The 56,440-nt window shown below is 60.0% G+C and carries 50 protein-coding genes (1 of these 50 cut by a window edge); 34 read left to right on the top strand and 16 right to left on the bottom strand.

The annotated features are described in order from the left end of the window. Both ftsY and ACLD9W_RS03375 read right to left on the bottom strand, forming a co-directional pair. Positions 1–796, bottom strand: the 5' portion of a protein-coding gene (gene ftsY, locus ACLD9W_RS03380) for a signal recognition particle-docking protein FtsY (protein ID WP_410840695.1). Its footprint begins 512 nt before the window's first position; the window shows 796 of its 1,308 coding nt (coding positions 1–796); its start codon is at positions 794–796; the stop codon falls past the left edge of the window. A gap of 26 nt (positions 797–822) precedes the next feature. Beyond that, positions 823–1,029 (bottom strand): phosphoglucosamine mutase, encoded by a 207-nt coding sequence (locus ACLD9W_RS03375; protein ID WP_410840694.1) that lies wholly within the window; start codon positions 1,027–1,029, stop codon positions 823–825. 153 nt (positions 1,030–1,182) lie between these two features. On the opposite strand from ACLD9W_RS03375, the gene ACLD9W_RS03370 reads away from it, so the two are divergent. Continuing rightward, positions 1,183–2,568, top strand: coding sequence for a M16 family metallopeptidase (locus tag ACLD9W_RS03370; RefSeq protein WP_410840693.1), 1,386 nt, complete (start codon positions 1,183–1,185; stop codon positions 2,566–2,568). After that, the gene (locus ACLD9W_RS03365) at positions 2,565–3,863 is read left to right on the top strand and encodes a M16 family metallopeptidase (RefSeq protein WP_410840692.1); all 1,299 of its coding nucleotides are present in this window, start codon (positions 2,565–2,567) and stop codon (positions 3,861–3,863) included. Before ACLD9W_RS03370 ends, ACLD9W_RS03365 begins: the two co-directional genes overlap by 4 nt. Before the next feature lie 365 nt (positions 3,864–4,228). On the opposite strand, the gene aceK is transcribed toward ACLD9W_RS03365, so the two are convergent. Beyond that, the gene (gene aceK, locus ACLD9W_RS03360; RefSeq protein WP_410840691.1) at positions 4,229–5,995 is read right to left on the bottom strand and encodes a bifunctional isocitrate dehydrogenase kinase/phosphatase; all 1,767 of its coding nucleotides are present in this window, start codon (positions 5,993–5,995) and stop codon (positions 4,229–4,231) included. A gap of 154 nt (positions 5,996–6,149) precedes the next feature. On the opposite strand from aceK, the gene grpE reads away from it, so the two are divergent. Next, the gene (gene grpE, locus ACLD9W_RS03355) at positions 6,150–6,686 is read left to right on the top strand and encodes a nucleotide exchange factor GrpE (RefSeq protein ID WP_410840690.1); all 537 of its coding nucleotides are present in this window, start codon (positions 6,150–6,152) and stop codon (positions 6,684–6,686) included. Positions 6,687–6,926: 240 nt separating this feature from the next. Next, positions 6,927–8,858 (top strand): molecular chaperone DnaK, encoded by a 1,932-nt coding sequence (gene dnaK / locus ACLD9W_RS03350; RefSeq protein ID WP_410840689.1) that lies wholly within the window; start codon positions 6,927–6,929, stop codon positions 8,856–8,858. Between the two features lie 226 nt (positions 8,859–9,084). Here dnaK and ACLD9W_RS03345 read toward each other — a convergent pair whose 3' ends face one another. Continuing rightward, positions 9,085–10,155 (bottom strand): MBL fold metallo-hydrolase, encoded by a 1,071-nt coding sequence (locus ACLD9W_RS03345; RefSeq protein ID WP_410840688.1) that lies wholly within the window; start codon positions 10,153–10,155, stop codon positions 9,085–9,087. Positions 10,156–10,301: 146 nt separating this feature from the next. On the opposite strand from ACLD9W_RS03345, the gene brnQ reads away from it, so the two are divergent. After that, positions 10,302–11,687, top strand: a complete 1,386-nt coding sequence (gene brnQ, locus ACLD9W_RS03340) for a branched-chain amino acid transport system II carrier protein (RefSeq protein ID WP_410840687.1) — start codon at positions 10,302–10,304, stop codon at positions 11,685–11,687. 86 nt (positions 11,688–11,773) lie between these two features. On the opposite strand, the gene ACLD9W_RS03335 is transcribed toward brnQ, so the two are convergent. Further along, the gene (locus ACLD9W_RS03335) at positions 11,774–12,373 is read right to left on the bottom strand and encodes a 5-formyltetrahydrofolate cyclo-ligase (RefSeq protein WP_410840686.1); all 600 of its coding nucleotides are present in this window, start codon (positions 12,371–12,373) and stop codon (positions 11,774–11,776) included. Between the two features lie 83 nt (positions 12,374–12,456). After that, positions 12,457–12,987: an inorganic diphosphatase gene (locus tag ACLD9W_RS03330; protein ID WP_009425509.1), complete on the bottom strand. Its 531-nt coding sequence runs from the start codon at positions 12,985–12,987 to the stop codon at positions 12,457–12,459. 98 nt (positions 12,988–13,085) lie between these two features. Here ACLD9W_RS03330 and ACLD9W_RS03325 point away from each other — a divergent pair, with 98 nt between their 5' ends. The 17 genes from ACLD9W_RS03325 to ACLD9W_RS03245 all read left to right on the top strand — a co-directional run bounded on the left by ACLD9W_RS03325 (position 13,086) and on the right by ACLD9W_RS03245 (position 30,472). Continuing rightward, positions 13,086–13,286 carry a hypothetical protein gene (locus ACLD9W_RS03325; protein WP_094031011.1) on the top strand — a complete coding sequence of 67 codons (201 nt, stop codon included), beginning with the start codon at positions 13,086–13,088 and terminating at the stop codon, positions 13,284–13,286. Positions 13,287–13,438: 152 nt separating this feature from the next. Beyond that, positions 13,439–14,167, top strand: coding sequence for a 30S ribosomal protein S2 (gene rpsB / locus ACLD9W_RS03320; protein WP_410840685.1), 729 nt, complete (start codon positions 13,439–13,441; stop codon positions 14,165–14,167). Between the two features lie 89 nt (positions 14,168–14,256). Then, on the top strand, positions 14,257–15,111 hold the full coding sequence (gene tsf, locus ACLD9W_RS03315) for a translation elongation factor Ts (RefSeq protein ID WP_009425512.1): 855 nt from the start codon (positions 14,257–14,259) through the stop codon (positions 15,109–15,111). 266 nt (positions 15,112–15,377) lie between these two features. Next, a complete protein-coding gene (gene rsgA / locus ACLD9W_RS03310) occupies positions 15,378–16,253 on the top strand; it encodes a ribosome small subunit-dependent GTPase A (protein WP_410840684.1) in 876 nt (291 codons plus the stop codon). A gap of 219 nt (positions 16,254–16,472) precedes the next feature. Continuing rightward, entirely contained in the window at positions 16,473–18,290 is a 1,818-nt protein-coding gene (gene rmuC / locus ACLD9W_RS03305; RefSeq protein ID WP_410840683.1) for a DNA recombination protein RmuC, read from the top strand. A 72-nt stretch (positions 18,291–18,362) separates the two neighbouring features. Beyond that, positions 18,363–18,773, top strand: coding sequence for a hypothetical protein (locus tag ACLD9W_RS03300; RefSeq protein WP_410840682.1), 411 nt, complete (start codon positions 18,363–18,365; stop codon positions 18,771–18,773). Between the two features lie 386 nt (positions 18,774–19,159). Next, positions 19,160–21,214 carry a M3 family metallopeptidase gene (locus tag ACLD9W_RS03295; RefSeq protein ID WP_410840681.1) on the top strand — a complete coding sequence of 685 codons (2,055 nt, stop codon included), beginning with the start codon at positions 19,160–19,162 and terminating at the stop codon, positions 21,212–21,214. A gap of 233 nt (positions 21,215–21,447) precedes the next feature. Further along, positions 21,448–22,197: a Nif3-like dinuclear metal center hexameric protein gene (locus ACLD9W_RS03290; RefSeq protein ID WP_410840680.1), complete on the top strand. Its 750-nt coding sequence runs from the start codon at positions 21,448–21,450 to the stop codon at positions 22,195–22,197. 123 nt (positions 22,198–22,320) lie between these two features. Further along, complete coding sequence (gene petA / locus ACLD9W_RS03285) at positions 22,321–22,905, top strand: ubiquinol-cytochrome c reductase iron-sulfur subunit (RefSeq protein WP_410840679.1); 585 nt, start codon at positions 22,321–22,323, stop codon at positions 22,903–22,905. 15 nt (positions 22,906–22,920) lie between these two features. Beyond that, positions 22,921–24,270: a cytochrome b gene (locus ACLD9W_RS03280; protein ID WP_009425521.1), complete on the top strand. Its 1,350-nt coding sequence runs from the start codon at positions 22,921–22,923 to the stop codon at positions 24,268–24,270. A 13-nt stretch (positions 24,271–24,283) separates the two neighbouring features. Then, entirely contained in the window at positions 24,284–25,066 is a 783-nt protein-coding gene (locus ACLD9W_RS03275) for a cytochrome c1 (protein WP_410840678.1), read from the top strand. 176 nt (positions 25,067–25,242) lie between these two features. Continuing rightward, a complete protein-coding gene (locus ACLD9W_RS03270; RefSeq protein WP_009425523.1) occupies positions 25,243–25,848 on the top strand; it encodes a glutathione S-transferase N-terminal domain-containing protein in 606 nt (201 codons plus the stop codon). A gap of 10 nt (positions 25,849–25,858) precedes the next feature. Next, positions 25,859–26,311: a ClpXP protease specificity-enhancing factor gene (locus ACLD9W_RS03265; RefSeq protein WP_410840677.1), complete on the top strand. Its 453-nt coding sequence runs from the start codon at positions 25,859–25,861 to the stop codon at positions 26,309–26,311. 72 nt (positions 26,312–26,383) lie between these two features. Then, positions 26,384–27,355 carry a TerC family protein gene (locus tag ACLD9W_RS03260; RefSeq protein ID WP_410840676.1) on the top strand — a complete coding sequence of 324 codons (972 nt, stop codon included), beginning with the start codon at positions 26,384–26,386 and terminating at the stop codon, positions 27,353–27,355. Between the two features lie 451 nt (positions 27,356–27,806). Further along, a complete protein-coding gene (locus ACLD9W_RS03255) occupies positions 27,807–29,066 on the top strand; it encodes an NRAMP family divalent metal transporter (protein ID WP_410840675.1) in 1,260 nt (419 codons plus the stop codon). A gap of 153 nt (positions 29,067–29,219) precedes the next feature. Further along, the gene (locus tag ACLD9W_RS03250) at positions 29,220–30,104 is read left to right on the top strand and encodes a lysophospholipid acyltransferase family protein (RefSeq protein ID WP_410840711.1); all 885 of its coding nucleotides are present in this window, start codon (positions 29,220–29,222) and stop codon (positions 30,102–30,104) included. A 101-nt stretch (positions 30,105–30,205) separates the two neighbouring features. Beyond that, positions 30,206–30,472 (top strand): hypothetical protein, encoded by a 267-nt coding sequence (locus tag ACLD9W_RS03245; RefSeq protein ID WP_009427016.1) that lies wholly within the window; start codon positions 30,206–30,208, stop codon positions 30,470–30,472. A 74-nt stretch (positions 30,473–30,546) separates the two neighbouring features. Here ACLD9W_RS03245 and amgK read toward each other — a convergent pair whose 3' ends face one another. Next, positions 30,547–31,551 (bottom strand): N-acetylmuramate/N-acetylglucosamine kinase AmgK, encoded by a 1,005-nt coding sequence (gene amgK, locus ACLD9W_RS03240; RefSeq protein ID WP_410840674.1) that lies wholly within the window; start codon positions 31,549–31,551, stop codon positions 30,547–30,549. A gap of 69 nt (positions 31,552–31,620) precedes the next feature. On the opposite strand from amgK, the gene ACLD9W_RS03235 reads away from it, so the two are divergent. From ACLD9W_RS03235 to glnE, 3 genes are all read left to right on the top strand, one after another. Then, positions 31,621–33,957: an LPS-assembly protein LptD gene (locus ACLD9W_RS03235; protein WP_410840673.1), complete on the top strand. Its 2,337-nt coding sequence runs from the start codon at positions 31,621–31,623 to the stop codon at positions 33,955–33,957. Beyond that, positions 33,954–34,925, top strand: coding sequence for a peptidylprolyl isomerase (locus ACLD9W_RS03230; protein ID WP_410840672.1), 972 nt, complete (start codon positions 33,954–33,956; stop codon positions 34,923–34,925). Before ACLD9W_RS03235 ends, ACLD9W_RS03230 begins: the two co-directional genes overlap by 4 nt. 103 nt (positions 34,926–35,028) lie before the next feature. Continuing rightward, positions 35,029–37,719 carry a bifunctional [glutamate--ammonia ligase]-adenylyl-L-tyrosine phosphorylase/[glutamate--ammonia-ligase] adenylyltransferase gene (gene glnE / locus ACLD9W_RS03225; protein WP_410840671.1) on the top strand — a complete coding sequence of 897 codons (2,691 nt, stop codon included), beginning with the start codon at positions 35,029–35,031 and terminating at the stop codon, positions 37,717–37,719. A gap of 179 nt (positions 37,720–37,898) precedes the next feature. Here the strand turns inward: glnE and purH are convergent, their stop codons facing one another. Further along, positions 37,899–39,482: a bifunctional phosphoribosylaminoimidazolecarboxamide formyltransferase/IMP cyclohydrolase gene (gene purH / locus ACLD9W_RS03220; protein ID WP_410840670.1), complete on the bottom strand. Its 1,584-nt coding sequence runs from the start codon at positions 39,480–39,482 to the stop codon at positions 37,899–37,901. Between the two features lie 125 nt (positions 39,483–39,607). Between purH and ACLD9W_RS03215 the strand changes: the two genes are divergently transcribed. After that, on the top strand, positions 39,608–39,931 hold the full coding sequence (locus ACLD9W_RS03215) for a hypothetical protein (RefSeq protein ID WP_410840669.1): 324 nt from the start codon (positions 39,608–39,610) through the stop codon (positions 39,929–39,931). Between the two features lie 66 nt (positions 39,932–39,997). Here ACLD9W_RS03215 and ACLD9W_RS03210 read toward each other — a convergent pair whose 3' ends face one another. From ACLD9W_RS03210 to ACLD9W_RS03180, 7 genes are all read right to left on the bottom strand, one after another. Continuing rightward, positions 39,998–41,443, bottom strand: coding sequence for a surface lipoprotein assembly modifier (locus ACLD9W_RS03210; RefSeq protein ID WP_410840668.1), 1,446 nt, complete (start codon positions 41,441–41,443; stop codon positions 39,998–40,000). A 174-nt stretch (positions 41,444–41,617) separates the two neighbouring features. After that, on the bottom strand, positions 41,618–43,348 hold the full coding sequence (locus ACLD9W_RS03205; RefSeq protein ID WP_410840667.1) for a sigma-54-dependent transcriptional regulator: 1,731 nt from the start codon (positions 43,346–43,348) through the stop codon (positions 41,618–41,620). Then, the gene (locus ACLD9W_RS03200) at positions 43,335–44,933 is read right to left on the bottom strand and encodes a two-component system sensor histidine kinase NtrB (protein WP_410840666.1); all 1,599 of its coding nucleotides are present in this window, start codon (positions 44,931–44,933) and stop codon (positions 43,335–43,337) included. Before ACLD9W_RS03200 ends, ACLD9W_RS03205 begins: the two co-directional genes overlap by 14 nt. A gap of 130 nt (positions 44,934–45,063) precedes the next feature. Next, positions 45,064–47,367 (bottom strand): DNA topoisomerase IV subunit A, encoded by a 2,304-nt coding sequence (gene parC, locus ACLD9W_RS03195; protein ID WP_410840710.1) that lies wholly within the window; start codon positions 47,365–47,367, stop codon positions 45,064–45,066. 118 nt (positions 47,368–47,485) lie between these two features. Continuing rightward, complete coding sequence (locus ACLD9W_RS03190; RefSeq protein ID WP_410840709.1) at positions 47,486–48,181, bottom strand: LrgB family protein; 696 nt, start codon at positions 48,179–48,181, stop codon at positions 47,486–47,488. Next, the gene (locus tag ACLD9W_RS03185) at positions 48,178–48,519 is read right to left on the bottom strand and encodes a CidA/LrgA family protein (RefSeq protein WP_009425558.1); all 342 of its coding nucleotides are present in this window, start codon (positions 48,517–48,519) and stop codon (positions 48,178–48,180) included. The genes ACLD9W_RS03190 and ACLD9W_RS03185 overlap by 4 nt, the downstream gene beginning before the upstream one ends. Before the next feature lie 222 nt (positions 48,520–48,741). Next, positions 48,742–49,029, bottom strand: a complete 288-nt coding sequence (locus ACLD9W_RS03180; RefSeq protein ID WP_410840665.1) for a hypothetical protein — start codon at positions 49,027–49,029, stop codon at positions 48,742–48,744. Positions 49,030–49,146: 117 nt separating this feature from the next. Between ACLD9W_RS03180 and ACLD9W_RS03175 the strand changes: the two genes are divergently transcribed. The 5 genes from ACLD9W_RS03175 (at position 49,147) to ACLD9W_RS03155 (ending at position 51,376) form a co-directional block, all read left to right on the top strand. Then, positions 49,147–49,566, top strand: coding sequence for a CopD family protein (locus ACLD9W_RS03175; protein WP_410840664.1), 420 nt, complete (start codon positions 49,147–49,149; stop codon positions 49,564–49,566). 19 nt (positions 49,567–49,585) lie between these two features. Continuing rightward, positions 49,586–50,071, top strand: coding sequence for a CYTH domain-containing protein (locus ACLD9W_RS03170; protein ID WP_410840663.1), 486 nt, complete (start codon positions 49,586–49,588; stop codon positions 50,069–50,071). Between the two features lie 69 nt (positions 50,072–50,140). Next, positions 50,141–50,494 carry a VacJ gene (locus tag ACLD9W_RS03165; protein WP_410840662.1) on the top strand — a complete coding sequence of 118 codons (354 nt, stop codon included), beginning with the start codon at positions 50,141–50,143 and terminating at the stop codon, positions 50,492–50,494. 1 nt (position 50,495) lies between these two features. Beyond that, positions 50,496–50,888: an acyl-CoA thioesterase gene (locus ACLD9W_RS03160; protein ID WP_410840661.1), complete on the top strand. Its 393-nt coding sequence runs from the start codon at positions 50,496–50,498 to the stop codon at positions 50,886–50,888. After that, complete coding sequence (locus tag ACLD9W_RS03155) at positions 50,885–51,376, top strand: TlpA family protein disulfide reductase (protein WP_410840660.1); 492 nt, start codon at positions 50,885–50,887, stop codon at positions 51,374–51,376. The genes ACLD9W_RS03160 and ACLD9W_RS03155 overlap by 4 nt, the downstream gene beginning before the upstream one ends. Before the next feature lie 93 nt (positions 51,377–51,469). On the opposite strand, the gene yihA is transcribed toward ACLD9W_RS03155, so the two are convergent. Beyond that, a complete protein-coding gene (yihA, locus tag ACLD9W_RS03150) occupies positions 51,470–52,114 on the bottom strand; it encodes a ribosome biogenesis GTP-binding protein YihA/YsxC (RefSeq protein ID WP_410840659.1) in 645 nt (214 codons plus the stop codon). Positions 52,115–52,265: 151 nt separating this feature from the next. Here yihA and ACLD9W_RS03145 point away from each other — a divergent pair, with 151 nt between their 5' ends. From ACLD9W_RS03145 to ccsB, 3 genes are all read left to right on the top strand, one after another. Beyond that, on the top strand, positions 52,266–52,895 hold the full coding sequence (locus ACLD9W_RS03145) for a c-type cytochrome (RefSeq protein ID WP_410840658.1): 630 nt from the start codon (positions 52,266–52,268) through the stop codon (positions 52,893–52,895). Between the two features lie 196 nt (positions 52,896–53,091). Continuing rightward, entirely contained in the window at positions 53,092–55,113 is a 2,022-nt protein-coding gene (locus ACLD9W_RS03140; protein ID WP_410840657.1) for a cytochrome c biogenesis protein ResB, read from the top strand. Further along, the gene (gene ccsB, locus ACLD9W_RS03135; RefSeq protein WP_410840656.1) at positions 55,097–56,287 is read left to right on the top strand and encodes a c-type cytochrome biogenesis protein CcsB; all 1,191 of its coding nucleotides are present in this window, start codon (positions 55,097–55,099) and stop codon (positions 56,285–56,287) included. The genes ACLD9W_RS03140 and ccsB overlap by 17 nt, the downstream gene beginning before the upstream one ends. Positions 56,288–56,440 lie beyond the last annotated feature (153 nt).

The raw sequence follows: 56,440 nt of genomic DNA, 5'->3' as shown, positions 1-56,440 counted from the left end.
TGACGGATTTGCCCTGTTGCTGGAAGTATTTGGCGAGTTTGCCGATGGAGGTGGTTTTGCCCGCGCCGTTGATGCCGGCCATCATGATGACGAAGGGTTGGCCGTTGTCGGGAATTTCGAGTGGTTTTTCCAGCGGGGCGAGGAGGTCGTAGAGGGCTTCTTTGAGCGCCTGACGCAGCTCGCGGCCGTCTGAAAGGCCTTTGAGGGAGACGCGGCGGCGCACTTCGTCCATCAGCTGCTCGGTGGCTTCGATGCCCATGTCGCTGGTGAGGAGGACGGTTTCGAGTTCTTCGTAGAGGTCTTCGTCGATTTTGCCGCCACCGAACACGCCCGCGAGGGATTTGGCCATTTTGTCGCGCGATTTGCCGAGGCCTTTTTTCAGACGCGCCGCCCAGCCGCCGTTGTCGGTTTGCTCGGTGTCGGTTTGTTCCGTATCGGTTGCGGACGGGGGTTCGGCGGTGTCTGCCGCTGCGGCTTCGGGCGGCGGGTTGTCGTTTTCAGACGGCCTCCCGTCTGCCGCTGCCTCTGGCGCGGTTTCGCTCGGATTGAGGCCGTCTGAAACGGTGTTGTCGGACGGGGTTTCGTCTGCGGGTGCGGGTGTCGGCTCCTGCGTTTCGGCGGGACGGTTGAGCAGGCCGCTGCGGTCGGCGTTGCGGATGTCGTCGAGGTATTTCTGACGCGCGGCGGCGGCTTCGTCGGCCGCGCTTTCGGCTGCGTCCGGCACGGTGTCGGTTTGCTCCGCTTCTTTTTCGGCGGGTTCGTTTTTGCGTTTAAATAGGAAGTCGAATAGTGCCATGTGTGTTCCTGACGGCGGGTAGTGGGTTAGCGTTTGTCGGCCTGGCGGGAAACGGCGTTGAGCTGCTCGGCGGTCAGCGGGCTGTCGTCTTCGAAGCTGACGTTGTCGCCGAGATCGGCGTCGTCCATTTGCAGGCCGTCGTCTTCGGGGAGGGCGGACGGTGCGGGTTCGGCAGGCTGTGCGGGCGCGGGCGGCGGGGTGCGCCGAAAGAGCTTGGCAAGAAATCCGAACATGATTTATTCCTTTTATTAGGTTATTTGGCGTTTGGCGGCGGATTGTAACGCAAGCGGCGCGGATTGGGGCGCGGCGGCGGCGCTTTTTTGCTTTTCAGACGGCCTTTGCCCCTTTAATATGCGCGGTTCGTTTATTTGTTGACAGGAATTCGGATGATGTTGCGTTATTCTGCGGTGCTGCTTTTGGCGCTTGCGCCGTTTTCGCAGGCGGAGACGGTGCTCTTGACGCTGCACAACGGCATGAAGGTGTTGGTGAAGGAAGACAGGCGCGCGCCGGTGGCGGCGGTGCGGCTGTGGTACAAGGTGGGCAGCGTGGACGAGCACGCGGGTAAAACGGGTTTGAGCCACGCGCTGGAACATATGATGTTCAAGGGCACGAAGGCCGTGCCTGCGGGCGAGTTCAGCCGCCGCGTCGCCGCGTTGGGCGGCAACGACAATGCCTACACCAACCGCACGGAAACGGTGTACACCACCAATATCGCGGTGAAAAACCTGAACGAGGTGCTGAAAATGGAGGCCGACCGCATGACCGGCCTCAATTTCAGCGACAAGGCTTTTGCCAACGAGATGGACGTGATCCGCGAAGAGCGCCGCATGCGCACCGACGACAGCCCCGACGGCAAGTTGTGGGAAACGCTGCACATCAAAATGTGGCGCAAACCCTTCAACAAAGCGCCCGTTATCGGCTACATGTCCGACCTGCACAAACTCAAAGCCGCCGATCTGCGCGCGTGGTACAAACAATGGTATGCGCCGAACAATGCCATGCTGGTTGTCGTCGGCGACGTGGACGCGCGGCAGACCGTGAAAGAAGTGGAAAAACTGTTCGGCAGCATCCCCAAGCGCAAACTGCCCGCGCGCAACGGCGAATTTGAGAGGCCGTCTGAAGCGCGCGCCGTGCAGGCCGAAGTGTACGCCGTTACCGCCCAGCCCATCGTCAGCCTCAACTGGCGCGTGCCCGCTGCCGAAAAAATCAGCGACGAAATGCCCTATGCCCTCGAAATGCTCGGCCTCGTCCTCGCGGGCACGGATTCGGCACGCTACAACAAAAAACTCCAACGCGGCGACGCCGTGGCATTGGCCGTGTCGGCCGAATACAGCGACTTCGGCCGCAAAAACGCCATCTTCTCCGCCGGCGGCCTGCCCAACGGCCAAACCACGCCCGAAGAGCTGAAAAAGCGCTTACTTGCCGAAATCCGCGACATCGCTGACAAGGGCGTCACGCAGGAAGAACTCGAACTCATCCGCCGCCCCGTCGAAACCTCGCGCATCTTCGCCAAAGACTCCGTACGCAGCCAGGCCGATACCCTAGGCGAACTCGAACACAACGGCTTCGGCTGGCAGACCGAAGACGAAGCCGTCCGCCGCCTGCTTTCGGTCACACCCGCGCAGGTGCAGGCCGCTGCCCGCCTGATTGCCGCCTCGCCGCTGACGCAGATTACCGTTCTGCCCAAAGCGCGGCAGGCCAAGGCGGCAGAAGGCCGTCTGAAAACACCCGAAACACCTGCCGCCGCGCAAGAAAACGAGGCACAGCCATGAACAAAATCCTCATCCTCCCCCTCGCGGCCGCCCTGGCCGCCCCCGCATACGCGGTTACCTTCCAACGCTGGCAAACCGCCGACGGTGCCACCGTCACCTACGCCGAGCGGCGCGAACTGCCCATCGTCCATATGGAAATCGTCTTCAAAGGCGCGGGACAAACCGGCGAAAGCGTCAAGGGCGCCGCCGCCATGACCGCCGACATGCTCACCTCCGGCAGCGAGCAATACAGCGAAGAAGAACTCTACGACCGCAGCAACCGCCTCGGCATCACCATAGGCAGCAGCGCGGGCACGGAAAACGCCTCCGTCTCCTTCGCCTCCCTCAGCCGCCGCGACACCCTTTCAGACGGCCTCAAACTCGCCAACCAAATCATCGCCCATCCCAAATTCGACGAAAAAATCCTCGAACGTGAAAAAACACAGGCCGTCACCGCCCTACGCCAAAGCCTGAGCAACCCCTCCTTCCTCGCCTCGCGCGCGCTCACCATCCTCAACTACGGCAACCACGCCTACGCCGACACCGCGCGCCTGAACGAAGCCGACATCGCCGCCGTCACCTCCGACGCCTTGAAAGCGCACCACCGCAGTACCTACGCCAAAAACAACGCCTACGTCGCCATCGTCGGCGACGTCAGCCGCAAAGAAGCCGACGAAATGGCCGCCGCCGTCCTCGACGGCCTGCCCGCCCAGGCGGATATCCACCCCATCGCCGACATCCCCCAAACCGACGGGCGGCAGCAGGACATTCCTTTCGCCGACAAAGAACAGGCCGTCGTCGTCATGGGGCTGCCCCTGCTCGTGCACAAAGATCCCGACCGCTACGCCCTCACCGTCGGCAACTACATCCTCGGCGGCGGCGGTTTCGACAGCCGCCTGATGAAAACCCTGCGCGACGAAAAAGGGCTGGTCTACGGCGTTTCCTCCTCGCTCAGCCCCTTGGAGAAAAAAGGGCCGTTTGCCGTTTCCTTCTCCACCAAAAAAGGCAGCGCCGCCGAAGCGCTGGCCGCCGCCCGCAGTGTTTTGGAAAACTTCATCGCCCAAGGGCCGACCGAAGCCGAACTGAAACAGGCCAAAGACAACATCGTCGGCAGCTTCCCGATGAGTTTCGACACCAACGCCAAAACCGTCGGCCTCGCCGCCGCCGTCGGCGTGCGCGGCCTGCCGCTCGACTACTACGACAACTACACGCGCAACATCGAAGCCGTTACCGCCGAACAGATTAAAGAAGTCTGGCAGCGCCGCCTCGATCCCAAGAAAATGAACGTCGTCACCGTCGGCAAAGAAACGCGCTGAGGCCGTTTTGCAAACAGCACAAAGGCCGTCTGAAAGGGTTTCAGACGGCCTTTTCGTGTCTGCACGGTTTGTTTTTGTATCGGGTTGGCATGGGCTTTGAGGCCGTCTGAAAAGGGATTTTGAGGCCGTCTGAAAGCGGAGTTACAACTACCGCCGTATTTTCAGACGGCCTTATGTTTCCCCTGTCAGGCAAACGCGGGACAATGCAAAAAGGCCGTCTGAACGCTTTTCAGACGGCCTTTCCATGTCCGCACGGTCTGTTTCCGTATCGGGTCGGCAGGCATTTTGAGGCCGTCTGAAAACATGGCGGCGGCAGGCTTTTAACTTCGGTGAAACTCTGCTTTCAGACGGCCTCCTGCACCGTTTCACACGTCGGTATCGTCCACCAGCCCTTCCGCCGTCTGCTCGGGGCGGAAGCGGACGGATTGGGGATAGGGGTAGAAATCGTCAAACAGCCCCTGCTCCAACCGCTCTTTTTTGCCCTGCCAAAATTCGGGGGTCAGGAGGTCGCGGTGGTGTTTGAGGAAGACCTGCCGCACGTCGGGTTCGCCCAAGAGGAAGGGGGCGAATTCTTCGGGGAACACGTCGCCTTTGTGTATGGGATACCAGGGTTCGGCGGCCATTTCGGCTTCGGGGGTCGGCGCGGGCGGGATTTTGCGGAAGTTGCAGTCGGTCATGTATTCGATTTCGTCGTAGTCGTAGAAAATCACGCGGCCGAAGCGGGTCATACCGAAGTTTTTGTAGAGCATGTCGCCGGGGAAGATGTTGGCCGAAGCCAGCTCTTTCAGGGCGAAACCGTAGTCGATGACCGCCGCCGCCTTTTCCTCAGGATTGGCCTGCTGCATAAAGAGGTTGAGCGGTTGCAGGCGGTATTCGATGTAGGCGTGTTTGATGACAACCATGTCTTCGGTTTCTTCAATCTGGCTGGGGGCGAGGCTGCGCATTTCGGCGAGAAAGGCTTCGTCGCAGCGCGATTTGGGCAGCGGGATGTCGGAAAACTCCATGGTGTCGGCCATGCGTCCGACGCGGTCGTGTTTTTTCACCAGCAGGTATTTCTGCCGCACGTATTCGCGGTCGAAGTCTTTGTTGGCGCCGAAGGTGTCTTTGATGACTTTGAACACATAGGGGAAGGAGGGCAGGGTGAACACGCTCATCACCAGCCCTTTCACGCCGGGCGCGAGGATGAATTTGTCGTCGGAATAGCGCAGGTGCTGGGCAAACTCGCGCCAGAAGATGTTTTTGCCCTGCTTGTGCAGGCCGAGCAGGGTGTAGAAATCGCCGTCGGAGCGCATCGGCAGCATTTCGCGCAGAAAACGCACATAGCCGCTGGGCACGGGCATGTCGACGAGAAAATAGGCGCGGGCGAAGGAGAAAAGCACGGAAATCTGTTTCGGGTCGAACAGCGCGGCGTCGATTTTCAGACGGCCTCTTCCGTCGTGCACCACCGCCAGCGCGAAGGGATGGCTGCTGCTGCCGTTGATGATGCGGCCGAAGATATAGGCCGATTTGTTGCGGTAAAACGCCGAATCGAGCACTTGGACGTGCAGGTTCAATTCCTGCGGCGGCCATTCCGCGCCGAAGTGCCGCCGCGCCGCGCGCATGATGTCGGCCACGTCGGCCGCCGCGTGGGCAAAGGGAATCTGCCAGTCGAAATGGCCGAGTATGCGGCGCAGGCAGCCGCGCAGGCCGGTTTCGGCGGGGTAGTAGGGGAAGAAAACGGGCGGGTCGGAGTCGATGAATTCGGTGCTGATGGCCGGTTTGACGAAGATAAAGCGGTTGTTGAAATACTTTTTGTCCAGCACTTTGGTGGATACGGAATTGAAAAAGGTTTCGGCCAGCTCGGGCTGCTTGTGGTCGACCAGCAGCGCGATGTATTCCTTTTTCACCTCCGCCCACAAATCCTCCGACGTCCCCTGCGGCAGGCTTTGGCGCAGAATGTCCGCCGCCTCGCGCACGCGGCTGTCGTACATCTGGATGCGCTGCGCCGACAAATCCTGTATCCCCTTCCAGTCGCCGCGCTCGAACAGCGCTTTGGCCTGCGAGGATTTTTCGCGGAACAGGCGGTAGTGTTTGTCGAAACCGGCCAGCATGGTTTCGGCGGTGCGGCGGGCGCAGCTTTGTTGAGCCGTCATCTCGTTCTCCTTTGTGTATAAATTATCGGGCAGGCCGACATTATGCCGCGCGGCGCGAAAAAGCAAGCCACCCGCCGCGCTTGAAACCCTTTCAGACGGCCTTATATAGCCGCGCATGAAAAATCCCTTCCGTTACTTCCAAAAAGGCAAAAACATGAACGAACAAAACCCCGCACCCGAAGAAGAACTGAATACCGCCGATCAGGCCGAAGCCGCGCCGCCGAGCTATGAAGACTTGCAGGCGCAGGTGGCCGAACTGGAGGGCCGTCTGAAAGACGAAGAGCTGCGCGGCCTGGCCAACGAACAAAACTTGCGCCGCCGCCACCAGCAGGAAATCGCCGACGCCTACAAATTCGCCGGACAGAAATTCGCCGCCGAAATGCTGCCGGTGAAAGACTATCTGGAAATGGCGTTGCTCGACCAAAGCGGCAATTTCGACGCGCTGAAGATGGGCGTGCAGATGACGCTGAACGAACTGCAAAAAGCGTTCGATGCCACGCATATCAAAGAAATCAACCCGCAGCCGGGCGACAAACTCGACCCGCACCAACATCAGGCAATGCAGGCGGAGGAGAGCGGGCAAGAAGCCAATTCCATCATCCGCGTCTTGAAAAAAGGCTATCTGTTGAACGACCGCATCTTGCGTCCGGCCATGGTGGTTGTAGCCAAAAGTGCGGAAAACGCCGAATAGGCACAGTTCCCGAACCATCCCGCATTTTGTTTTCGGACGGCCTCAGAGGCCGTCTGAAACATAAGGGGAAACGGAAAAATTAAATTAACATTTTGATTTTAAATTTCAAAAAGTTGTCATTTTTTTACAACACAGCACTTGAAAACCGCCGTCTGTCCCCTATTTTGCATGCCAAGCAACAGTGGCCGGAAACAAAACAGGCCGTCTGAAAATTCTATTATTTGAAGGAGTATTAACACTATGGCAAAAGTAATCGGTATCGACTTAGGTACAACCAACTCTTGTGTATCCATCTCTGAAAACGGTCAAACCAAAGTTATTGAAAACGCAGAAGGCGCACGCACTACGCCGTCTGTCGTCGCTTATCTGGACGGCGGCGAAGTCCTCGTCGGCGCACCTGCCAAACGCCAAGCCGTAACCAACGCTAAAAACACCATCTACGCTGTAAAACGTTTGATCGGTCATAAATTTGAAGACAAAGAAGTCCAACGCGACATCGAATCCATGCCTTTCGAAATCATCAAAGCCAACAACGGCGACGCATGGGTGAAAGCGCAAGGCAAAGAGCTGTCTCCGCCGCAAGTTTCCGCAGAAGTCCTGCGTAAAATGAAAGAAGCCGCCGAATCTTACTTGGGCGAAAAAGTAACCGAAGCCGTGATTACCGTTCCGGCCTACTTCAACGACAGCCAACGTCAAGCTACCAAAGACGCAGGTCGCATCGCCGGCTTGGACGTAAAACGCATCATCAACGAGCCGACCGCAGCCGCTTTGGCATTCGGTATGGACAAAGGCGACAACAAAGACCGCAAAGTAGCCGTATATGACTTGGGCGGTGGTACCTTCGATATTTCCATCATCGAAATCGCCAACCTCGACGGCGACAAACAATTCGAAGTATTGGCAACCAACGGCGACACCTTCTTGGGCGGTGAAGACTTCGACCAACGCCTCATCGACCACATCATCGCCGAGTTCAAAAAAGAACAAGGCATTGATTTGAAACAAGACGTGATGGCATTGCAACGTCTGAAAGAAGCTGCCGAAAAAGCCAAAATCGAATTGTCCAGCGGTCAGCAAACCGAAATCAACCTGCCGTACATCACCATGGACGCAACCGGTCCGAAACACTTGGCAATGAAAATTACCCGCGCCAAATTCGAAAGTCTGGTTGAAGACCTGATTGCCCGCTCTATCGAGCCTTGCCGCACCGCATTGAAAGATGCCGGTTTGAGCACCAGCGACATCGACGACGTGATCTTGGTCGGCGGTCAGTCCCGTATGCCGAAAGTACAAGAAGCCGTTAAAGACTTCTTCGGCAAAGAGCCGCGCAAAGACGTAAACCCTGACGAAGCCGTTGCCGTAGGCGCAGCGATTCAAGGCGAAGTATTGAGCGGCGGCCGCAGCGACGTATTGCTGCTGGACGTAACCCCTCTGTCTTTGGGTATCGAAACTATGGGCGGCGTGATGACCAAGCTGATTCAGAAGAACACCACCATTCCGACCAAAGCGTCGCAAGTGTTCTCAACTGCCGAAGACAACCAAAGCGCAGTAACCATCCATGTACTGCAAGGCGAACGTGAACGCGCCTCCGCTAACAAATCTTTGGGTCAGTTCAACTTGACCGACATCGCACCTGCACCACGCGGTATGCCGCAAATCGAAGTAACCTTCGACATTGACGCCAACGGTATCCTGCACGTTTCCGCCAAAGACAAAGGCACAGGCAAAGCCGCCAACATCACCATCCAAGGTTCTTCAGGCTTGAGCGAAGAAGAAATCGAACGCATGGTGAAAGATGCCGAAGCCAATGCTGAGGAAGATAAAAAACTGACTGAATTGGTCGCTTCCCGCAACCAAGCCGAAGCCCTGATTCACTCTGTGAAAAAATCTTTGGCCGACTACGGCGACAAACTCGACGCAGCCGAGAAAGAAAAAATCGAAGCCGCGTTGAAAGAAGCCGAAGAAGCCGTGAAGGGCGACGACAAAGCCGCCATCGATGCCAAAGCCGAAGCACTCGGCGCCGCCAGCCAGAAACTCGGCGAAATGGTGTACGCCCAGGCACAGGCCGAAGCCCAAGCCGGCGAAGGCGCGGCGCAGTCTGACGCTTCCGCCAAGAAAGACGACGACGTAGTTGATGCCGATTTTGAAGAAGTGAAAGACGACAAGAAGTAATTGAGGCCGTCTGAAAAAAGCGCGAACCGCAAAGGTTCGCGTTTTTTTGTGTGCGGGAGCGTAATGGCGAAAGGCCGTCTGAAAGTGTTTCAGACGGCCTTTTTGTATCCGCCATTGCGGTTCAGGGCAAAGGTTCGTGTCGGCGTATCGGCATTGAAGCCGCCCCTGTCAAGAAAGAAGGCCGTCTGAACGCTTTTCAGACGGCCTCTTGTGTCCGCCATTGCGGTTAGGGCAAGGGTTCGGCAAACCAGTCGCGCGTTGCCGTATCGGCATCGAACACCTGTCCCATCAGCGGCGTGAGCGTGTTGACGCCGAGTTGGCGGGCGGCAGGGATGCTTTGCAACACGGGTTCGTTCCAGGTGTGCAAAGCCATGGCGTATGCGCCCCAGTGGATGGGCATGAAGCGCTTGGGCGCGAGTTGGGCGGCGAGGGCGGCGGTTTGCTCGGGGAAAAGGTGGTTGTTCGGCCAGCGTTCGTTGTATTGGCCGTTTTCGATAAAGGCGATGTCAAAGCCCTTGAAGCGTTTGGCGATTTCGTCAAAATGCCTGCCCTGTGCGGAATCGCCGTGGTAGTAGAATTTTTCGCTGCCATGTTCGATGGCAAAGCCTACCCAAAGGGATTTGTTGCGGTCGGTGAGGGTGCGCGAGGAGTCGTGGCGGGCGGGCAGCGCGGTGTAGCGGATGCCGTTGATTTCGGCACTCTGCCACCAGTCCAACTCGGTGATGCGCTCGGGCGGCACGCCCCATTTGCGCAGCAAAACGCCCAAGCCGAGTGAAACGACAAAGCGGCTGCCGCGCGCGGACAATGCTTTGACGCTGTCTTTTTCGAGATGGTCGTAATGGCTGTGCGAAATCAAAACCACGTCGGGCGTCGGCACTTCGGACAAGGGCGCGGGTGGCGGCTGGAAGCGGTGCATCATCACGGGCACGGGCGAAACGCTGTTGCCGAACACGGGGTCGGTAATCACGGTTTGGCCGCCGATACGCATTAGAATGGTTGAGTGGCCGAACCAGACAAAGCGGCTTTTGTCGGCGGGCGCGGCGAGAAAGGCGTTCCAGTCGGGTTTGACGACGGGCAGCGGCTTGGGCGGGCGCGCGGATTTTTGGTCGACCAGCATTTTCCACATGGCGCGGACAAGGTCGGTGGGCGCGGCCTGCGGCTCGGGGTTGAAGAAGGTGCGGCTTTCGGGGTCGTAGTGGTCGCTCTTGGGGTAAACGGGATAGGCGTCAGGATAGAGCCAGATGGCGAGCGCGGCGGCTGAGGCGGCGAGGGCGAAGAGTTTTTTCTTGTGTTTCATCGCTGTGTTTTATCGTGAGGCCGTCTGAAAAACGAAACGGGGTTTCAGACGGCCTGTTGTCTGCGGGCGGGCATTATAGCGGCAGCCGACGCGCGCCCGCATAAATTGATAGAATGCGCGGCTTTGTTTTCCACGCAGGTATTTCCATGACGCAGACCAGTAAAAAATCGGCCTTTATTGCCACCGGCCTGATGCTGTTCGCCCTGTTTTTCGGTGCGGGCAATCTGATTTATCCGCCCGTGCTGGGGCAGCAGGCGGGGCAGGCGGTGGGTGCCGCGCTGGCCGGTTTCCTGCTCACGGGCGTCGGCCTGCCGCTGGCGGGGGTGCTGGCGGTGGCCTATACGGGTTTGCGCGATTTGCAGGAGCTGGCCGGACGGGTGGGCAGGGTTTACGGCGTGTTGTTCGCCGTCGCCCTTTATCTGGCCATCGGCCCTCTGTTTGCCGCACCGCTCACGGCGACGGTGTCGTTCGACATCGGCATCAGGCCGTTTTTGGGCGGGGGAGAACACAAAGGGCTGCTGGCTGCGTTTGCCGCCGCCTTTTTCGCGCTGACCTACTGGCTGGCGATTTCGCCCGGCAAACTGGTCGACCGCGTCGGCAAGGTGCTGACGCCTGCGCTGCTGGTGTCGATTGCCGTGCTAGTGGGCTATGCGGCGGCCAAACCGATGGCCGCCTTGCAGGTGCCGAGCGCGGATTATGCGGCCAACCCCGTTATCAAGGGTTTGATTGAGGGCTACGGTACGATGGACGCGCTGGCCTCGCTGGTGTTCGCCATTATTGTGATTGACGCGGTGCGCGGCATGGGTTTTGCCAAGAAGGAGGAGGTGCTGTATCTGACGTCGCGCGCGGGCTTTGTCGCCGTGGCCTTTCTTGCGCTGGTCTACGCTTTTGTCGCCTATATGGGCGCGGCCAGCGTCGGCGAAATCGGTATGCAGGAAAACGGCGCGGCGGTTTTGGCGAAAAGCGCGCAGTATTATTTCGGCACGGCGGGCAACGTGCTGCTGGCCGTGATTGTGATACTGGCCTGCCTGTCGACTTCGGTCGGCCTGATTACCGCCTGCGGCGAATATTTCCACCGCCTCGCCCCGCGCGTCAGCTATCGCGCCTGGGTCACCGTGTTCACGCTGGTGTCGCTGGCGCTGGCCAATGTCGGCCTGTCGGGCATTATCAAACTTTCCGTGCCCGCGCTGATGCTGCTCTACCCGCTCACCGTGGTGCTGATCGCGCTGGCCTTTCTCGACAGGTTTTTCGGCGGCCGCCGCGCCGTGTACGCCTGCACGGTGGCCGCCACGCTGCCCGTCGCCCTTATCGACGGCTGGCGCACGGCGCACGGTATGTTCGGTGGTGCTTCAGACGGCCTGATTATGCGGATCGACGCGGCGCTGAAAAACATTCTGCCGCTCTACGCCGACGGCTTGGGCTGGGTCACGCCTGCGGCTGTAGGATTGGCTGTCGGGCTGGCGGTTACGGCGGCGCAGGGTAGGGCAGAGCGCCCTAGTCTGCCGTTTGCCCGAAACGGAAAGGCCGTCTGAAAACCTTGCGGGGTTTCAGACGGCCTGATGTTTTGCCAAGCTACCGTTTGACGGGATGAGGCCGTCTGAAAGTCGTGCGTTGCGTGTCAGCGGCGGGAAAAGCGCAGCTTGTGGCGCTCCGATACGAAGCCGTCGAGCAGGATGTCGTGGGCTTCGCGCGGCAGGCGCTCGGCAAGCTGGCAGGCGAAACCGGCGGCAACGGCAAGAGGCCGTCTGAAACGGCATTCGGCCAGCGTGGCGTCGTAGTAGCCGCCCGCCTGGCCGAGGCGGCAGCCCGTGCGGTCGGCGGCAACAACGGGGATAACCATGACATCGAGGCGGTCGGCGCGGATTCGGTGTCCGGCAAACTGGGGCACGTTCAGCTTGGCGCGGCCGCGTTTGCGTTCGGCCGCCGCACCTTCGCGGTAGGGCGTGAACCACATGCGTTTTTTACGCGGCTCGATGTAGGGCAGATAGACGGCCGCACCACGTTGTGCGGCGGTGTGCAGCAGGGGGCGCAGGTTCAGTTCGCTGCCCATCGCCCAATAAAGGGCGGTTTTTTTGCCGCGCCGTATCAGGGGTTTGAGGCGGCGGACGATTTCCCGTTCGGCGCGCAGGCGCTCGGCGCGGGGCAGGGCGCTGCGTGCGGCGCGGTATTGGCGGCGCAGGGCGCGTTTTTGCTGCTTGGCGGTGTCGGTGGCGGACATGGTTTCAGACGGCCTTTCTGTAACAGGTTGCCCAAACGGAAAAAGGCCGTCTGAAAAGGGTGTTCAGACGGCCTGCCGGTGCGTTAACGCTTGTTCCAGCGCTCCTGCGATTCGCGGATGACGGCTTTGGCTTCGTCGATGCCGCCCCAGTGTTCCACTTTGGTGGTGCCCGGTTTTTTCAGGTCTTTGTAGTGGTTGAAGTGGAACTCGATTTGTTTGATGAGCTGCTTGGGCAAGTCTTCCAAAGTGTTGTAGGCGTTGCCGTTGTGGCGGTCGTCGGCAGGCACGACGACGATTTTGTCGTCCACTTCGCCGTCGTCGACGAATTTCATCACACCGATGACTTTGGCTTCGAGGAAGATGCCGGTGGGCAGCGGCGTGTCGGTGATGATCAGCGCGTCGAGTTCGTCACCATCCTCATCCAGCGTCTGCGGGATGAAGCCGTAGTTGGTCGGTTTGGCGAAGGCCAGCGGCTCGACGCGGTCGAGCTGCATCACCGCCAGCTTGCGGTTCCATTCGATTTTGTGGTTCGAACCTGCGGGAATTTCGACGACGACATTGATAATGCCGCCGTCCACGTCGCCCGCGTCGAGGATTTGGTTGAAATCTGCCATTGGGTGCGTCCTTTCGCTGTGCAAAATGGGAAAGGGCGCGATTATAGCAGCATCAAGCCCTATAATAGAGGCCGTCTGAACCCCCGAAACGGCAAACCATGTGGCACATCGTCTTTATCGGCTACGTTTTCACCACGCTGATGTTTTCCGTCGCCCAGCCCGGCCTGGCGCGCAAACTGATTTACTTCGTTTTCCTCACCGCCCTGCCCGCCGCCTTTATGCTCTGGTCGGCCTATATCCGCCTGCGCAACAGGCGCATGAAGCGCGAAGAGGAAAACGGCGGCGGCAACTTGCCCTGAAAAGCCGCAGCCCGTATAATGCCGCCGCTTTTTCCCGTAAAAAGCGCTTTTTTATTGTCATTGAAACGCTCGCACTCCGCGTCCGAAGGGTGTTTCCGCCGGTCGGAAATTCTGTGCGCGGGTGTCTGCACTAACCCTTTTGAAGGAAATCTATGTCCCAAATCACCATGCGCCAAATGCTCGAAGCAGGCGTACACTTCGGCCACCAAACCCGTTTCTGGAACCCGAAAATGGAGCAGTATATTTTCGGTTCGCGCAACAAAATCCACATCGTCAATCTGGAAAAAACCCTGCCGCTCTTCCTTGAAGCGCAGGAAGCCGTGCGCCGCCTCGTCGCCAACAAAGGCACCGTGCTGTTTGTCGGCACCAAACGCCAGGCGCGCGAAATCATCCGCGAAGAAGCCACCCGCGCCGGCATGCCCTATGTCGACCACCGCTGGCTCGGCGGCATGCTGACCAACTACAAAACCGTCAAGCAGTCGATCAAACGCCTGGAAGAAAAATCCGCCGTTCTGGCCGACGCCGACAACAGCGGCTACAGCAAAAAAGAGCTGCTGGACATGACCCGCGAAGTGGAAAAACTCGAACGCTCGCTGGGCGGCATCAAAAACATGAAAGGCCTGCCCGACGCCATCTTCGTTATCGACACCGGCTACCAGCACGGCACTTTGGTCGAAGCCGCCAAACTGGGCATCCCCGTTATCGGCGTGGTGGACACCAACAACAGCCCCGACGGCGTGAAACACGTTATCCCCGGCAACGACGACTCCGCCAAAGCCATCCGCCTCTACTGCCGCGGCATCGCCGATGCGGTATTGGAAGGCAAAAACCAGGCCGTAGCCGAAACCGTAGCCGCCGCACAGGCCGCCGCTGCCGAATAACACCGATGCAAAAGGCCGTCTGAAAAGTTTCCCGCCCTGCGGAAAACGGTTTCAGACGGCCTGTAACCTTAATACCCTTGGAGACAAAAATGGCTGAAATTACAGCAAAAATGGTTGCCGACCTGCGCGCCGCCACCGGCCTTGGCATGATGGAATGCAAAAAAGCCCTGGTTGAAGCAGACGGCAACATGGAAAAAGCAGAAGAAATCCTGCGCATCAAATCCGGCGCCAAAGCCGGCAAACTGGCAGGCCGCACCGCCGCCGAAGGCGTATTGGCCTATGCCATCGAAGGCAACACCGGCGCACTGGTGGAAGTGAACTGCGAAACCGACTTCGTCGCCAAAGACGCCGGCTTCGTCGAGTTCGCCAACTCGGTTGCCAAAACCGCCGTTGCCAAGAAACCCGCCGACATCGAAGCGCTGGCCGCTTTGGTGGAAGACGAGCGCAAAGCCGTTATCGCCAAACTGGGCGAAAACATGTCCGTGCGCCGCTTCAAAGTGATCGAAACCGCCAACAGCCTCACCGCCTACATCCACGGCGCGCTGGCTACCGAAGGCGTTTTGGTGGAATACAAAGGCAGCGAAGACGTTGCCCGCAAAGTCGGCATGCACATCGTTGCCGCCAAACCGCAATGCGTTTCCGAAGCCGAAGTGGACGCCGAAACCGTTGAAAAAGAGCGCCACATCTACACCCAGCAGGCTGTCGAGTCCGGCAAACCCGCCGACATCGCCGCCAAAATGGTCGAAGGCCGCATCAAAAAATTCTTGGCCGAAATCACCCTCAACGGCCAGGCTTTCGTGATGAACCCCGACCAAACCGTTGCCCAATACCTGAAAGAAAACAATACCGAAGTGATCAGCTTCGTGCGTTACAAAGTGGGCGACGGCATTGAAAAAGCCGTAGTCGACTACGCCGCCGAAGTGGCCGCAGCCGCCAAAGTGTAAGCTTTGCCATCCGATAAAAAACCCGCCGCAAACGGCGGGTTTTTTCGTTTTCAGACGGCCTTCGTGCCCGATTTTTATCTGTTTCAGACGGCCTGAACCGTGCAAAACGGCAAATTCCTGCGCGGAAACGGCTGTGCGTGTTTTCAGACGGCCTTTCAGGCCGTCTGAAAAAAGGCGGCATGATAGACGAAGGGCGCGGATACCCGTGCGGCGGCACGGCGCGGCCGCCTCTGTTAAAATCCGTTTCTTTTTGGTTACCGAACACCATGTCCGACACCGCCCGCATCATTGCCAGCTACGGCCGCCGCTACACCGTTCGCGCCGACTCCGGCCGCGTTTACGACGCCACCACGCGCAAAAAGCGGGTGGACTACGCCTGCGGCGACTTCGTGCACATCGAAGTGCAGAATGAAGAGCAGGCCGTGATTAGTGATTTCCTGCCGCGCCGCAGCCTGCTCTACCGCCAAGACGCCTGGCGCACCAAGCTTATCGCTGCCAATGTCGACAGAATGTTTGTCGTCACCGCCGCCGTGCCCACGCCGAACGAAACCCTGCTGCAACGCGCCCTGCTGGCGGCGGAGGCGGGTGGCATCGAAGCCCTGGTCGTCCTCAACAAAAGCGACTTGCCCGAAAGCGCGGCGTGGCGGGACAAACTTGCTTTTTACGCCGCCCTCGGCTACCCCGTCATCGAAGTCAGCGCGCTGGAAAACGCCGCCGCCCTGCCGCCCTTGATGGCGGGGCGCACCAACATCTTCCTCGGCCAGTCGGGCATGGGCAAATCCACCCTCACCAACGCCCTGCTGGGCAGCGACGCCGCCCGCACCGGCGACATCTCCGCCGCCCTCGACTCCGGCCGCCACACCACCACCCACGCGCAAATGTACGATCTCGGCGGCGACACTTTCCTGATCGACTCGCCCGGCTTGCAGGAATTCGGCCTGCACCACCTCGCCGCCGCCGACCTGCTGCGCTATTTTCCCGACCTGCGCCACCTCGTCGGGCAATGCCGCTTCCACAACTGCACCCACCGCCAAGAACCCGGCTGCGCCGTCAAACAGGCGGCCGACAGCGGCGCGGTTTCGCCCGATCGCGTCGCCTTTTTGCAGCGCGTTACCGACGAGCTGAGCGTGCCGCGCCGATAAACCGTCGAGGCCGTCTGAAAGCGAAACTTCAACGAAGTTATAGTGAGCCAACACAAAAAGATACAAGGCAGCACAAGTAGTACGGGGCAGGTTTTCTTGGCATTTCCCATGCCGCAGAAAACCGCCCTCTTCGAGCTAAGGCGCAGCAACGCCGCAGATTTTTGTGTTGGCTCACTATAAAACAGGTTTCAGCCGGCCTCACCCGCCTCATTCAACACTATGACCGCAAACCTTTACTACCTCATCCTCGCCGCCGCCGTCTTCACCGCTGCCGCCCTCGCCGCCCTGATTACCCGCCTCGTCTGCCAAAACCGCCATCAGGCCGACACGGCCGAGCGCGAGCGGCAGCACCGGGCCGCGCAGGCCGAAAGCGAAAGCCGCTGCGCCGCCCTCGAAGAAAACCGCGCCCACCTTGAAGAACTGTGCGACCGTCTCACCGCCGAGCAACGCCGCAGCGAAGAAGAGCTGGCCGAGCAAACCCGCTTTTCAGACGGCCTCAGAGGCCGTCTGAACGCCGCCGAAAACGAGCTGGCCGCCGCCAACGTCCACGCCCGCCGCCTGCCCGAGCTGCAAAGCGAACTGGCCGCCGCCCGCAGCGCCGCCGACGGACTGCACAGCCAAATCCGCGAACTCGACAGCCGCCGCGCCGCCCTCGAAGCGCAGGTGCGCCACCTCGCCGCCCAAGTCGAAGAAGCAGGCCATCTGAAAACCGACCATGCCGCCCTGCAGCAGGAATTGTCCGACAGCCGCGCCGCCAACGGACGCCTGTCGGCGCAACTCGAAGAAGCCGCCGCGCAAAACCGCCGCCAAACCGACGAATTAGGCCGTCTGAAAACCGACTACGCCGACTTGCAGCAAGAGCTGTCCGACAGCCGCGTGCAAAACGAACGCCTCACCACCCAAATCGAAAAAGAGCGACAGGCGCAGGAAGAAAAACTCGCCCTGCTCGACGAAGCCCGTGACGCCCTCGGCAGCCGTTTCCAGCACCTCGCCAACCAAATCCTCGAAGAAAAAAGCCGCCGTTTCAGCGAACAAAACCGCGAACAGCTCGGCCTGCTGCTCAACCCGCTCAACGAAAAACTCGGCGGCTTCTCCCAGCTCGTGCAAAACACCTACGAAAAAGAAGCCAAAGAACGCCACACCCTCGAAAACGAACTCAAACGCCTGCAACAGCTCAACAGCCGCCTGCACGAAGACGCCGCCGCCCTCACCCGCGCCCTCACCGGCAGCCGCAACAAAACCCAGGGCAACTGGGGCGAAATGATCTTGGAGAGCGTGCTCGAACACTCCGGCCTTGCCAAAGGGCGCGAATACACCGTGCAGGCCGCCGCCGTGCAGACGCAGGAAGACGGCAGCACCCGCCGCCTGCAACCCGACGTCCTCGTCAACCTGCCCGACGGCAAACAAATCATCATCGACAGCAAAGTCTCCCTCACCGCCTACGTGCGCTACACCCAGGCGCAAAGCGAAGACGAAGCCCGCACGCATCTGGCCGAACACGTCCAATCCGTGCGCCGCCACGTTGCCGAGTTGTCCGCCAAGCAATACAGCGAGATAGACGGCCTCACCACCCTCGATTTCGTCTTCATGTTCATCCCCGTCGAACCCGCCTACCTGCTCGCCCTGCAACAGGACGGCAGCCTCTTTCAGGAATGCTTCGACAAACGCATCATGCTTGCCGGCCCCTCCACCCTGCTGGCCACCCTGCGCACCGTCGCCAACATCTGGCGCAACGAACAGCAAAACCGCAACGCCCTGGCCATCGCCGAAGAAGGCGGCAGGCTCTACGACAAATTCGCCGGCTTCGTCGAAACCCTGCAAAAAGTCGGCAAAGGGCTGGACGCCGCGCAAACCGCCTACCACCAAGCCTTCGGCCAGCTCAAAGACGGCCGCGGCAACCTCATCGGCCGCGCCCAAAAGCTGCACAAACTCGGCCTGAAAACCGGCAAACAGATCGACCGCAAACTGCTGGAAGAAGCCGAAGAAAACGAAACCGCCCTGATTGCGGCGGACAAAGCGGAAGATACGCAGGAATAGGCAAAAGGCCGTCTGAAAGCGCGGCTTCGGCGCAGCCAAAACTTTTTCAGACGGCCTCCCCAAAGGAAACCCATGTTCCTCAACCTGAAAAACGGCGGTTTTTCCATGCCGCCGCACATATTCCTGACCCGCGACACCACCCTCGCGCAGATACAGGCAGCATTTCCCGACAGGGAAACCCATGATGTCGGCACGGGCTGGTACTGGTTTGCCCTGCCCGAAACCGAATACCGAGGGCGGCGTTTTCTCATCAGCCTTGCTTTTTGCGGCCAAACGCTGAAATCCATCCGTTTTGCCATGGCCGACAGAAACGCGGCATCGTGGGACGGCTGGTCGGAAGCGTACGAACTGGAAAGCCTGAGCCTCTACCGCCGCTGGCTGGCCGAAGAAATCGGCAGCACCGGCAGATTCGACTGGGGCGGCTGCGGCGCGCACTACGATCCCAAAAGCGGCATTTGCAATATGTTTGTGTACTACGCCTGAACATGGCAAAAGGCCGTCTGAAACCCCGTTTGGTTTTCAGACGGCCTAAGGCAGGGTGTGCCGCCCTGCGGCGCGCGCGGTTTGGAGACACTGCACTTATTTGAACATCGGGAAACAGAAGGCCGTCTGAAAGCGCGGCTTCGGCGCAGCCAAAACCGTTTTGCACATTTTCAGACGGCCTTTAAGCCAATACGGAGCGTGCCGCCGCAGCGGCGCACCCTGCGAAATTCCGTTCCGACCATCCGCCCCCTGCGGGCTGTAATTTTGCCAACGAAGCCCCATTTGGCGGACTGCACGTTTTTCACTTCGCCGAAGTTTCGTTTTCAGACGGCCTCAGAGGCCGTCTGAAACCCTTTTTTATCCATTTGCAAACAAGCGAGAACCCCATGACCGACAACGTCCTCCTCCATCTGGCCGACGAGCCCCGTTTTTCCGACATCCGCACCGAAGACATCAAGCCCGCCCTGCAAAGCGCGATGGCCGACGCCCGCGCCGCCGTGGCCGCCGTCAAGGCCGAACCGCAGGCAAGCTGGCTGAACACCGTCGAGCGGCTCACCGACCTCACCGAGCGCGTCGGCCGCATCTGGGGCGTCGTCTCCCACCTCAATTCCGTGGTGGACACGCCCGAACTGCGCGCCGAATACAACGCCCTGATGCCCGAAGTGACCGTCTTTTTCACCGAAATCGGCCAGGACATCGAGCTTTACGAACGCTTCAAAGCCATCAAAGCCTCGCCCGAATTCGCCGCCCTGTCCGAAGCGCAGAAAACCAAGCTGGAACACGATTTGCGCGATTTCGTACTGAGCGGTGCCGAGCTGCCGCCGGAGCAGCAGGAAAAACTGGCCGCGCTGCAAACCGAAGCCGCCCAACTCGGCGCGCAGTTTTCGCAAAACGTGCTCGACGCCACCGACGCCTTCGCCCTTTATTTTGACGACGAAGGCCGTCTGAAAGGCCTGGATGCCGACGAAAAAGCCATGTTTGCCGCCGCCGCGCAGGCCGAAGGCAAAACCGGTTGGAAAATCGGCCTGCAAATCCCGCATTATCTGGCGGTGATGAAACACGCCGACGAACGCGAACTGCGCCAAACCCTGCACCGCGCCTACCTCACCCGCGCCAGCGAGTTGGACAACGGCGGCAAGTTCGACAACACCGCCATCATTACCCGCACCCTCGAAATCGCTCTCGAAGAAGCCCGCCTGCTCGGTTTCGCCAACTACGCCGAACGCTCCCTCGCCACCAAAATGGCCGAATCACCGCAACAGGTGCTCGCTTTCATCCGCGACCTCGCCGCCCGCGCCAAGCCGCATGGCGAAAAAGATTTGGCCGAGTTGCAGGCGTTCGCCCGCGCCGAACTGGGTCTGCCGCAGCTTGAAGCGTGGGACATCGCCTACGCAAGCGAAAAACTGCGCGAAGCCAAATACGCCTTCTCCGAAAGCGAAGTCAAACGCTACTTCCCCGCCGGCAAAGTCCTCGCCGGCCTGTTCGGCCAAATCGGCAAACTCTACGGCGTGACCCTGCGCGAACTCGAAGTGCCCGTCTGGCATCCCGACGTGCGCTACTACGAACTCGAACAGGACGGCGCGGTAATCGGCGGCGTGTATATGGATTTGTACGCCCGCGAAGGCAAACGCGGCGGCGCGTGGATGAACGACTACCAAGGCCGCCGCCGCTTCCTCGACGGCGATAGGGCGGGCAGCGTGCAAATGCCCGTTGCCTACCTCGTCTGCAACTTCACCCCGCCCGTCGGCGGCAAAGAAGCGCGCCTGAGCCACGACGAAATCGTCACCCTGTTCCACGAAACCGGCCACGGCCTGCACCACCTGCTCACCCGCATCGACGAATTGGGCGTTTCCGGCATCAACGGCGTCGAATGGGACGCGGTCGAGCTGCCCAGCCAGTTTATGGAAAACTTCGCCTGGGAATACGACACCCTGCACGCCATGTCCGAACACGAAGAAAGCGGCGCACCCCTGCCCGAAGAGCTGTACAAAAAAATGCTGGCGGCGAAAAACTTCCAAGTCGGCCTCTTCCTCGCCCGCCAGGCCGAATTTGCCCTGTTCGACATGCTGATATACAGCGAAAGCGACGAAGGCCGTCTGAAAGACTGGGCGCAGGTGCTGGAAAACGTGCGCGCCGAAGTGGCCGTTATCCCACAGCCCGCCTACAACCGCTTCGCCAACAGCTTCGGCCACATCTTCGCCGGCGGCTACTCCGCAGGCTATTACAGCTACGCCTGGGCCGAAGTATTGAGCGCGGACGCCTACGCCGCCTTTGAAGAAAGCGGCGACATCCGCGCCACGGGCGAGCGTTTCCGCGACGAAATCCTCTCGCGCGGCGGCTCGCGCAGCGCGACCGAGTCCTTTCGCGCCTTCCGCGGTCGCGACGCCACCCCCGACGCCCTGCTGCGCCATTTGGGGCTGACGGAAAACGCCGCCGCATAAGACAGGCCGTCTGAAAGGCAGAAAGGCCGTCTGAAAACCTCCAATCGGGGTTTTCAGACGGCCTTTTCCGCTACAATGCGCCGCCGTTTCAAGTCAATTTCAAAACATATCATAGTGAAACAACGCGGAAAGATACAAGGAAGCAAGCCGCAGACAGTATGGGTAATACGACAAGGCGCAGCAACGCCGTAGATTTTCGTGTTTTTTCACTATATCAAGCAAAGGACACAACCATGGCCACACGCAGCGAAATCCTCGCATGGTGCGACGACACCCTGCAAACCCGCCTCTTCAAAGACTACGCCCCCAACGGCCTGCAAGTCGAAGGCACCGAACACATCGCCAAAATCGCCACCGCCGTCACTGCCAGCCGCGCCGCCATCGAATACGCGGCAGAGCAGGGCGCGCAAATGCTGCTGGTGCACCACGGCATGTTTTGGAAAAGCGAACCCGTCACCATCACCGGCTGGAAAAAAGAGCGCATCGCCGCCCTGCTGCGCCACAACATCAACATGGCAGGCTACCACCTGCCGCTCGACGCCCATCCCGAACTGGGCAACAACGCGCAACTTGCCAAACTGATGGGCTGGGAAACCGAATACACCTGCGGCGAACAAAACCTGCTGCACATAGGCCGTCTGAAAACGCCGCAAACCGCCGCCGCGCTCGCAGCCGATTTGGCGCAGAAACTGGGGCGCGAACCCGTTGCTGCAGGCGATCTGTCGCAAACCGTCTCCCGCATCGGCTGGTGCACGGGCGGCGCGCAGGGCTTTTTTCAGACGGCCTTGGACGAAGGCGCACAGGTCTACGTCACGGGCGAAATCTCCGAAGCACAATACCACCTTGCCAACGAAACCGGCGCGGTGTTCCTGTCGGCAGGCCATCACGCCACCGAGCGTTACGGCATCCTGGCACTGGCGCAGGCGCTGCAACGGCGCTTTAACGTGGAAACCGTCTTTTTCGACGAACAAAATCCTGCTTAAAGTCAAAAAACCCTTCAAAAATTTACCTTATTTTAAATAGTGCTTTAAGTAACCCCAGCAGTTCGGGTAGAATTGCGAGGTTTAATGGCTCGGTATTTTCAAAATCTCAGGATGACTGAAATAATGGATAATCAAGAAATCAATCAAGGCCGCCGCCGTTTCCTCGTGCTGGCAACAGCGGGAGCGGGCGGGGTGGCCGCAGCAGGTGCGGCTGCGCCCTTCGTAGCCAGCTGGTTTCCCTCGGAAAAGGCTAAGGCCGCCGGTGCGCCGGTGGAAATTGACGTCAGCAAGCTCGAAGCCGGACAGATGCTGACCGCCGAGTGGCGCGGCAAACCGATATGGGTGGTGAACCGCACCGACCAGCAGGTAAAAGACCTCAAAAGCCTCAACGGTTCTCTGGCCGACCCCAATTCCGAGGTCGACCACCAGCCCGAAGACTGCAAAAACGAAACCCGCTCGATCAAACCAAACGTGCTGGTGGCCGTCGGCATCTGTACCCATTTGGGCTGCTCGCCGACCTTCCGTCCCGACATCGCTCCCGCCGATTTGGGCGCAGACTGGAAAGGCGGCTTCTTCTGCCCCTGCCACGGCTCGAAATTCGACATCGCCGGCCGCGTGTTCTCCGGTATGCCCGCGCCGACCAATCTGGTTGTTCCCCCCCATAAATATCTAAGCGACACTACCATTCTGGTCGGTGCCGAATCATAAAAAAGGGACTTCATCATGGCAAACCAAACCAATAGCAAAGCAAAGGCATTGTTAGACTGGGTGGACGCTCGTTTCCCTTTGTCTAAAATGTGGCGCGAACACCTTTCCGAATACTACGCGCCGAAAAACTTCAACTTCTGGTATTTCTTCGGCTCGCTGGCGCTTTTAGTGCTGGTGATTCAGATTGTCAGCGGCATCTTCCTCGTGATGAACTTCAAGCCCGACGGCAACCTGAACCAATACAACCTGCCCGCCGCCTTCACCGCTGTGGAATACATCATGCGCGACGTATCCGGCGGCTGGATCATCCGTTACATGCACTCCACCGGCGCGTCCTTCTTCTTTATCGTCGTGTACCTGCACATGTTCCGCGGCCTGATTTACGGCTCGTTCAAAAAACCGCGCGAGCTGGTGTGGGTGTTCGGCTCGCTGATTTTCCTTGCGCTGATGGCCGAAGCCTTTATGGGCTACCTGCTGCCGTGGGGACAAATGTCGTTCTGGGGCGCACAGGTAATTATCAACCTGTTCTCCGCCATTCCTGTAATCGGCCCCGATTTGTCCGTTTGGATACGCGGCGACTTCACCATCTCCGACGCCACGCTCAACCGCTTCTTCGCCCTGCACGTTATCGCCGTGCCGTTGGTACTCTTGGGCTTGGTGGTGGCACACATCATCGCCCTGCACGAAGTCGGCTCGAACAACCCCGATGGCGTCGAAATCAAAAAACTCAAAGACGAAAACGGCGTGCCGCTGGACGGCATTCCCTTCCATCCCTACTACACCGTGAAAGACATTCTCGGCGTGGTGGTGTTCCTCATCGTCTTCTGCGCCGTGATGTTCTTCGCCCCCGAAGGCGGCGGCTACTTCCTCGAAAGCCCCAACTTCGACCCCGCTGACCCGCTGAAAACCCCCGCGCACATTGCGCCGGTGTGGTATTTCACCCCGTTCTACGCCATTTTGCGCGCCATCCCGTCTTTTGCCGGCACGCAGATTTGGGGCGTTATCGGCATGGGCGCGGCCGTGGTGCTGATTGCCCTGCTGCCGTGGCTCGACCGCTCGCCGGTGAAATCCGTGCGCTACCGCGGCCCGGTCTTCAAAACCGCGCTGGTGCTGTTTGTTATCGCCTTCATCGGTCTGGGCATTCTTGGCGCGATGGTGGCCACCGACTCCCGCACGCTTGTTGCCCGCATCCTGACCTGCGTCTACTTCGCCTTCTTCATCGGTATGCCGTTCTACACCAAACTGGACAAAACCAAACCGGTGCCCGAACGCGTAACCATGAGCACGGGCAGACAGAAAGTCATGTTCTTCGTTTACGTTACGATTACCCTGGTCGGTGCGTATCTGTTTGCAACCAATATCTGATGAGGGCGGCAAAATGAAAAATACATTGAAAAAATGGATTGTTGCCTTCGCATTGGCAACACCGGTTATCGCTGGCGCCAGCGGCCACGCGAACTATGAAAAAGTAGACATCGACTTGGGCGACCAGGTCAGCCTGCAGCGCGGCGCGCAGATTTTCACCAACTACTGCCTGTCGTGCCACTCGGCCAGCAATATGCGTTTCAACCGCTTGCAGGACATCGGCCTGACCGAAGAGCAGATTAAAGAAAATCTGATGTTCACCACCGACAAAGTCGGCGACGTCATGCACGCGGCCATGAGCCCGGCCGACGGCAAAAAATGGTTTGGCGCCGCGCCGCCCGATTTGTCGTTGATCGCCCGCTCGCGCGGTGCGGACTACCTCTACGCCTATATGCGCGGCTTCTATAAAGATCCGACCCGCCCCACCGGCTGGAACAACACCGTCTTCGACAAAGTCGGCATGCCGCACCCGCTGTGGCAGCAACAGGGAGTCCGCGCGGTCGAACTCGATGCCAAAGGCCAGCCCGTGATGGTGCAAGACGAACACGGCAATTTGGTGCCCAAGCTGAATTGGGAATCCGTCGGCACCATGACCCGCAAAACGCCCGACGGCAAAGTCATTACCAAAGAGTACGACGACTACGCCAAAGACCTGGTGGCCTTCATGGTGTACATGGGCGAACCCGCCCAAGTCGAGCGCAAGCAGATCGGCTACATCGTGATGATCTTCCTCTTGGCCGTGATGCTGCCTCTGGCCTACTTCCTGAAAAAGGAATATTGGAAAGACGTGCACTAAGCGGCGCAACGAAAGCGGGGGTAACCCCGCTTTTTGATTTTTTCAATTTGAAAACATAGCGTTATAGCCGTTTTCTGGCGTTTTCAGACGGCCTTGTGTACAATATCCTTATTTTTCAATCACATCATATCCGCCGCGTGCGGATATGCGTTTTAATCGAACAGGAGCAAACCATCATGATGATTCTGTATTCCGGCATTACCTGCCCGTTCAGCCACCGCTGCCGCTTCGTCCTCTACGAAAAAGGTATGGATTTCGAAATCAAAGACGTGGATATTTTCAACAAGCCCGAAGATCTAGCGGTAATGAATCCCTACAACCAAGTGCCGGTGCTGGTGGAGCGCGACCTCATCCTCTATGAATCCAATATCATCAACGAATACATCGACGAGCGCTTCCCCCATCCGCAGCTGATGCCGGGCGACCCCGTGCAGCGCGGTCGCGGCCGTTTGGTGCTGTTCCGCATGGAGCGCGAATTGTTTAGCCATGTCCAAGTGCTCGAAGCGCCCGAATCCACGTCCAAAGAACAGGCCAAAGCGCGCGAAGCCGTATCGCAGGGGCTGACCCTGCTTGCCCCCGCCTTCACCAAAAACAAATACGTGATGGGCGACGATTTCTCCATGATCGACGTAGCCATCGCCCCACTGCTGTGGCGTCTCGACCACTACGACATCAAACTCGGCAAAAACGCCGCGCCGCTTTTGAAATACGCCGAACGCCTGTTCCAGCGCGAAGCCTTCATCGAAGCGCTCACCCCCGCCGAAAAAGCCATGCGCCGCTGAGGAAAACGTCATGAGCAGCAGCACCAAACCCTATCTTCTGCGCGCGCTGTACGAATGGTGCAACGACAACGGCTACACTGCCCACATCGCCGCCTGGGTCAACGGGCACACCCAAGTACCCATGCAGTATGTGCGTGACGGCGAAATCGTCCTCAACATCGGCCCGAACGCCGCCCGCAACCTCACGATAGACAACGAATGGGTCAGCTTCTCCGCCCGTTTCTCCGGCGTCGCGCACGACATCTGGATACCCGTCGGCCACATCTCCGGCATCTTCGCCCGCGAAACTGGCGAAGGCATGGGCTTTGAAGTCGAGCCCTACGAGCCCGAAGAAGGCACGGAAGCGGCAGAACAGCCCGCTGCCGAGAGGCCGTCTGAAAACACTCCCGATGCCCAAGCGCCCGAGGGCAAACAGCCCGATGGCGGCACGGAAAAGAAAAAAGTTTTGAAATTCGTCAAATAAACCGAAACGGGAGGCCGTCTGAACACTTTCAGACGGCCTTTAAACCGCTTCCAAACGCAAGGAACGCACAACATGACCGCAGCACCGAGCATCGGCTCACCCCTGTTTTACGGCGTATTCGCCGCCGCCGTCCTCGCCATGATCGCCATCGACATGCTGACGCTGAAAAAGAGCGGCGCGCACAAAATCAGCAGCAAAGAGGCTCTGGCCTGGACAATAGTGTGGATCGCCGTCTCCTGCGCCTTCGCCGGCTGGCTCTACTGGGAAATCGCCCATAATCAAGCCTACGGCCACGAATTGGCGAAAACCAAAGTCATGGAATACTTCACCGGCTACGTACTCGAAAAATCGCTGGCGGTAGACAACCTATTTGTTTTCCTAATGATTTTCGGCTACTTCAAAGTGCCGCCGCAATACCAGCACCGCGTCCTGCTCTACGGCGTGTTCGGCGCCATCGTCCTGCGCGCCCTCATGATTTTCGTCGGCGCCGTCCTCATCAGCCGCTTCGAATGGATACTGTATTTCTTCGGCGCCTTTCTGCTCTACACCGGCATCAAAATGATTAAGCAGGGCGACGACGATGCGGAAGACCTGTCGCAAAACAAAATTCTGCAATGGCTGCAAAAACACATCCGCGTCAGCCAAACCCTCGACGGCGAAAAATTCTTCACCCGTGAAAACGGCCGCCGCATGGCCACCCCGCTGCTGCTTGTGCTGGTGATGGTGGAACTGAGCGACGTCGTCTTTGCCGTCGACAGCATTCCCGCCGTCTTCGCCGTCACCACCGACCCCTTCATCGTTCTCACCTCCAACATCTTCGCCATCCTCGGCCTGCGCGCCATGTACTTTCTGCTCGCCGACATGGCCGACCGCTTCGTCTTTCTCAACTACGGCCTCGCCTTCGTCCTCAGCTTCATCGGCATCAAAATGCTTATCATGCACTGGATACACATTCCCGTCGGCACCTCGCTGGCCGTCGTCTTCGGCGCAATCGGCGCCTCCATCCTCATCTCGCTTGCCTACGACCGCCGCAAAAGAGGCTGAACGGCAGACAGGCAAGAGGCCGTCTGAAAATCATATTTTGGTTTTCAGACGGCCGTTTTGTATCGTATGTAGGTGTATCGCATAGCAACGCACGCAGTTTGCAGCTTTGGTACAGCGTCCACCAATGTTTAAAAGAGCCGTTTCAACGGAGTGCAAAACCACTAATCAGCAATACGGAAAGGCCGTCTGAAACACCTGATTCGGGTTTTAACTTCGTTGAAGCTGCGCTTTCAGACGACCTTTTTGTTACGGAAATGAAAGCACGCTTGTTCCCATGCCTGCAGGTGTTTTGACATTTTCTGCCGTTTTCATATTTTTAACGCGCGTTGGTAAAAATTTTTTTTGTTTTATCCGGTATAAAATTGCAAAGTATACAATTTTACCTTGTGCGGCTTTGCGTTAAACTGCCGCCGTTTGAGATTACAGAGGCCGTCTGAAAGGCGGAAAGAACATGTCTGAAAACACACCCGCAGTTTCCACCTGGCAAACCCGCCTGCGCGCGCTGGGGCCGGGCATTCTGATGGCTTCGGCTGCCATCGGCGGTTCGCACCTGATCGCTTCGACGCAGGCGGGCGCGCTCTACGGCTGGCAGCTGGCGTTGATTATCGTGCTGACCAATCTGTTCAAATATCCTTTTTTCCGTTTCAGCGCGCATTACACGCTCGACAGCGGCAAGAGTCTGATTGAGGGCTACGCCGAAAAAAGCCGCGCCTATCTTTGGGTGTTTCTCGTGATGTGCTTTTTGTCGTCCACCATCAGCACGGGCGCGGTGGCGCTGCTGACGGCCGCCATCGTCAAAATGGCCATGCCTTCGCTGCCGTTTTCCGTCGGCGTGTTGTCGGTGATCGTGGTCGGCTCGTGCGTGCTGATTCTGCTCACCGGCCGCTACAAGGCTTTGGACAATCTGTCGAAAATCATTGTGGTCAGCCTCAGCATCACCACCGTGGCCGCCGCCGCCATCGCCGCATCGAAGGGCATGCAGATGAAGCCCGATTTTGTCGAACCCTCGCCGTGGACGCTGGCCGGACTCGGTTTCATCATCGCCCTGATGGGCTGGATGCCCGCGCCGATTGAAATTTCCGCCATCAATTCGCTGTGGGTGACGGCCAAGCAGAAAAGCGACCCCGCCAGCTACCGCGACGGCATGTTCGATTTCAACGTCGGCTACATCACCAGCGCCGTGCTGGCTGTCGTTTTCCTCGCGCTGGGCGCATTCGTGCAATACGGCAACGGCGAGGCGGTGCAGATGGCGGGCGGCAAATACGTCGGCCAGCTTATCAATATGTACACCGGCACCATCGGCGGCTGGTCGCGGCCGCTGGTCGGCTTTATCGCCTTCGCCTGCATGTTCGGCACGACGATTACCGTGATCGACGGCTATGCCCGCGCCGTGGCCGAATCCGTGCGCCTCGTGCGCGGCCGCGAAAGCTTCCGCACGCGCGAGCTGCTGGGCTGGATAGGCTGGGTGTCCTTCTCCGGCCTCGCCCTGATTCTGTGGTTCGACAGCGCGCTGGCCGAGCTGCTCAAATTCGCCATGATTTCCGCCTTCCTCGCCGCCCCCGTTTTCGCCTGGCTCAACTACCGTCTGGTGCGCGGCGACAAAAAACACCGGCTCACCCCCGCCATGAACGCGCTGGCCGTGGTCGGGCTGGTGTATCTCGTCGGCTTTGCCGTGCTGTTTGTGTTGAACGAAAGCGGCATTCTCGCCTGACGGGTGCAGGCGCAAGGCCGTCTGAAACTGCTTTCCACTGCGCTTTCAGACGGCCTTTTTCCGTCGTCTTCCCACATCGGGGTGCGGCGAAGCCGTAGATTTTTTATTTTGACTCACTATACAATCGCGGCCGAACCAACCCGCCCCAACGCCATGCAAAGCCTCGTTTTCTTTCTTTTCCGCCTCTTCGCCGCCCTGCCGCTGCGCCTTTTGCACCGCATTGCGCATTTCTGGGGCGGCCTTGCCTTTTACATCCTGCGCGAAGACCGCGACCGCATCCGCGCCAACCTGCAAACCGCCGCCCTGCCGAGTGGCGACGAAGCCGTCAAAACCATTCTGCGTGAAACCGCCAAAGGCGGCTTGGAGCTGCCCGTCGCCTTTTTCAGACGGCCTGAAGAAATCGAAGCCCTCTTCAAAGCGGTACACGGCTGGGAACACGTCGGACAGGCGCTGGCCGAAGGGCGCGGCCTGCTTTTTATCACGCCGCATCTGGGCAGCTACGATTTGGCCGGGCGCTACATCAGCCAGCGTCTGCCCTTTCCGCTGACCGCCATGTACAAACCGCCGAAAATCAAAGCTTTCGACGCCGTGATGCAGGCGGGGCGAGTGCGCGGCAAGGGCAAAACCGCGCCCACCAATATCCAGGGCGTCAAACAAATCATCAAAACCCTGCGCGCGGGCGAAGCGGCCATCGTCCTGCCCGACCACGTTCCCGCGCCGGAAGAGGGCGGCGACGGCGTTTGGGCGCCCTTCTTCGGCCGCCCCGCCTACACTATGACCCTTGCCGGCAAACTCGCGCAGGTGAAAAACGTCGCCGCCTTTTTCTTCTGCGGCGAGCGCCTGCCCAACGGGCAGGGCTTTGTCCTCCACATCGAACCCCTGCGCGGCACGCTCAACGGCGACAAGGCACACGACGCCCGCATCATCAACGAAAACACCGAATACTGGATACGCCGCTTCCCGCAGCAATATCTCTTCGCCTACAACCGCTACAAACAGCCCGCCGGTGCGCCCGAGCCGCCCGCAGCGGCAGAATAAAACGAGGCCGTCTGAACGCTTTCAAACGGCCTGCAATACAAACAACGTTATGCTTATTAAGGGCTTAAAAATAAGGTCATTACATTAAGGGAGGGAAAAAAATGTCGAATCCGTTTTTATTGAAACTGCTTTTGATGCTGGCAGCCGGCTATCTGATCGGCCTGACGGCGCGCGCGCTGCTGCCGGGCGACAACGGCATGGGCTTTTTGCGCACCTGGCTGCTGGGCACGGTCGGCGTGCTGACGGCTTACGGCGTCTGCTATTTCTTCGGCTGGCTCGAGTTTTACCACCGCAACATCTACACTTCTGTCGCCGCCATCCTGCTCGGTACGATGGTTTGGATTCCCTTGTTCCGCCGCAGGGCGTAAGACTTGCTTGCAGCTTGGCACGAAAAGGCCGTCTGAATGCTTTCAGACGGCCTCTGTGTATGTTTGAACAGGTTTTAAAACGTATAACCCGTCTGCAAATCATCATCGCCCACCAAATCGACCAAGAGTGCGTAAAGCGGCGCGAGGTCAACATAGCGGCGGCTGGTGCGGCGCAGGTAATTGAGAAAACGCGGGATTTCGGGGCGGTATTTGTCTTTGCCGTCGCGGTAGTAGAGCCGCGCGAAGATGCCGGCCACTTTCAAATGCCGCTGCACGCCCATCCATTCAAACCAGCGGTAAAACTCGTCAAAATCCTGCGGCACAGGCAAACCGGCGGCGCGGGCCTTTTCCCAGTAGCGGATAACCAAATCCAACACAAACTCTTCTTCCCACTCGATAAACGCGTCGCGCAGCAGCGAAACCAAATCGTAGGAAATCGGGCCGTAGAGCGCGTCTTGGAAATCGAGCACGCCCGGGCGGCCGCGCGTGAGCATCAGGTTGCGGACGATGTAGTCGCGGTGCACATATACTTTGGGCTGCGCCAAAAGCGGCGGCAGCAGGGTATCGACTGCCTGCTGCCAGAGCTGGCGCTGTTTGAAATTCAGGGGCTTGCCCAACTCTTTGGCGGCAAACCATTCGGGAAACAGATTGACTTCGCGCAACATGACTTCGCGGTCGTATTCGGGCAGCACATCGGGCTTGGAGGCCGTCTGAAGCGTTACCAGTTCGTCGATGGCTTCGAGCAGCAGGGTTTTGTGCACAATCTCGCGCGTATCGTGCTGCATGGCGGCGAGGTAGGTGGTGTTGCCCAAATCGCTGAGCGCCATAAAGCCCTGCGCCTCGTCGACGTGCAACACCTGCGGCACGTTCACCATATCAAACAGTTTTTGCACTTTGAGATAAGGCGCGACGCTCATTTTGTCGGGCGGCGCGTCCATGCAGATAACGGTATGGCCGTCTGAAAACGTGGCGCGGAAGTAGCGGCGGAAGTCGGCGTCGGCGGCGGCAAAAGAGAGTTCGAAGGCTTGGTTGGGATAAACGGCGGCGAGCCAGTTTTTCAGTTCGGATTGGCGCTGCATGGCGGGTTTTCGGGGAAATGGTGTTAAAATGGCCGCCATTTTAACCGTCAAAACCGCTTGGGTGATACTTTGGCACGTTTATTTTCAGTCAAACCGCTGGCGATCGCCGTGGGCATGGCCGCCGCTGCGGGCAGCGCCGCCGCCGCAACGTCCGCATTGGGCAGCACCTGCCCGCAATGCAAAGACGGCAAACCGGTTCAGACGGCCTCCCAACCCGAAAACGCCATACGGCGCAGCGGCGAAGAAGCACTGCCCGCCGACTACACCCGCATTACCGCCGACGCCGTGCGCGGCCAAACGGGCGTCGCCGTCGAAGCGCGCGGCGGCGTTATCATCGAACGCAACGCGCAGGTGCTCAACGCCGAGCGCGTCGTTTACGACCAGCCCGAAGACACCGTCAAAGCAGGCGAAGGCTTTATCCTCGACGACCAAGGCTCGACCGTGCGCGGCGACAAACTGCAATACAACCTGACCGAAGGCAGCGGCACGGCGCAAAACGTCGAAATCGAAGCCGAGCGTGACGGCCGCCGTTTGCAGGCCGTCGGCAAAGAAGCCGAAATCGAACGCAAAAACCGCTACAAGCTCACCGACGTGCAGTTCAACACCTGCCAAAAGGGCGACGCATCGTGGTATATCGCCGCCGACAGCATCGACGCCGACTACGGCAAAGGCGTCGGCGTGGCCAAACACGCCAAACTCGTCTTCCACGGCGTGCCCGTCCTCTACACACCGTGGGCGGATTTCCCGCTCAACGGCAACCGCAAAAGCGGCCTGCTTGTGCCCACCGTCAAAATCGGCTCCAACGGCACCGAAATCAACCAGCCCTATTATTTCAACCTCGCCCCCAACTACGACGCTACCCTCACCCCCGGCATCATCAGCGCGCGCGGCGTGCAGCTGGGCGGCGAATTCCGCTACCTGCAACCCCGATACCGGGGCGAAATCGGCGGCAAATGGATGCCCGACGACCGCCACAGCCGCCACAACAACCGCTACACCGCCCGCTGGCAGCACTTCCAAAACTTCGGCAAGGGATTCACCGGCAGCATCGACTTCAACCAAGTCTCCGACGACGACTACTACCGCGATTTCTACAACCGCACCGACATCGCCCGCAACGTCAATCTCAACCGGGAAGCGCGTCTCGACTACAAAACCGACGTGCTCGGCGAATGGCTCGAAGCCAACCTGAAAGTCCAGAAATACCAAACCCTCGCCAACGCCGACGGTTACAAAAACGAACCCTACGCCATCCTGCCGCGCCTGTCGGGCAGCTGGCAGAAAAACTTTGCCGGCAACCTCTTTTCCCTCAGCGGCCAGTACACCCGTTTTGCCCACGACAGCAAACAGGCAGGGCAGCGCTTCGTCCTTTATCCCTCACTCAGCCGCAACATCCACAACGACTGGGGCTACATCCGCCCGAAAGTCGGCCTGCACTACACCCACTACATCCTCGACGGCTTCAACGACAAAAGCGGCCGCACCGCAGGGCGCAGCATCCCCATTGCCAACATCGACGCGGGTATGATCTTCGAGCGCGAAACCCGCTTCTTCGGCCGCGACCACATCCAAACCCTAGAACCGCGCCTGTTCTACAACTACATCCCCACCAAATCGCAGAACGACCTGCCCAACTTCGACAGCGCCGAAAACAGCTTCAGCTACGATCAGCTCTTCCGCGAAAACCTCTATTCGGGCAACGACCGCATCAACGCCGCCAACAGCCTCAGCCTCGCCCTGCAAACCCGCTACCTCGACCGCGCCAGCGGCGCCGAGCGCCTGCGTGCGGGCATCGGCCAGAAATTCTATTTCAAAAACGACAACGTCCTACTCGACGGCAGCATCGGCAGCGGCAAACGAAACCGTTCCGACTGGATAGCCTTTGCCGACGGCGAAATCAGCCGCAGCGTCAGCGGCTACGCCACCGTCCACTTCAACGAAAACCAATCCCGCTTCGAGAACCTTGCCGCCGGCATCCGCTACACGCCCGAAGACGGCAAAACCCTGTCCGCCCGCTACCGCTACGGCCGCGACAAAGCCATCTGGCTGCAAGACGACGGCAGCTACTACCGCGACAAAATCAGCCAGATCGATCTTGGCGCGCAATGGCCGATTACACCCAACCTCTACGCCCTGGCGCGCTACAACCACGCCCTCAACGTACGCAAGCCGCTCGACATCCTCGCCGGACTCGAATACAAAAACGACTGCGGCTGCTGGAGTGTCAGCGCCGCTGCCCAGCGCTACGTCACCGGCTGGGACACCGAACGCAACAAACCGAGCTACAAAAACGCCTTCTTCTTCACCCTGCAACTGAAAAACCTGAGCAACATCGGCAACAAAGCCGACGAAACCCTGCGCCCGGCCATCCCGGGCTACAAAAAGACCAACGAGGTAGTCAAATGAAATCCCACGCAAAAACCCTCGCGGCTGTTTTACTTGCCGCCGCCTTTCAGACGGCCTTTGCCGCCGACATCAAAACCGTGGACGGCATCGCCGCCGTGGCGGGCGACGACATCGTCACCATGAGCCAGTTCGAACGCGCACTGGCCGAAGCCAAACGCCGCATCCCCGCCGCGCAAAGGCCGTCTGAAAACGAATTGCGCGGCCATATTCTCGCGCAGCTCATCAACCGCGCGCTTGTCGTACAGGCGGGCAAACGCCGCGGCCTCACCGCCAGCGAGGCCGAAGTGGACGAAGCCATCGCCCTGGCCGCCGCGCAAAAACACGTTTCCGTCGAAAAATTCTATGCCGACGCGCTGAAAGAAGGCGCACCCAAATCCGCCGTGCGCCGCGAAACCGCAGAGCAGATCATCGCCGAAAAAGTGCAGCAGCAGGCCGTATTGCAGAGCGCGCGCGTCAGCGACGCCGAAGTGGATGCCGCCATCGCTCGCGCGCAGCAGCAGGGCATCGCCCTCCCCGCAGGCGAACCCGTACGCCAATACCGCGCCCAACACATCCTGATCAAAGCCGAAAAAGAAAACGCCTCGGCCGCCGCCGAAGCCGTTATCCGCAAAATCCAAAACCAGGCCGCCGCCGGACGCGATTTCGGCGAACTGGCGCGGCAGTATTCGCAAGACCCCGGCAGCGCGCAGCAAAACGGCGATTTGGGCTGGTTCGGCGACGGCATGATGGTGCCCGAGTTTGAAAGCACGGTGAAAAAACTGAAAAAAGGCCAAATCAGCCGCCCCGTCAAAACCCAGTTCGGCTGGCATCTGATCAGGCTCACCGACACCCGCGAGGCGGGCACGCCCGAAGAGCGCCGCCGCAACGCCGTGCGCCAATACATCATGGAACAGAAAGCCGCCCATGCCGCTTCGCAGCTCTTGCAGCAGCTGCACGAGAGCGCCTTTGTCGATGTGCGCCTGAAATAAGCCCGCCCATGCAGCATGAGGCCGTCTGAAAACCCGCACAGGCATTTTCAGACGGCCTCATGTCTATTCCCTTCCCTATCCGCATCCGCCCCGCCAAACCGCCATGAACTCCATCGAACACGCCCGCCGTTTTTCGCTTTTTCTTGCCCGCAACCTCGATTCAGGCCGTCTGAACGCCGACATTCTGCGCGCCATGACGGACAAGGTTTTGACTGAACAGGATTTTCACGGTTTTGCCGACTGGCCGGGCATTTTGGCGGCACAAGACGAAGAAACGCTGGCACGCAAGCTGCGCGAACTGCGCCGCTATGTGGTGGCGCAGATTATGGTGCGCGATTTAAACCGCATCAGCGATTTAAACGAAGTAACGCGCACGATTACGCAGTTTGCCGATTTTGCCGTCAATACCGCGCTGGATTTTGCCTACGCCTACTACCGCGACCTGTACGGCACGCCAATCGGCCGCTACACGGGCGGGGCGCAGCATTTGAGCGTGGTGGCGATGGGCAAGGCCGGCGGTTATGAATTAAACGTGTCCTCCGACATCGATTTGATTTTCGTCTATCCTGAAGCGGGCGAAACCGACGGCCGCAAGCCGCGCGACAATCAGGAGTTTTTCGTCAAAGTGGGCAAAAAGCTGATTGCGCTGTTGAACGACATCACCGCCGACGGCCAAGTGTTCCGCGTCGATATGCGGCTGCGGCCGGACGGCGACTCGGGCGCGCTGGTGTGCAGCGAAACGGCGCTGGAACAATATCTGATTGCGCACGGGCGCGAGTGGGAGCGTTATGCGTGGTGCAAAGGCCGCGTGGTCACGCCGCACGAGAACGGCATCGCGGCGCTGGTGCGGCCGTTTGTGTTCCGCAAATATCTCGACTACGGCGCCTACGAAGCCATGCGCGGCCTGCACAGCCAAATCCGTGCCGAAGTGGGCAGAAAAGGCATGGAAAACAACATCAAACTCGGCGCGGGCGGCATCCGCGAAATCGAGTTTGTCGCGCAGATTTTCCAAATGATACGCGGCGGGCAACACCGCGCCTTGCAACTCAAAGGCACGCAGGAAACACTGGCCGTGTTGGCAGAGCAGGGCATCATGCCGTCTGAAACCGCCGACGCGCTGCTGGCCGCCTACCGCTTTTTGCGCGATGTCGAACACCGCCTGCAATACTGGGACGACCGGCAAACGCAAACCCTGCCGCAAAGCCCCGAACAGCAGGCGCTCTTGGCCGAGAGCATGGGCTTTGCCGACTATGCCGTCTTTTCAGACAGCCTCAACGCCCACCGCGCCGCCGTGTCCGCCGAGTTCGAGCACATCCTCGCCGCACCCGAAGAGCAAAACGCCGCCCGCTTCGCCGCCCTGTGGCCGAACCCGCCCGCTGAACCCGACGCCCCCGTTTACGCGCAACTGGCCGAAGCGGGTTTCTCGCCGCAGGCCGTGGCAGGCCGTCTGAACAGCCTCGCCCGCAGCAGCCGCTACCGCAGCCTGTCGCCGCGCAGCCTGCGCCTCTTCGACACCCTCGTGCCGCAGGCCGCCGAAGCCGCCGCCGAATACCCCCGCCCCGACGACACCTTCTTCCGCCTCACCGACTTTCTCGAAACCGTCAGCCGCCGCCCCGCCTACCTCGCCTTCCTGATCGAATACCCCAACGAACTCTCGCGCGTCGCCGCCCTGATGAGCCGCAGTGCCTGGATTGCGGGCTACCTGCAACAGCATCCCGCCCTACTCGACGAACTGCTCGGCGCCCAACTGACCGAAAGCCGCCCCGACTGGCCGCAGCTGCGATGCGAGTTGGCCGCCGAACTCGACGCCTGCGAAGACGCCGAAGCGAAAATGGACGCCCTGCGCCGCTTCCGCCACGCCCAAGTTTTCCGTCTCGCCGTACAGGATTTGGCGGGCAAATGGACAGTGGAAGCCCTGTCCGACCAACTCTCCGAACTGGCCGACACCATCCTCGGCCTCACCCTCGAACACGCCTGGCGCGAAATGCCGAAAAAACACCGCCAAAACCCCGCCTTCGCCGTGATCGGCTACGGCAAACTCGGCGGCAAAGAACTCGGCTACACCTCCGACCTCGACCTCGTCTACCTCTACGACGACCCCCATCCCGACGCTGCCCACACCTACGCCCGCCTCGCCAACCGCCTCACCAACTGGCTCTCCGCCGCCACCGGCGCGGGCACGCTCTACCAAACCGACCTGCGCCTGCGCCCCGACGGCGACAGCGGCTTCATCGTCCACAGCCTTGCCGCCTTTGAAAAATACCAGCGCGGCCACGCCTGGACATGGGAGCACCAAGCCCTCACCCGCGCCCGCTTCGTCTGCGGCGATGCCGCCATTCAGACGGCCTTCGAACGCATCCGCAGCGAAATCCTCACCCTGCCGCGCGACAGCGCCGCCCTCAAAAACGACATCCTCGCCATGCGCGAAAAAATCGCCGCCGCCCATCCGCCGCAGGATAACGACGTCAAATACGCGCGCGGCGGCATCGTCGACGTCGAATTCGCCGTGCAGTACCTTATACTCGCCCACGCCCGCGAACTGCCCGCCCTGCTCGACAACTACGGCAACATCGCCCTCCTGGGCACGGCGGCGGAAAACGGCCTCGCCGACCCCACCCTCTGCGGCCGCGCCCGCCGCGCCTACCGCCGCTTCCGCGCCTGCCAGCACAGCGCCGTCCTCGACGAAGCGCAACCCCCCGCCGCCGACAGCGAAACCCTGTCCGCCTACGCCGCCGTGCGCGACTTGCAGCGGCAAATCTTCGGCGCGGATGGGGAAGCCGAGGAGGCCGTCTGAAAGCGCAGTTTCAGCGAAGTTAAAAAACAACGGCGCAAAGGAAAGGCCGTCTGAAAACCCGAAAAGGTGTTTTCAGACGGCCTTGTCCTGTTTGGAGAAACTCCCTTGTGGCTTTGTCTGCCAAAAAAGGCCGTCTGAAACCCGTTTGGCGGCTTTCAGACGGCCTTGGCGTTTTATTCTTAATGCCTGAAATGGCGCACGCCGGTAACGACCATCGCCATGCCGTGTTCATCCGCTGCGGCAAACACTTCTTCATCGCGCACCGAGCCTGCGGGATGAATCACCGCCTTGATGCCCTGTTCGGCAATCACGTCCACGCCGTCGCGGAAGGGGAAGAAAGCGTCCGATGCCGCGCACGCTCCGTTTAAATCCAAGCCGGCGTCTTGCGCTTTGCGGGCGGCGATGCGGGTGGAATCCACGCGGCTCATTTGACCCGCGCCGATGCCGTAGGTTTGGCCGCCTTTGCCGAACACGATGGCGTTGGATTTTACGAATTTCGCCACGTTCCACACAAACAGCAGGTCTTTCCATTCCTGTTCGGTGGGTTGGCGTTTGGAGACGACTTTCAAATCTTCGCGGCGGATGCGGTGGATGTCGGGCGTTTGCACCAGCAGGCCGCCGCCGACGCGTTTGAGCTCGAAGCGGTTTGCGCCCTTGTCCAGCGGCACTTCCAGCACGCGCACGTTTTTCTTGGCGGCGGCGATTTCCAGCGCTTCGGCGGTGAACTTGGGCGCCATCAAGACTTCCATAAACTGGTTGTCGGTAATCTGTTTCACCGTTTCGCCGTCCACTTCGCGGTTAAAGGCGATGATGCCGCCAAACGCGCTGGTGGTGTCGGTGGCGTAGGCAAGGCGGTAGGCGGCAAGCGGATTGTCGGCAACGGCCACGCCGCAGGGGTTGGCGTGTTTCACAATCACGCAGGCGGGCGCGTCAAACGATTTGACCGCTTCCCACGCGGCATCGGCATCGGCGATGTTGTTGTAGGACAACTCTTTGCCCTGCAATTGTTTGTAGTTGGAAAGGCAGCCTGAAAACGGATAAACGTCGCGGTAGAACGCGGCGCGCTGGTGCGGGTTTTCGCCGTAGCGCATTTCCTGCACCTTAAGCCAGCTTTGGTTGAACTGCTGCGGAAACTCGCCGATTTCGGGTTCGCCTGCGAGTTTGTCGTCTGACAGCGAAGTCAGATAATTGGAAATCATGCCGTCGTATTGCGCGGTGTGGCTGAACGCTTTGCGGGCGAGGTTGAAACGGGTTTTGTCGGAAAGGCCGTCTGAATCTTTCAGCTCGGCAACCACGGCGGCAAAATCGGCGTTGTCGGTAACGATGGCGACGTGTTTCCAGTTTTTCGCCGCCGAACGCACCATGGTGGGGCCGCCGATGTCGATGTTTTCAACCGCGTCTTCCAGCGTGCAGCCGGGCTTGGCGATGGTGGCGGCGAAGGGGTAGAGGTTTACAGCCACCAGGTCAATGTTGCCGATGTCGTGTTCCTGCATTTTGGCGACGTGTTCGGCCAAATCGCGCCGGCCGAGGATGCCGCCGTGGATTTTCGGGTGCAGCGTTTTCACGCGGCCGTCGAGCATTTCGGGGAAACCGGTGTAGTCGGCCACTTCGATCACGGGAATGCCCGCATCGGCCAAAAGCGCAGCGGTGCCGCCGGTGGAGAGGATTTCTACGCCCGCTTCGTGCAGGGCGCGGGCAAATTCGACTGCGCCGTTTTTGTCAGAGAGACTAATCAGGGCGCGTTGGATTTTTACGGTGGACATGGATGATGTTCCTTTGCTTCGGAAATTTCGGGCAGGAAAAAGGCCGTCTGAAACGGCGCGGCGGATGGTTCTTGCGGCGCGCATTATCCGTTATTTTCGCGGCGCACGCAGCAGCGACGGCAAAAATGCAGCCCCTGCGCCCGCCTGCTTGGCGCGTCAGCAACAGATGCGCGGTTGGCGCGGCAGACGGGGGTTTCAGACGGCCTTGCAGAGCATCAGGCCGTCTGAAAAAGACGGGCGCGGAGTATCGTCGTTCCGTGCGGCAGGCGGATGGTTTGCCGCTGCCGCATTTTGGGTTGAGAACCGATCTTTCAGACGGCCTCACGGGCATCAGGCCGTCTGAAAACGAATCTTTAATGAAGTTGAAAGGCCGTCTGAAAAAGACGGAGGGGAGTATCGTCGTTCCGTGCGGCAGGCGGGCGGTTTGCCGCTGCCGCGTTTTTGGTTGAGAACCGATCTTTCAGACGGCCTCACAGAACATCAGGCCGTCTGAAAGAGGTGAAACAGCGGCGCTGTCAGAAGGATTTGCCGATTTGCAGGTAGGCGTTGGCTTTGCGGTAGCCGTAGAGCGGGTGGTTGCTGGTGGTTTTCTGCCACACGGTGACGAGGCGGGGGGTGACGCCCCACAGGCTCAGGCGGTTGTGCCAGAGGGAGAGGGAGGCGGAATATTCTTTGTCGTCGCGGCGGATGCGGAAGAAGTCGGCGGCGTCGTAGCGGCGGCGGCCGTAGCCTGCGGAAAGGGCGGTGCCGAATCCTTTGCCCCAGACGCGCACGGCGGATGCGCGGAGGCCGCGTCTGTGGTAGGCGTCGTCGGCGGTGCGGGCGCGTTTGCGCGAGAAGTCGGCGCCGAGGGTGAAGTATTGGCGCGGGCTGTGCTGGAATATCCAGGTGGCGGACAGGCTGCTGTTGCGGCCTTCGAGGAATTTGCGCGTGTCGTAGTGTTGGTAGCTCGATTCGGCGGCGGCGGAGAGGCGGTGGCGTGTGCTGAGGCTGCGCTGCCATTCGGCGCGCAGGCCGGTTTCGCGGGAGTAGGGTTCAGTGCCGTACCAACGGCGCTCGTAGTAGGGGAGGAGGGCGGTTTCGCTGCGGCCGCTTTGGTAGGCGGCGCCGAGGGCGGTGCGGACGGTGAGGTCGTCGTAGCGGTGGTTGTCCCAATAGAATTTGCCGTAGAGGTCGGTTTCGCTGCGCAGGAGCAGATTGTCGGCGAGGTTGAAGTTGCGGGCGAGGCCGGCGGAGTAGGAGAGGCCGCGGGCTTTTTCGGGGGCGGGCAGTGTCCATTCGCCGCTGCCGTAGCGCAGGGTGCGTTCTTTTGTGGCGTTGTTGACGTTGTTGTCGCGGGTGTAGTGGGCGCTCAGGCGGGGCGTCCAGCGGCTGCGGCTGCGGATTTCGTCGAGTTGGCTTTGCAGGGCAGCGCGGGCTTGGGGGTCGAGGTCGGGGGTGGCGAGCAGGGCGGTGTAGTGCGCTTGTGCGGAGACGTTGCGGTGGTCGTCTTTCAGTGCCTGCGCCAGACGGAGGCGGACGAGGAAGGCGTCGGGCATTCGGCGGTAGGCGTTTTGCAGGCGCCTGACGGCTTCGCGGTAGCGGCCGTCGCTTTGGGCGGCCATACCTTCGGCCGTCTCGAGCAGGACGGGGTCTTGTCCTTCGGGCAGGCGGCGGTAGACGGGCAGAAGGAGTTTGATGGCGGCGGTGTTGGCGGCGATAACGGAGGAGGAGAGGGCGCGGTGCAGCAGGCCGGGGTGTTGCAGCAGTTCTTCGGGGTCACTGAATGTGAGGGTGCCGCCGTTTTGGGAAACGCTGCCCTCGGGCGCGGATGCGGGGGCGGGCAGTTCGTCGGAGCCGGTGAGGTCGAAGCGGGTGTCGGGTTGGCTGAGGGTGGAGCGTGTGGCGGGGTTCGGCAACTCGTCGGCACGCGCTGCGGACAGGGCGGCAAGCAGGAGCAGGAAGGGTAGGCGTTTGGGCATGGCGGCGGGGCGGTGGTTGGCGGACGGAGGCCGTCTGAAAGGGGGGAAACCTTTTTTCAGACGGCCTTTTTGGGCGGCGGACGGGGTGGGATGCTTTGCGGATGATCCGTTTTGCCCGCCGTGTTTTTCACTTCGTCGGGGCTGCGTTTTCAGACGGCCTGATTTCAGACGGCCTTATTCGATGTTCAGCCTTTCCATGCGGTAGCGCATGGAGCGGAAGCTGATGCCGAGGAGTTTGGCGGCCTGGGTGCGGTTGTAGCGGGTGATGTTCAGCGCCTGTTCGATGATGGAACGCTCGAGCAGGTCGAGGTATTCCTGTATCTGGCTTTGGCCGGGGACGAAGGGCGGCATGGCGTCGAAGTTCATCGGCGGCAGCGCTTCGCTTTCGGCGGCCGGTTCGGGGCGCGGGGCGCGGGTTTCGCCTGCCGGTGTGGCGGCGGGGGCAAGGTCGGCGGGGCGGGGGCCGTGTCCGGCGGTGATTTGCAAATCGTCGATTTGGATGACGCTGCCGGTGGTGAGGGCGACGGCGCGTTCGAGGATGTTTTCCAGTTCGCGGAAGTTGCCGGGGTAGCTGTACGAGAGCAGGGCTTCCTGTGCTTTGGGGCTGAGGCGGTAGCCGCCGGGGATGCCGTTGCTGTGTTTGTTGAGCATGCGCATGATGAGGCCGCCGAGGTCTTCGCGCATTTCGCGCAGGGGCGGCATATGCAGGGTGACGACGTTGAGGCGGTAGTACAAGTCCTGTCGGAAGGCGCCGCTTTCGACAAGGGCTTCGAGGTTTTTGTGGGTGGCGCAGACGATGCGTACGTCTACCGGCGTTTCTTTGGCGTCGCCGATGCGGCGCACGGCTTTTTCCTGGATGGCGCGCAGCAGTTTAACCTGCATGGCCAGCGGCAGGTCGGCCACTTCGTCGAGGAAGAGGGTGCCGCCGTCGGCGTGTTGGAAGAAGCCCATGCGGTCTTGGTCGGCGCCGGTGAAGCTGCCTTTTTTGTAGCCGAAAAACTCGCTTTCCATCAGGTTTTCGGGAATCGCGCCGCAGTTGACGGCGATAAAGGGGCCGTCGGCGCGCGGCGAGAGTTCGTGGATGCTGCGGGCGGCCTGTTCCTTACCCGAACCGGATTCGCCGGAGATGTAGACGGGCACGACGCTGTCGGCGAGGCGGCGGATGAGGTGGCGCACTTCGACCATCTGCGGCGACATGCCCAGCAGGCGGGGCATATCGGCATCGCCGCCGACTTCGTTTTCGTGGTGTGCGGGCGCTTGCGCGTCTGATGCGGCCGCGGTTTGCGGCGTGGCGCTGCGGAAGCGTTCGCGCAGGGAGCTGAGGGCGCCGGGCGGGGTGACGGGGCGGTCGATGCCGCCGGAAATGCCTTTGCGCACGGGTTTGGGCGTGTCGGGCGCACGGGCGGGCGTGGCGGCGACGGGCTGCGGGCGCGGCGGCACGGGCGGCGGCATATAGGGCGCGGCCGGCGCGGGCTGTGGAGCGGGCGCGGCGGGGGCTGTGGGTTTGGTTTCGGCGGCTTCGGGCTCGTTCACTTTCACCGCCGATTTCACCAGCGAGCGCAGCTGCGAGAGGGTGATGGGTTTTTGCAGGTAGTCGAACGCGCCTTCTTTCAGGGCTTCGACGGCCTGGTCGGCGTTGCCGAAGGCGGTGATGACGGCAACGGGCGTGTCCAGCGACAGGCGGTTGATGTGCTGGACGACTTCCAGTCCCGAGCCGTCGGGCATGCGCATATCGGTGAGCACCAGCGAGTAGTCGCTGTTTTCCAGCTTGTCTTTGGCGTCTTCCACGCCGACGGCGGTGTCGACGCGCAGACCCATTTTCATCAGGGTCATTTCCATCAGGTCGCGGATGTCCGCTTCGTCGTCTACGACCAGTACGGGGTGTTGCAGGTCACTGTTCTTCATGGTTGTTGTCCTTCGGAAGGATGAGTTCGAAGCCGTTCATTTCGGGATGGTAGTGCAGCTGGCCGAGGTTGGCGTGCGCCAGTTCGCGGGCGACGTAGAGGCCGAGGCCGGTGCCGGTTTTTTCGGTGGTGAAGAAGGGCTCGAAGAGTTGGTTGCGGATGTCGGGCGGCACGCCTGCGCCGTTGTCGGACACCACTATCGAAATGTTGAGTTTGCCGCTGGGGCGTATCAGCACGCGGATGGCGCTTTCGTCTTTTTTGCTGTGCCGCCAGGCATTGTTGCACAGGTTCCACATGATTTGCTGCAGGTGCATCGGGTCGGCGGTGACGGCCAGCTGTTTGCCCTGCATTTCCATTTTGATGCAGTACACCGCGTCGGGGTTGCTGAGGGTGAATTCCTGTTTGAACGCCAGCCAGAATTTCATCAGGTTGATGTGTTCGCGGCCGAGGTTGTCTTTTTTGTTGAGCATCGACACTTCTTCCAGCATTTTGTCGATGCGGCGGATGTTGCCATCGATGATGCCGTGCAGCTTGCGGCTCATCGGGTCTTCCACACTTTCCTGCAAAAGGTCGTTGGCGTGGCGGATGGCCGACATGGGGTTGCGGATTTCGTGGGCGAGGTTGGCGGTGAGCTGGCCGAGGGAGGCGAGTTTGGTGGCCATCGCTTCGGCGGCGATTTCGCGCAGCGAGCGCACGAAGAGCATGAGGAGCTGGCCGTCTTCCTGAACCAGCGGCACGGCGCGCACGTGCATCGAATGCTGGTGCAGGTGGATGTCGGTTTCGAAGGGGCGGTCGGGGTTGTAGAGCCAGCGTCTGGCCAGGTCTTCGAAAATTGGCTCTTTCTGTTCGGGCGCGAGGCCGGGGAAGTAGGTTTTGGCCTGACGGTTGAACAGCCAGACTTTCAGCTCGGGGTCGATGACGATGACGGCTTCCTGCACGCGGTTGAGCACCAGCAGGTTGAGGCCGCGCACGCGGTTGTAGTTGCGCTTGTGTTTGAGCGCGGAGGCGTTGGCGGCTTTGAGGAATTTGGCGCTGTACGAGGTGAGGTAGGCGACGGCGAAGGAGGCGGCGATGAGGACGACGCCCATGCCGATGTTGTGGCCGTCCCACTGCTGCGTGTCGAGGGCGAGCTGGTCGGTGAGGAACATGACGCAGACGATGCACAGGGTGGTGAATCCGGCGTAAAGCGCGGGGAAGCGGCCGTAGCTGAGCATGCAGGAGGTGGCGATGAAGGGCAGTACGAGGATGCCGATGCCTGTGCTGATGCCGCCGGTGAGGTAGACGAGCACCATAATCATCAGGATGTCGATAACGGCGCTGGCGTTGGGCAGGCGGTCGGTTTTCTGCTGTACCCAGTGCGGGCGGACGAAGGAAAACAGGGTGATGCCCGCGTAAACCGCCGCCCACAGGTAGAAGGTGGAGGGGGTGACCATTTTGCGCAGGCCGGCGTTGTCGGAGAACATGGCCATCAGGTGCAGCGCGGTCATGGCGGTGACGATGGTGAGGCGACAGATGTTGATGAGCCACGGGATGCGGTCGATCTGCTCTTCCCAGTTGTCGGTTCTGCTGAGAAAGGAGTTTTTCATATTGTTGTTTGGCATTTTTCCGTAGAGGCCGTCTGAAAGCGGAGTTAAAAGGTTTCAGACGGCCTTTTGTGTTTGGTACGCGCATTGTCGCAGATTGCGGCCACGCCCGTTTTTCAGACGGCCTTTGCGGTTAATCTTTGGCTTTAATGGCTTTCAGACGGCCTGAAACTTCCAAAATTTTCCCTTTGCGGCCGCGTTTGCCCGCGATGTCTTGGATACGCAGTTTTTCCTGATGCACCGCGCCGCGTTTGCCGACGGTTTCAACGACAAATTCGGGCGTGGACACCACGGCGATGTGTTCGAGGCGGAGGCCGTCTGAAAGCGGGGTGAGCTGCAAACCGCGCCCTTTGGGCATCACTTTCAATTCGCCCAGCGGGAAGGCCAGCAGGCGGTTGCCGCTGTCGGCAGTAACGACTTTGCAGTCGGGATTGATGAGCGAGGAGGCATACACGGGCACGGGCGGCAGCACGGTTTCGCCCGCATCGAGCGTCATCAGCACTTTGCCGTTTTTGTTGCGGCTGACCATGTCGGCGAGTTTGGCGATAAAGCCGTAGCCGCCGCTGCCGGCCAAAAGATAGTGCTGCTCGGACAGGCCGGTGAGCATGGCGGCGGGTTTTGCGCCGTTTTGCAGCTCGATTAATGAAGACACGGGCACGCCGTCGCCGCGCCCGCCGGGGATTTCGGCGGCATCGAGCGTGTAGGTGCGGCCTTGTGTGTCGAGTATCACCACCGGCCACACGGTGCGGCCTTCGAGGGTTTGTTTGAGGCGGTCGCCTTCTTTAAACGCGGTTTGGCTCAAATCAAGGTTGTGGCCGGCCCGGCTGCGTATCCAGCCTTTTTCCGACAGAATCAGGGTAACAGGTTCGTCGGTGGTGGTCTGCGTGAGCACGGCGCGGCCGGCTTCCTGCACCAGCGTGCGGCGTTCGTCGCCGTATTGCTTCATGTCGGCCTGCATTTCTTTGATGATGAGCTTTTTCTTTTCGTTTTCGTCGCCGAGCAGAATGTTCAGACGGCCTTGCTCTTCGCGCAGTTCGTTCAATTCTTTTTCGAGTTTGAAGCCTTCGAGGCGGGCGAGCTGGCGCAGGCGGATTTCGAGAATGTCTTCGGCTTGGATTTCGGTGAGGCCGAACGCCGCCATCAGGTCGGTTTTCGGGTCGTCCGACTCGCGGATGACTTTAATCACTTCGTCGATGTGCAAAAAGACTTTCAGACGGCCTTCGAGAATGTGCAGCCGTTTTTCCACCTGCGAAAGGCGGAATTTCAGACGACGTGTAACGGTAACAACGCGAAAATCCAGCCATTCCTGCAAAATGGTTTTCAGGTTTTTCTGCGCGGGGCGGTTGTCCAAACCCATCATCACCAGGTTCATCGACACATTGCCTTCGAGCGAAGTCTGAGCCATCAGCGTGTTGATGAAGGTATCGGTATCGATGCGGCTGGATTTCGGTTCGAACACCAGTCGCACGGGATGTTCGCCGTCGGACTCGTCGCGCACGCGGTCGATTAAATCCAGCATCAGCTTTTTGGTGTTGAGCTGGTCTTGGTTGAGCTGCTTTTTACCCGCTTTCGGTTTCGGGTTGGTTTGTTCTTCGATTTCGGCAAGGATTTTGGCGGAATTGGCGTTCGGCGGCAGCTCGGTAACAATCACGCGCCACTGGCCGCGTGCGAGCCGCTCGATTTCGTAACGCGCACGCACGCGCACGCTGCCTTTGCCCGTTTCGTAAATCTGGCGCAAATCCGCCGCCGGCGTGATGATTTGGCCGCCGCCGGCAAAGTCGGGCGCGGGGATGTATTCCATCAGATCGGCGGTGTCGAGATGCGGTTTTTTCAACAGCGCGACGGCGGCTTGGGTAACTTCGTTCAAATTGTGCGACGGGATTTCGGTGGCCATGCCCACGGCGATGCCCGACGCGCCGTTGAGCAATACCATCGGCAGCCGCGCGGGCAGGGTAACGGGTTCTTCAAACGCGCCGTCGTAGTTGGGCACGAAATCCACCGTGCCCTGATGGATTTCCGACAGCAAAAGCTCGGCAATCGGCGTGAGCCGCGCCTCGGTGTAACGCATCGCCGCCGCGCCGTCGCCGTCGCGCGAACCGAAGTTGCCGATGCCGTCGATGAGCGGATAGCGCAGCGTGAAATCCTGCGCCATGCGCACCATCGCCTCGTAGGCCGAGATGTCGCCGTGCGGATGGTATTTGCCCAAAATCTCGCCGACCACGCGGGCAGACTTCACGGGTTTCGCGCCCGAGGTCAGACCCATGTCGCGCATGGCGTAGAGAATGCGCCGCTGCACGGGCTTTTGGCCGTCTGAAACTTCGGGCAGGGCGCGGCCTTTGACCACGCTCATGGCGTATTCGAGATAGGCGCGTTCGGCGTATTGGCCGAGCAGCAGGGTGTCGTGGTCGGAAACGGGAGATGGGGTGTCGTGAATCATGCGCGGGGAGGGTTGGGGGAAAAGGGCGGTATTGTAAAGCAAAATTAACGCAGCGGCATGGCGGCAGGCCGTTCCCGTCTGCACGGGAATGACGTTTCTGAAAACCTTTCAGACGGCCTCAATAACCCATCAGCGGCAGCAGCACGGGCACGAGAAAGGCGGTGAGCACGCCGTTGACGATTAAGCCCAAGCCCGCGTAGGCGGCGTATTTCTTGCTGCGTTCGAGCGAAGCGGCCATGCCCATCGCGTGCGAGGCGGCGCCCACCGACATGCCCTGCGACATCGGCTTGTGCACCGTGCCCAGCCGCAGCAGGCGGTAGCCCGCCGTCTGGCCGATCATGCCGGCGGCAATCACCGAGGCGGCGGTGATGGCGGGCAGGCCGCCGATGCTGCGGGTGATTTCGATGGCGATGGGGCTGGTGACCGATTTGGCGGCAAGGCTCAACACGGTTTCCCGTTCCGCGCCCGCGAGTTTGGCGAGGTAGACCGCGCTGACGATGCCGGTGACGCTGCCTGCGGTTTGCGACAGGATAATCGGCAGCCACTGGCGGCGGATTCTGTCCCAGTTGAGATACAGCGGTACGGCCAGGCCGACGACGACGGGTTTGAGCCAGAAATCGATGAATTGCGCCGCCTGATGGTAGTCGGGATAGGCGATGCCGCAGAGTTTCAGATAGATGATGACCAGCGCGGTGGTGCACATCACGGGATTGAAGAGGACGTTGCCGGTGCGGGCGCGCACAATGTTCACCAGCCAGTAGGCGGTAACGGTGAGCCAGAGCAGTACGGCGGGGTGGCGCAGCATATCCATCAGCGTTTGCGCAGCAGTTCGTGCGTTTTGCCGGTGACGAACATTACCGCCAGCGTGCTGAACACGGTGGACACGGCAATCGGCCAAAAATCGCGCGCCACCAGATCGAGATATTCCATTACCGCCACGCAGGGCGGTACGAGAAACAGCGACAAATTGGCCATCATCGTGTCCACCGCGCCCTGCAGCCACGCGGTTTTCACCCAGCCGGCCTGTAAGGCGGCAAACAGCAGCGCCATGCCGATGATGCTGCCGGGCAGTTGCAGGCCGGTGAAATGAATCACCGCCTCTCCGGCGGCGAGAAAACCGAAAATAATGCTCAGGGCGCGGATGAGGTGCATGGGCGGTGTTCTCCTGTGTGATGGATTTTGATGTTGTGCTGCGGCGGAATATAGCGGGCGGCTTAACAAAAGGCAACATTGGGCAACATAAAGAGGCCGTCTGAAAGCGCAGCTTTAACGAAGTGATGGCGGAAACGGGCCTTCAGGCGGCCTCGATAGTGCGGCAGGCAGGCAAAAGGCCGTCTGAAAACGGGTTTCAGACGGCCTTGTGTATCGCGGGCTTTATTTCTTTTCTTTCTTTTCGCGCTCTTCGGCTTTTTTTGCCGACGCTTCCAGGCGGGCGGCTACGTAGTCCACCATCAGGTCTTTTTTCTCCCAGAAAAAGGTTTCCATTTTTTGCAGGGAGTAGATGCGGCGCACCATGCCGGGCAAACCGGCGTGGATGATGGCGGCGACTTCTTTGTTCAGCGCTTCGTTGTCCATTGCGGTTTTCAGATCGACGGCTTTTTCGGCGAGGAAGGCGTTGAGGTTTTTCACCACGCCGCCGTGGATTTCAAACTGGTTGAGCATGACTTTGTTTCCCTTTTTGTCGGTTGGTTTGAAAGGCGTGCATTATAGCGCAAAAGCCGCCGCAGGCCGCGGCGGGCTGCTATATAATGCGCGCCTCTCGGGGGAGGCCGTCTGAAAATGTATTTGTGGTTTAAGTTTCTCCATCTGTTTTTCATCATTTCGTGGTTTGCGGGTTTGTTTTACCTGCCGCGTATTTATGTGAATCTGGCGCAGGCAGACGTGGCCTCGGCCGAATACCGCCGTCTGCTCGACATGGCGCGGCGGCTGTTGCGTTTTATGACGCCGCTGGGCGCGGGTGCGCTGGTGTTCGGCCTGCTTGTGCCGTTTGCCGCGGGCTGGTGGGGGCAGGGCTGGGTGTACGCCAAACTGGCGCTGGGGCTGTTTCTCGCCGCCTACCATGTCTGCTGTTTTTTCCTGCTGCGCGCCTTTACCGCGCAGCGCAACCGCCGCAGCCACAAGTGGTACCGCGTGTTTAACGAAATCCCCGTGCTGGCAATGATTGCCGCGCTGTATCTGGTGGTTTTCAAACCGTTTTAAGCAAAGAGGCCGTCTGAAAATGACTGTGGAAATCGAACGCCGTTTTTTGTTGGCAAACGATGCTTGGCGCGCCGAAGCGGGCGAGCCGCGCCTGATGAGCCAGGGCTATCTGAGCGTGGAAAAAGAGCGCACCATCCGCGTGCGCATCGTCGGCGAACAAGCGTGGCTGACGCTCAAAAGCTGGATTTCCGACGTGACGCGTAGCGAGTTCGAGTATGAAATCCCTTTGGCGCACGCGCGGGAGATTTTGCACAGCATGTGCCCTTTCCGTATGGAAAAACGCCGCTACGAAATCCGCTGCGACGGCTTTACCTTTGAAATCGACGAATACGCGGGCGACAACGCGCCGCTGGTCGTGGCCGAAATCGAGCTGCCCGCCGAAGACGCCGCCTTTCCCCGCCCCGCCTGGCTCGGCCGCGAAATCACCTCCGACGGCCGCTTTACCAACGCCTATCTGAGCAAACACCCGTATGCCGGATGGAGCGAAACCGAAAAGGCCGTCTGAAACGCTTTCACTTTGTTGAAGCCCCGCTTTCGGAAACGTCATTCCCGCTGTTTACCAAGGAGCAAAACCATGTATGAAGTCAACCGCAGCGCCTTTCTTCTGATTCCGCAAGAGCCCTTTTTGCACTGGCTGCACTCGGTCGGTGTCAGGGATGTCACCCTCGAAGATTTGCAGGCCGACGCCAACGCCTACCTTACCGATCCGTGCGACCATGTCGACGATGTTTGGGACATCATCGAACACCGCACCGCCGAGATTTTCGCCGCCGAACTGGCCGACTGGTGCGAAGACGAAAGCCTGTGGCCGGATCTCCATCCCGACATTTTCGCCGAATGGTTCGATATCCGCCCCGCCTCCCTCGTCACCGACCTGTCTGCCGAACCGCTGGCGCGCGAAAGCTTCGTGCCCTTTGAAACGCACTGAGATGGAAGACGCCGTTTTCCGCATACGCGGCTACCACCTCGACGGCTACGGCCATGTGAACAACGCGCGCTACCTCGAATTTCTCGAAGAAGCGCGCTGGCACTTTTTCGAACAGCACGACCTGCTCGGCGAGCTGGCAGGCGTGCAGATAGTCGTCGCCCGCGTCGATATCCGCTACCGCCGCAGCGCGGTGGCGGGCGACGTGCTTACCGTGCGCAACCGCGTCAAAACCGTCGAGCCGCGTCTGGCCGTTATCCGCCAGATTGTCTCCTTTGCCGACAGCGGCAAAACCGCCGCGCAGGCCGATGTCACCCTCGTGCCCGTTTCAGACGGCCGCAGCACCGAATTTCCTGCCGCCGTCTTCCAAACCCTGCAACAGATGTTCCGCTCATGAAAAAAACCGCCGTTTTCGCCGCCGCCGCGCTGGTCTGCGGCCTGCTGGCCTTTATCCTGATTCCTTCGGGCACGCCCGCCCCCGCCTTCTCGCTGCCCGATCTGCACGGCAAAACCGTGACCGAGCGCGATTTCCAAGGCAAAGTCACCTTCGTCAATTTCTGGTTTCCCGCCTGCCCCGGCTGCGTGTCGGAAATGCCGAAAATCGTGAAAATGTCGCACGACTACCGAAACCACAACGGTTTCCAAATCCTCGCCGTCGCCGAACCCTACGACCCGCTCGAGAGCGTGAAAACCTACGCCGCAGAGCGCGGCATGGATTTCACCGTGGTGTACGACGCCGACAAAGCCGCCGCCCGCGCCTTCGGCACGGCGGTATATCCCACCTCCTTTTTGGTCGACAAAGAGGGCAGGGTGCTGAAAACCTTTGTCGGCGAACCCGATTTCGCCGAGCTTTACCGCCTGATAGACGGCGAGATGGCCGAGTAGACCGTCTGAAAACAGCCGCCGCACGGCTTTCAAACCGTGCTCCAAGCAAAAAGGCCGTCTGAAAGCGTTTCAGACGGCCTCCTGCGGGCGGTTTCAATCCGTTTTTTCAAGTTCCTGCGGTTCTTGCGCCTGCCCTTCGCCCAAACGCGCGAACCAGCCCGCGACAACCGCTTCCGTTTCCGCCATGCCCTGCTTTTTCAGGCTGGAAAAAAGCTGCACCGTCACCTCCTGCCGCTCGGAAAACGGTTTTAACGCTTTCTTGACAGAAGACAAGGTTTTGATTTGGTCGTTCTTAGATAATTTGTCCGCTTTGGACAACAGGATATGCACCGGACGGCCGGTTTCGGCAAAGAAATCCAGCATCTGCATATCCAGCTCTTTGAGCGGATGGCGGCAGTCCATAATCAGCACTAGCCCGACCAACTGGCGGCGCGTACGCAGATAGTCGCCCAGCAGCGCCACCCAGTGCCGCCGCACCGCTTCGGGCACCTGCGCGTAGCCGTAGCCCGGCAAATCGGCCATGAAATGCCCGTCGGCCAGCTCGAAAAAATTGATGTGCTGCGTGCGCCCGGGCGTTTTCGACACATAGGCCAGCCGCACATGGTTGCACAGCGTGTTGATGGCGCTGGACTTGCCCGCATTGGAGCGGCCGACGAAAGCGATTTCCGCGCCCGTGTCGGGCAGGTCTTTCAAATGGTTGACCGTAGTGAAGAATTTTGCGTTTTGAAATAAGTTCATAACTATGGAAAAAATAGTTAAATTTGGTATAGAATACCACGTTTGCAGACCAACGGTTTAACGCGGCGGTAAAAAAGCGCCGCGTATCGAGTATCGAAAATATAGAAAAAAGGGTGTTGCGGATACCGCAATGCTGCAATCAGGAGCCTCCATGAAACGTTTAACCCTACTGACTCTGGCACTTGCCTCCGGTACGGCTTTTGCCGCGCCCAAGGCCGACGTGGCCAAAGGCAAGCAGATTGCCCAAACCGTCTGTGCGGCCTGCCATGCCGCCGACGGCAACAGCGGTATTTCCACCTATCCGAAACTCTCGGCGCAGCACGCAAAATACATCGCCGTGGAAACAAAAGCCATCAAAGACGGCAAGCGCACCACCGGCGGCGCGGCGGCGATGAAGCCGATGGTGATGAGCCTCAGCGAGCAGGACATCGCCAATGTCGCCGCCTTCTACGCCACGCAGACGCCCAAATCGGGCGAAGCCAATCCGAAAGACAACCTCAAACTCGGCGCGCAGATTTACCGCGGCGGCCTCGCCGGTAAAAAACTGCCCGCCTGTATGTCCTGCCACGGCCCCAGCGGCGCGGGCATGCCCGGCAGCGGCACCGACGTCAACGCCTATCCCCGTCTGGGCGGCCAGCACAAAGACTACACCGTCACCCAGCTCAAAGCCTACGCCTCCGGCCAGCGCACCAGTCCGAACGGCATGATGGAAGACATCGTCAAACGCATGTCGGAAGAGGAAATCAACGCCGTAGCCAACTTCATCCAAGGCCTGCACTAAGCCGCAGCGGCCGCGTTCCGTTTGACGGCGCGGCTTTTCAGACGGCCTCTTGCGCTGCAGGAGGCCGTCTGAAAACACCTGCGATTGATTCGGTCAATCAGACATCGGGCTGCCGCTACGTCCAGCGTATCGGCAGCCCGGTTTGTAGTAAAATCTGCGCCTTCCGTTTCCCGCCCGTCCCTTCCCTCTCTTCAAAATGACCCGTTCCGAAAAAATCCCCCTTATCCGCCGTCCGTGGTTTGCCTTTTTAAGCTCCATGCGCTTTGCCGTGGCGCTGCTGTGCGTGCTGGCGGTGGCTTCGGTGATCGGCACGGTGTTGCAGCAGAACCAGGCGCCGGCGGACTACATCGTCAAGTTCGGCCCGTTTTGGGCGAAGATTTTCGAGTTCCTCGGCCTTTACGACGTGTACGCCTCGGGCTGGTTCGTCGTTATCATGCTGTTTCTCGTCCTCAGCACCGGCCTGTGCCTGTGGCGCAACGTGCCGCCGTTTTGGCGCGAAATGCGCTCTTTCCGCCTGAAAGCTTCCAAACGCTCGCTCGCGGCGATGAAAAACAGCGCGCTGCTGGAAAGTGCGGTTGCGCCCGAAGTGGCCGCGCGCTATTTCGCCGTGCAGGGTTTCGCCGTCAAACAGAGCGCGCGTGAAGACGGCTCGGTGCTGGTGGCGGCGAAAAAAGGGGCGATGAACAAATGGGGCTATATTTTCGCCCATCTGGCCGTTATCGTGATTTGCCTCGGCGGCCTGATCGACAGCAACCTGCTGCTGAAAATCGGCATGCTCACGGGCAGAATCGTCCCCGACGATGCCGCCGTTTTCGCCCGAGATTTCAAGCCGCAAAGCGTGCTGGGCGCGGGCAACCTGTCGTTTCGCGGCAATGTCAACCTCAGCGAAGGGCAGGAGGCCGACGTGGTGTTTCTCAACGCCGACAAAGGCATGCTGGTGCAGAAGCTGCCCTTTGCCGTGAAACTGAAAAAATTCAATATCGACTTCTACCACACGGGCATGCCCAGCGATTTTGCCAGCGAGCTGGAAATCACCGACAAAGCCAGCGGCAAACGCGAAACGCACACCGTGCGCGTCAACCATCCCTACACCCTGCACGGCGTCACCATCTATCAGGCCAGCTTTGCTGACGGTGGCTCCGACGTCGCCTTTAAAGCTTGGAATCTCGCCTCGGCCAGCAGCAGCTTCGCCGACCTGAAAGGCCGCTCGATGAACACCTTCCCGCTCAATATGGGCGGCGAACAGAAATACACGCTCGAACTCGACCAATTCGCCTCCACCAATGTCGAAGACATGGGCAGGCCGTCTGAAAAGGCTTCAGACGGCCTCCAAGGCAAAATCAACGACGTGCGCAGCGTGCGTCAGGACAAAAAATTCACCAACCTCGGACCCAGCATCATCTACCGCCTGCGCGACAAAGCCGGGCAGGCCGTCGAATTCAAAAACTACATGCTGCCTGTCAAACAGGAAGACGGCCTGTTTTTCGTCACCGGCACACGCTCCGGCTTGGAGCAGCAATACCGCTGGCTGCGCATACCCGCCGATAGCAAAAACAACATCGACACCTTCATGGCCTGGCGCGAGCTGATGAACGACGAAACCCTGCGCCGCCGCACCGCCGCCGAAGCCGCGCAGGCCGCGCCCGAGGCCGTGCGCGCCCAGTTTGCCACCGCCGTCGAAAACACCCTCGCCCTCTTCGCGCGCGGCGGCTATCTCGAACTCGACCGCTTCGTGCAAACCGCCGTGCCGGAAAACGAGCGCGACAAAATGAACGGCTATTTCTACCAAATGCTCTTCGCCGGCGCCCGCCCCATACTCGACGAAGCCCTGAAAAAACAAAACCTGCCGCCTATGGACGACGAAGCGCACAAACGCTACCTGCTCGCCGCCATGGACGCCTACACCGGCCTCACCGAATATCCTGCCCCCGTGCTGCTGCAACTGGACGGCTTCACAGAAGTCCGCTCCTCCGGCCTGCAAATGACCAAATCGCCCGGCGCCTCGCTGGTTTACCTCGGCTCCCTGCTGCTGGTGCTCGGCACCGTATTCATGTTCTACATCCGCGAAAAACGCGCCTGGCTGCTGTATGAGGGCGGACAAATCCGCTTCGCCATGTCGTCCAACCGCCACGAGCGCGACTTGAAAACCGAATTTCCCGCCCACCTGGCAAACCTGCAACAGCTTGCCGAGGACCTGAACCATGACACGCCCCACTGACCCCGCCGTGCCCGAACACCGCCTGCTCGCGCAGCACACCGTCTGGCAGACCCTCACCGCCGCCGACTGGCTCTATGCCGCCCTGATGTTCGCCGTCGCCGCCTCCGCCCAATACAGCCTGCCGCACCGCATGGACGGCTACGAAACCGCCATGCTCTGGCTCAGCGCCGCCGCCGCCGCCGCCCTCGGCTGGTTTTTCAAGCCCCTGCGCTGGTTCGTCCCCCTCTCACTCGCCCTCGCCTATGGCGGCGTCGCCCTCTACGGCGGCGATTTTGCCAACCACGACCGCTTCCTGCTGCGCTACTTCCTCAGCAGCCAGTCCGCCATCATGTGGCAGTGCGCCCTCATCTTCTGCGCCCTCTTTGCCTATCTTTCAGGCGGCCTCATCGCCATGCGCCAACAACGCCAAAGCAACACCCTCCTCGGCATGGCCACCGCCTTCGGCTGGCTCTCCGCACTGGCCGGATTCACCGGCCTTCTGGTGCGCTGGCACGAAAGCTACCTCATCCTCGGCAGCGCCGGGCACATCCCCGTCTCCAACCTCTACGAAGTCTTCATCCTCTTTCTCGTCATCAGCGCCCTGATGTACTGGTATTACGAAAGCCGCTTCGCCGTGCAGAAACTCGGCGGCTTCGTCTACCTCTTCATGGCCGGCGTCGTCTGCTTCGTCCTCTGGTACAGCCTCAGCCGCAACGCCCAGCAAATCCAGCCGCTCATCCCCGCCCTGCAATCGTGGTGGATGAAAATCCACGTCCCCGCCAACTTCATCGGCTACGGCGCCTTCTGCATCGCCGCCATGCTCGGCGTCGCCCAACTGCTCGCCATCCGCGCCGAAGCCGCCTACACCCGCCGCCGCCTGCCCGAGTCCGCCCTTATCGAAGAAATCATGTACAAAGCCATCGCCGTCGGCTTCCTCTTCTTCACCCTCGCCACCATCCTCGGCGCACTGTGGGCGGCCGACGCCTGGGGACGCTATTGGAGCTGGGATCCGAAAGAAACCTGGGCGTTTGTCGTCTGGCTCAACTACGCCGTCTGGCTGCACCTGCGCCTGGTTGCCGGATGGCGCGGCAAAATCCTTGCCTGGTGGGCAATCTGCGGCCTGCTGATAACCGCCTTCGCCTTCGTCGGCGTCAACATGTTCCTCAGCGGCCTGCACTCCTACGGCGGACTGTAAACGGCGGCACAACGCGAAAAGGCCGTCTGAAAAAAACTGCGAAGCAGGTTTTTTCAGACGGCCTTTTCAGACGGCCTTTTCAGACGGCCTTTTCAGACGGCCTTTTCAGACGGCCTTTTCAGACGGCCTTTTCAGACGGCCTTTTCAGACGGC

It is taken from the genome of Neisseria sp. WLZKY-1, assembly GCF_046546535.1.
Classification (GTDB): domain Bacteria; phylum Pseudomonadota; class Gammaproteobacteria; order Burkholderiales; family Neisseriaceae; genus Neisseria.
Note: the sequence above shows the minus strand (reverse complement) of the source record. Positions and strands in the feature narration are given on the sequence as shown.

What these genes read in the sequence shown, in the direction of transcription:
- ACLD9W_RS03375 (WP_410840694.1), bottom strand. Translation starts at nt 1,029, where the DNA reads ATGTTCGGATTTCTTGCCAAGCTCTTTCGGCGCACCCCGCCGCCCGCG.
- ACLD9W_RS03370 (WP_410840693.1), top strand. Translation starts at nt 1,183, where the DNA reads ATGATGTTGCGTTATTCTGCGGTGCTGCTTTTGGCGCTTGCGCCGTTT.
- ACLD9W_RS03365 (WP_410840692.1), top strand. Translation starts at nt 2,565, where the DNA reads ATGAACAAAATCCTCATCCTCCCCCTCGCGGCCGCCCTGGCCGCCCCC.
- aceK (WP_410840691.1), bottom strand. Translation starts at nt 5,995, where the DNA reads ATGACGGCTCAACAAAGCTGCGCCCGCCGCACCGCCGAAACCATGCTG.
- grpE (WP_410840690.1), top strand. Translation starts at nt 6,150, where the DNA reads ATGAACGAACAAAACCCCGCACCCGAAGAAGAACTGAATACCGCCGAT.
- dnaK (WP_410840689.1), top strand. Translation starts at nt 6,927, where the DNA reads ATGGCAAAAGTAATCGGTATCGACTTAGGTACAACCAACTCTTGTGTA.
- ACLD9W_RS03345 (WP_410840688.1), bottom strand. Translation starts at nt 10,155, where the DNA reads ATGAAACACAAGAAAAAACTCTTCGCCCTCGCCGCCTCAGCCGCCGCG.
- brnQ (WP_410840687.1), top strand. Translation starts at nt 10,302, where the DNA reads ATGACGCAGACCAGTAAAAAATCGGCCTTTATTGCCACCGGCCTGATG.
- ACLD9W_RS03335 (WP_410840686.1), bottom strand. Translation starts at nt 12,373, where the DNA reads ATGTCCGCCACCGACACCGCCAAGCAGCAAAAACGCGCCCTGCGCCGC.
- ACLD9W_RS03330 (WP_009425509.1), bottom strand. Translation starts at nt 12,987, where the DNA reads ATGGCAGATTTCAACCAAATCCTCGACGCGGGCGACGTGGACGGCGGC.
- ACLD9W_RS03325 (WP_094031011.1), top strand. Translation starts at nt 13,086, where the DNA reads ATGTGGCACATCGTCTTTATCGGCTACGTTTTCACCACGCTGATGTTT.
- rpsB (WP_410840685.1), top strand. Translation starts at nt 13,439, where the DNA reads ATGTCCCAAATCACCATGCGCCAAATGCTCGAAGCAGGCGTACACTTC.
- tsf (WP_009425512.1), top strand. Translation starts at nt 14,257, where the DNA reads ATGGCTGAAATTACAGCAAAAATGGTTGCCGACCTGCGCGCCGCCACC.
- rsgA (WP_410840684.1), top strand. Translation starts at nt 15,378, where the DNA reads ATGTCCGACACCGCCCGCATCATTGCCAGCTACGGCCGCCGCTACACC.
- rmuC (WP_410840683.1), top strand. Translation starts at nt 16,473, where the DNA reads ATGACCGCAAACCTTTACTACCTCATCCTCGCCGCCGCCGTCTTCACC.
- ACLD9W_RS03300 (WP_410840682.1), top strand. Translation starts at nt 18,363, where the DNA reads ATGTTCCTCAACCTGAAAAACGGCGGTTTTTCCATGCCGCCGCACATA.
- ACLD9W_RS03295 (WP_410840681.1), top strand. Translation starts at nt 19,160, where the DNA reads ATGACCGACAACGTCCTCCTCCATCTGGCCGACGAGCCCCGTTTTTCC.
- ACLD9W_RS03290 (WP_410840680.1), top strand. Translation starts at nt 21,448, where the DNA reads ATGGCCACACGCAGCGAAATCCTCGCATGGTGCGACGACACCCTGCAA.
- petA (WP_410840679.1), top strand. Translation starts at nt 22,321, where the DNA reads ATGGATAATCAAGAAATCAATCAAGGCCGCCGCCGTTTCCTCGTGCTG.
- ACLD9W_RS03280 (WP_009425521.1), top strand. Translation starts at nt 22,921, where the DNA reads ATGGCAAACCAAACCAATAGCAAAGCAAAGGCATTGTTAGACTGGGTG.
- ACLD9W_RS03275 (WP_410840678.1), top strand. Translation starts at nt 24,284, where the DNA reads ATGAAAAATACATTGAAAAAATGGATTGTTGCCTTCGCATTGGCAACA.
- ACLD9W_RS03270 (WP_009425523.1), top strand. Translation starts at nt 25,243, where the DNA reads ATGATGATTCTGTATTCCGGCATTACCTGCCCGTTCAGCCACCGCTGC.
- ACLD9W_RS03265 (WP_410840677.1), top strand. Translation starts at nt 25,859, where the DNA reads ATGAGCAGCAGCACCAAACCCTATCTTCTGCGCGCGCTGTACGAATGG.
- ACLD9W_RS03260 (WP_410840676.1), top strand. Translation starts at nt 26,384, where the DNA reads ATGACCGCAGCACCGAGCATCGGCTCACCCCTGTTTTACGGCGTATTC.
- ACLD9W_RS03255 (WP_410840675.1), top strand. Translation starts at nt 27,807, where the DNA reads ATGTCTGAAAACACACCCGCAGTTTCCACCTGGCAAACCCGCCTGCGC.
- ACLD9W_RS03250 (WP_410840711.1), top strand. Translation starts at nt 29,220, where the DNA reads ATGCAAAGCCTCGTTTTCTTTCTTTTCCGCCTCTTCGCCGCCCTGCCG.
- ACLD9W_RS03245 (WP_009427016.1), top strand. Translation starts at nt 30,206, where the DNA reads ATGTCGAATCCGTTTTTATTGAAACTGCTTTTGATGCTGGCAGCCGGC.
- amgK (WP_410840674.1), bottom strand. Translation starts at nt 31,551, where the DNA reads ATGCAGCGCCAATCCGAACTGAAAAACTGGCTCGCCGCCGTTTATCCC.
- ACLD9W_RS03230 (WP_410840672.1), top strand. Translation starts at nt 33,954, where the DNA reads ATGAAATCCCACGCAAAAACCCTCGCGGCTGTTTTACTTGCCGCCGCC.
- glnE (WP_410840671.1), top strand. Translation starts at nt 35,029, where the DNA reads ATGAACTCCATCGAACACGCCCGCCGTTTTTCGCTTTTTCTTGCCCGC.
- purH (WP_410840670.1), bottom strand. Translation starts at nt 39,482, where the DNA reads ATGTCCACCGTAAAAATCCAACGCGCCCTGATTAGTCTCTCTGACAAA.
- ACLD9W_RS03215 (WP_410840669.1), top strand. Translation starts at nt 39,608, where the DNA reads ATGCAGCCCCTGCGCCCGCCTGCTTGGCGCGTCAGCAACAGATGCGCG.
- ACLD9W_RS03210 (WP_410840668.1), bottom strand. Translation starts at nt 41,443, where the DNA reads ATGCCCAAACGCCTACCCTTCCTGCTCCTGCTTGCCGCCCTGTCCGCA.
- ACLD9W_RS03205 (WP_410840667.1), bottom strand. Translation starts at nt 43,348, where the DNA reads ATGAAGAACAGTGACCTGCAACACCCCGTACTGGTCGTAGACGACGAA.
- ACLD9W_RS03200 (WP_410840666.1), bottom strand. Translation starts at nt 44,933, where the DNA reads ATGAAAAACTCCTTTCTCAGCAGAACCGACAACTGGGAAGAGCAGATC.
- parC (WP_410840710.1), bottom strand. Translation starts at nt 47,367, where the DNA reads ATGATTCACGACACCCCATCTCCCGTTTCCGACCACGACACCCTGCTG.
- ACLD9W_RS03185 (WP_009425558.1), bottom strand. Translation starts at nt 48,519, where the DNA reads ATGCACCTCATCCGCGCCCTGAGCATTATTTTCGGTTTTCTCGCCGCC.
- ACLD9W_RS03180 (WP_410840665.1), bottom strand. Translation starts at nt 49,029, where the DNA reads ATGCTCAACCAGTTTGAAATCCACGGCGGCGTGGTGAAAAACCTCAAC.
- ACLD9W_RS03175 (WP_410840664.1), top strand. Translation starts at nt 49,147, where the DNA reads ATGTATTTGTGGTTTAAGTTTCTCCATCTGTTTTTCATCATTTCGTGG.
- ACLD9W_RS03170 (WP_410840663.1), top strand. Translation starts at nt 49,586, where the DNA reads ATGACTGTGGAAATCGAACGCCGTTTTTTGTTGGCAAACGATGCTTGG.
- ACLD9W_RS03165 (WP_410840662.1), top strand. Translation starts at nt 50,141, where the DNA reads ATGTATGAAGTCAACCGCAGCGCCTTTCTTCTGATTCCGCAAGAGCCC.
- ACLD9W_RS03160 (WP_410840661.1), top strand. Translation starts at nt 50,496, where the DNA reads ATGGAAGACGCCGTTTTCCGCATACGCGGCTACCACCTCGACGGCTAC.
- ACLD9W_RS03155 (WP_410840660.1), top strand. Translation starts at nt 50,885, where the DNA reads ATGAAAAAAACCGCCGTTTTCGCCGCCGCCGCGCTGGTCTGCGGCCTG.
- yihA (WP_410840659.1), bottom strand. Translation starts at nt 52,114, where the DNA reads ATGAACTTATTTCAAAACGCAAAATTCTTCACTACGGTCAACCATTTG.
- ACLD9W_RS03145 (WP_410840658.1), top strand. Translation starts at nt 52,266, where the DNA reads ATGAAACGTTTAACCCTACTGACTCTGGCACTTGCCTCCGGTACGGCT.
- ACLD9W_RS03140 (WP_410840657.1), top strand. Translation starts at nt 53,092, where the DNA reads ATGACCCGTTCCGAAAAAATCCCCCTTATCCGCCGTCCGTGGTTTGCC.
- ccsB (WP_410840656.1), top strand. Translation starts at nt 55,097, where the DNA reads ATGACACGCCCCACTGACCCCGCCGTGCCCGAACACCGCCTGCTCGCG.